Below are 56134 nucleotides of genomic sequence, written 5' to 3'. Positions count from 1 at the left end.
ATCACGATCCAGTCGGTCTCCCGCGCCGAGATCCGGCGGGCGCTGCCCAAGGCGGCCTGTTTCGTGGTGCCGAATGTGTCCTCGCTGGCGGAATACCGGCGCAACCGGCGCAGCGCCCGCACCAACTGGTCGCTGCTGCGCAGCCGCGAGCGGCTGGCGGTGTTCATCCCCAATGACGTCAGCCCGCAGGAGGTGCGCGATTGCCTGCATGAGGAACTGGCCCAGGCGCTTGGCCCGCTGAATGACCTGTACCGGCTGCCGGATTCGATCTTCAATGACGACAACGTCCACGCGGTGCTGACCGGCTTTGACATGCTGATCCTGCGCGCCACCTATGCGCCCGAGCTGCGCACCGGCATGAGCCGGGCCGAAGTGGCGGAGCGGCTGCCGGCGGTTCTGGCGCGGCTTAATCCGGGCGGTGCCGGCACGGCCGCCGTCTGGCTGCCGGAAACGCCGCGGGCCTGGATCACCGCCTATGAGCAGGCGCTGGGGCCAAGCGCCTCGCCGCGGGAGCGGCTGCGGGCCGCCAACCGGGCTGCGGAGATCGCCCGCAGCCTGGGCTGGCAGGACCACCGCCGCGCCCTGAGCCATTACACCCTGGGCCGGATGCTGCATGTGCGCGAGCCAGAGCTGGCGCTGCGGCATTTCCACACCGCGATGAGCTATCTGCAGGGCCTGCCCGGCACCCGGATGCACCAGGCCAAGCTGACGGTGCAGTTGGCCGCCTATGAGATTGCCACCGGCAACGGGGCGGCGGCGCTGGCGCGGCTGGGGCCGGCGGCGGACACTGCGGCCGCGCATGAGAACGCGGCGCTGCTGTCGACGCTGCTGATGCTGCAGGCGGAGGCGCTGGAGCTGGAGGGCCGCAGCATCGAGGCCCGCCGGGTCAGGCTGGACAGCCTGGGATGGGCAAGGTACGGCTTTGGCCCGGATTGGGTGGTCGAGGCGCGGCTGGAGGAAATCGCCGCGCTGCGCCCCTCTGCCCCCTGATCCGGCAGTGACAGAACAGAAACGGATAGAGACATGATCGTAATTGCCGGCTTGGTGCTGGGCGCCCTTATTGGCGCAATGAAGGCCCGCAAACGTGGCGGCAACACCCTGGACATGCTGCAATACGGGGCTGTCTATGCCATCGTTTTTGGTATTCTCGGCCTGCTGGCAACCATCGTGACCCACCGGGTGCTGGCGTAACCCGAGCCGGAGGCCCCCGCGATGTTCCAGCCCTTCTTTGAAAACCTGCGCAAGGCGTCCATTCCGGTCTCCCTGCGCGAGTACCTGACGTTCCTGGAGGGGATGAAGGCAGGGCTGGCCACCTATGACATCGAGGCCTTCTACTTTCTCGCCCGCGCCGCGATGGTGAAGGACGAGCGCAACATCGACAAGTTCGACCGCGCCTTTGCCGCCACTTTCGAAGGGCTGGAGGCGATCCCCGCCGAAGCCGTGATGGAAGCCGTCGACATCCCGGAAGAGTGGCTGCGCAAGATGGCGGAAAAGCATCTGAGCGCGGAAGAGAAGGCCGAGATCGAGGCGCTTGGCGGTTTTGACAAGCTTATGGAGACGCTCAAGGATCGCCTCAAGGAACAGCAGGGCCGCCACCAGGGCGGCAATAAATGGATCGGCACCGCGGGCACCTCGCCCTTTGGCGCCTATGGCTATAACCCCGAGGGGGTGCGCATCGGGCAGGAAAAGAGCCGGCACCAGCGCGCGGTCAAGGTCTGGGACAAGCGCGAGTTCAAGAACCTCGACGGCGATGTCGAGCTGGGCACCCGCAACATCAAGGTGGCCCTGAAACGCCTGCGCCGCTGGGTCCGCCAGGGCGCACATGAGGAGCTGGATCTGGACAATACGATCCGTTCCACCGCCGAGCACGGCTATCTGGACGTGAAGACCCGGCCGGAGCGGCACAATGCGGTGAAGGTGCTGTTGTTCCTGGACGCGGGCGGCTCGATGGATCCGCATATCCAGGTGGTGGAGGAGCTGTTTTCAGCCGCGCGGGCCGAGTTCAAGCATCTGGAATACTACTACTTCCACAACTGCCTCTATGAGGGCGTCTGGCGCGACAACCGCCGCCGCTGGAACGAAAAGATCCCCACCCACGAGGTGCTGCGCACCTACGGGCCGGACTACAAGTGCATCTTCGTGGGCGATGCCTCGATGTCGCCTTATGAGATTGCCTATCCCGGCGGCGCCAATGAGCATTGGAACGAGGAAGCGGGCCAGGTCTGGCTGCAGCGCGCGCGCGACGCCTGGGCGGCGAACCTGTGGATCAACCCGGTGCCGGAGAAATACTGGGACTACACCCATTCGATCGGCATGATCCGCGATATCTTTGAGGACCGGATGGTTCCGATGACCCTGGACGGGCTGGAACGCGGGATGCGCGAGCTGTCGCGGTGAAGGATTTGTGACAGACCGGGAAGCGCTCCCGCGCCTGCAGGTGCCGCGGCTGACGCCGCCGCCCCTTGGCAGCCTTGGGCATGGCATCCTGCCCGCCGGGCAGGATGCGCGCCGGACCAACCGGTCCGGCGCCGGGCCCAACCGGAAGGCCGGCATTTTCAATGCAGGCCGCACGGGCGGGAGCGCCGCCTGCCCCCGCGCGCTGCGGCTAGCCGCCCCACAGGCCCCATGCGCCCAAGGCCGCAACCGGCACGAACAGCCAGCCTTGCGGCAGCAGGCCGTATTTCACCCTGCGCAGCGGCGGCATCAGGAGGCCTGTCGCCGCCATCACCGCTGCCATGCTTGTTCCGGCCAGGGCCATCTCGGCCGAGCCGCGGGCACCTGCAAAGAGAAACACAGCCATAAGGCCCAGGCAGCCGGTCACCAGATGCCAGCATAACAAGGTGGTCTCACGCACCGCATCCGGAAGCTGCCGGTCCCGCGCCAGCGGCGCTGCGCATTCCCGGCCGCCGATGATGGCATGAACACCCGTCCACAGCGCGGCCAGCAGGGATGCCGCAAGTAAAGCCCATTGCATTCTAAGCCTCCTGAACAATGAAGAAATCCGCCCCCCTGGCAGGCGGCCCGGCACATCTTGACCATGCCCTTCTGCGCAGCGCCAGCGCAATTCAGCCGCAGTGCGGGCAAATATCCCGCCGCATTCCCCCGCAGCGGTTGATTGCGCGGGCCGCCGCACCTAGGTCCTGTTGCTGTATGAGCAGCAGCACCCCGATCACCGGCCCCATCCTGATCCTCGACGATCTGCGCGATGGCCAGATGCAGCTTGCGGCGCTGTTTATCGCGCCCAAGGGTCTGCCTGTGCCGCCTGTTTCTGCCGGCGGCATGAACCTTCAGCCCGAGCGGCTGGCGGACTACGCAAACGTCTCGGTGCTGCGCGTGCGCTTCGCGCTGCCTGCGGACCGGCCCTCCTCCTACCAGTGGGACGGCGCGCGGTATGAAGTCGCGGGCGGGTTCGGCGGGGACATGCGGATCGCCTATGCCTCCTGCAACGGCGAGGAGAACGGCGACCTGGACCGCGACGGGGCTGAGCGCAACGCCATGTGGGCGCGGATGGGCGCGGAACATCAAAAGCGCCCCTTCTCGCTGCTGCTGCATGGCGGCGACCAGGTCTATGCCGATGAGGTCACGCAGGGCCACCGGCTCAGCAGCGGCTGGCCGGACAAACTGCCCAGCGACCCCTCGCGGGAGGATCTGGCCAGCCTGCGCCAGCATCTGCGGGAAGGCTTTCTGCGCCGCTACCTGGCGGTTTACAGCGCGCCGGAGCTTGCGTGGCTCGCGGCTCGCGTGCCCTCGCTGATGCAATGGGACGACCATGACATCTGCGATGGATGGGGGAGCTTGCGGCGCTCCAGCACCTATTCGCCAGTGGGCCAGACGCTGTTTGCGATGGCCCGCGAGGCGGCGCTGCTGTTTCAGCACGGCTGCTGCGACGGCGACCTGCCCGCGCGGTTTGCGGACCCCGAAGGCACCCATCTGGGCTGGCGCATCGAGGCCCCGGGGCTGCGGCTGCTGGCGCCCGACCTTCGCTCGGAGCGCAGCCGCCGCCGGGTGATGGCGCGCGGCGGCTGGCAGATGATGAAAGCCGAGGTGAAACGGGAGGCACCGGGGCAGACCTTCCTGCTGTCCAGCGTGCCCCTGCTGGGGCCGCGGCTGTCGCTGCTGGAGCTGCTGATGGTGCTCACCCCGCGGATGCAGGAATATGAGGACGACTTGCGCGACCAATGGCAAAGCCGGGCGCATCGGGCCTCCTGGCGGCGGATGCTGCGGATGGCGCGCGATATCGCCGCGCTGGACGGCCAGAAGATCGCTGCCGTGTCCGGCGAGATCCACCTGGCCGCGCGCGGCGAGATGCCGCTGGGCGATGGCAAGATGCTGCACCAGCTGGTGGCTTCGGGCATTTCCCACCGGGCGCCGCCCAGGGCCTGGGCGCGGGTCTTGGGGATGCTGTCCTGGCTGGGCGATGCGCCCCTGCCCGGCCACCCTGTCCGCATCCGCAAGATCCCCGGCCAGGCCGGGCGCTATGCGGCGGAGCGGAACTATCTGATCCTGGAGCGGCAGGACACGCAGTGGGCCGCAATCTGGGACCTGGAAACCTCAGGCCAGTCCGCGCCGCTGCCGCTTTAGCCGCCGCCAGCCGCGGGCTGGCAACGGTTTTCTGCGCAACCGGAAGCAGCCCGCGTGCGGAAATCCGCCGGTGCCTGCGGCATCCGGCGCATGTCCGCCGAAGCCGCCGTTCCCCGGTTGAACGGGCCGCGCTCCAAACGCTACCCAAGAGGAAAAGAAGCCGCGGACCAAAGCCGCATTCCCCGAGCAGGAGCATCGCGTGAGCGTGCCGCATCAAGACATACCCCCCCGTGGCGGCGCCCCCGCCGCTGCCGTGAAGCCTTTCCAGATTCGCGGGCGGTATTTTACCGCTGTTGCGCTGCGCCCGGAAGACGGGCCGCTGGACCAGGCCTTCTACGCGGCACTGGACGCGCAGCTTCGCTGGAACCCCCATTTCTTTGACGGCGCGCCGCTGATCCTGGATCTGGCGCAGGCGCCCGGCCTGTCCCGCCCGGCCGAGCTGCGGGCACTGACGGACTGCTTGCGCAGCCGCGGGCTGGCGGTGTTCGGGGTCCAGAATGCCACGCCGGAACAGATCTCCGCGGCTGAGGACGCCGGGCTGATCACCATTGCCAGCGGCAAGGATGCGCCGCTCAACATGGAAGGCAGCACCAGGCCCGGTCCCCGCCGCGAACTCCCCAAGAAACTCAGGCCGCCGGAAAACCGGCTGATCACCCAGCCGGTGCGCTCTGGCCAGACGGTGGTGGCCGAAGGCGGCGATCTGGTGGTGGTCGGGCCGGTCAGTTCGGGCGCCGAACTGATCGCGCGCGGCAGCATCCATGTCTATGGCCGGCTGCGCGGCCGGGCGATGGCCGGCGCCGAGGGCGACGAGACTGCCCGGATCTTCTGCCACAGCCTGGACGCCGAGCTGCTGGCGGTCGCCGGGCTGTACCGGACGAGCGAGAATTTGGAGCCGGAGCTGCTGAACCGCCCGGTGCAGGTATTCCTGCAGGACGAGCGGCTGTGTGTGGAAGCCTTGGGATGAAGGCTGTAAAGAGGGCTGGAATGAGAGAGGCAGGACGAATGAGCAAGGACCTGAAACTGGAAGAGCCGCTGGGCCGGGTGATTGTTGTCACCTCGGGCAAGGGCGGTGTCGGCAAGACCACAACTTCGGCGGCAGTGGGCGCCGAGCTGGCCCGGCGCGGCCACAAGACGGTGGTAATCGACTTCGACGTCGGTTTGCGCAACCTGGACATGATCATGGGCTGCGAGCGCCGGGTGGTGTTCGACTTCATCAACGTGATCCAGGGCGACGCCAAGCTGAAGCAGGCGCTGATCCGCGACCGGCGGCTGGAAACCCTGTCGGTGCTGCCCACCTCGCAGACCCGCGACAAGGATGCGCTGACCAAGGAAGGCGTTGAACGGGTTCTGGACGAGCTGCGCCAGGAATTCGACTATATCATCTGCGACAGCCCGGCAGGGATCGAGCGCGGCGCCCAGATGGCGATGCATTTTGCCGATGAGGCGATTGTGGTCACCAACCCCGAGGTCTCCTCTGTCCGCGACAGCGACCGGGTGCTGGGGCTGCTGAACAGCATCACCGAACGCGCCAGCAAGGCCGGCGCAGAGCCGGTGAAGGCGCAGGTGCTGATCACCCGCCACGACAAATCCCGCATCGAGAGCGGCGAGATGATGACGGTAGAGGATGTGCTGGAGGTTCTGGCGGTGCCGCTGCTGGGCATCATCCCCGAAAGCCCGGCGGTGCTGCGCGCCTCCAACCTGGGCGTGCCGGTGGTGCTGGACGACCCCTCGGCGGCGGCGGCGGCCTATGAGGACGCAGTGGGCCGGCTGATCGGCGAGCAGATCGAGATGCGGATTGCCGCGGACCCCCGTCGCGGCCTGTTGCAGCGCCTGTTCCGCCGGGCGGTGTAAGCGGATGTTCGGATTTTCCCTTCGCCCCCGCAAAGCCTCTGCCAGCACGGCCAAGGAGCGGCTGCAGATCCTGCTGGCGCATGAGCGCAGCGGCAGCGGCGGCGCCCGCCCCGACTGCCTGCCGCAACTGCAGCGCGAAATCCTGGAAGTGATCCGCCGCCACATGCAGATCGGCGACGAGGCGATCGACATCCGCATGGAGCGCGGCGACGAGCTGTCGAGCCTGGAGATCAACATAGAGTTCCCAGGCAAGCTGGGTGTGAATTAGGGCCGGGACCCTGGGGGCTGCCAGGCGGCGGCCTCTGCATTCTGACCGCGGGGCTGCCAAACGGCGGCCCCGGGCATTTTACGAAAATCGGGCGCAGAGACCCCGCCCCTATCCTGCGCCGGGTAAGGGCAGGTTAATCCTGTCCGCTTAGTCATGGTCCTTCCGCATTTTACTGCCGAAGGCCTATGACATATATTTTTTCCCCGACCAGTCCCGGCCCGGCCGGCGGTGCCGCACCGCAGGACATTCTGCGGCTGGGGGAGCTGCTGGGCGCGCTCAGCCATGCGCTGGATCTGACCGAAGGCCAGCCCAAGGGCCATTGCGTGCGCTGCTGCTGGATCGGCATGCAGGCCGCGCGGGAGCTGGAACTGCCGCCGCAGGCGCGCTCCGACCTCTATTTCACGCTGCTGCTGAAGGATCTGGGGTGCAGCTCCAACGCGGCCCGCATCTGCCAGCTGTACCTGACCGATGATCTGTCCTTCAAACAGAACTTCAAGACGGTGAGCGGCTCCCGGCAGGGCATCGAGTTCCTGCTGCGCAACACCGCGCTGGGGGCCAGCCCGCTGCAGAAGCTGAAAACGCTGGGCCATGTGATTGCCAGGAACGGCCAGCTGGCGGGCGAGCTGATCGAGACCCGCTGCAACCGCGGCGCCAGTATCGCCCGGCAGATGCGCTTCTCCGAAGATGTGGCGGAGGGCATCGCCAGCCTGGATGAGCATTGGGACGGCGGCGGCCAGCCGCAGGGCCTGAAGGGCGCGGCAATCCCGCTGTTTTCGCGCATCGCGCTGATGGCGCAGGTGGCGGACGTCTTTGCCGCCAGTGCGGGCGCTGAGGCCGCCGCGGCGGAGCTGGAAGCCCGCGCAGGCAGCTGGTTCGACCCCGACCTTGTGCCGGTTTTCACCGCGGTGATCCGCCGCCCCGGCTTCCTGGCGGATCTGCAGGACCCGGGCCTAGAGGCAGAGGTCTTTGCCACCCCGCAGGCGCAGCATATCCATGCCGTGGATGAAGACTACCTGGATGAGATCGCGCGGGCGTTTTCGCTGGTGATCGACGCCAAAAGCCCGTTTACCCACGGCCATTCGCAGCGGGTGGCGCGCTACACCGGGCTGATCTGCGACCAGCTAGGCTTCCCGCCCGGACGGCGCCGCTGGATGGTGCGCGGGGCGCTGCTGCATGATATCGGCAAGCTTGGGATCTCCAACACCATCCTGGACAAGCCCGGCAAGCTGACGGATGAGGAGTTTGCCCTGATGAAACGGCACCCGGTGCTGGGCCACGAGGTGCTGAGCCGGATTGCCGCCTTCCAGGAGCTTGCGGATGTGAGCGCGGCACATCATGAGCGGCTGGACGGCAAGGGCTATCCTTACGGAATGGATGCCAGCCAGCTGACGCAGGAGATGCGGGTGATGGCAGTGGCCGATATCTTTGACGCGCTCACCGCCGAGCGCCCCTACCGCGCGGCAATGCCGCTGGAGAAGACCTATGCCATCATGGACGGCATGGCTGGCCCCGCCATCGACCCGGACTGCTATGCCGCGCTGCAGGATGCGGTGACCGCCAGCGGCTGGCCCTCGGCCTCGGACGCGCCCTTGGCCGCGGCGGAATGGGACCTGCCGGCGGCTGAGCGCAGCGCCTAGCTGGCGAGGTTGCGGTTCTTCTGCGAATAGAGCGCCAGCGCCGTCACCTGCCCCGCCACGATGGCCGAGAACATCAGCAGTGCCGACAGGCCGATGCTGGCGTCCGCCATCAGGGTTTCATTGAACAGCGACTGCGTCGCGCTCATCAGCACCCGGCTGCCGGGGACCAGGATCAGGATGCCCTGCACGATGTAGATCGCGCCGGTGAGGTTCAGTGTCTTGGCCAGCCAGGTGCCGTATAGGGTGATGCACATGGCGGTGACCCAGGTGCCGACGATCCAGCCGCTGCCGAAGCCGAGGTAGAGCGGCCCCCACATGCCCAGCACGGTGACCGGCAGCGCCCGCACGATATCCACCAGCCGGGCATTGAAGATCACCCCGATCGAGAACGACAGCGCGGGCAGCGCCAGATAGGGCATCCACCACAGGACTTCGTTCACGTTCTTCACCTGCGGCGTCGCCCCCCACAGCTCGGCGCCGATGCTGACGCCGATATAAATGCCGATGAACAGTTTCATCAGCACAAAGATCGACTGGGCAAACAGGCTGGAGCCGGAGATCACGTCGTTGAAGGCAAGGCATTCCAGGGAGTTGGCGATCGACAGCCCCGGCACGAACAGCACGATGGCGGCGATGCAGGTGCCCCAGACCGGCACCTCCACCCCCATGCTGCTGACCAGCGCCACCGCCAGCCCCGCGACCAGCGCCGACAGAAACTCCACCAGAATGATCCGGTCGCCGCGGCAGAACAGCTGGCAGAGCCAGACCAGGAAGCCCAGCACCGCTGACAGCGCAATCGTTGTCAGTGCGCTGCCGATCAGGGTCAGGAAGGCCGGCGGGATGGCGATATTGGCCACCATGATCAGCCAGGCAGGGTAACGGCCCGGCTCCTCAATCCCCGGATCCTCCACCGCGTTGATGCGGATGATGGTGCGGGCCAGCAGGCTGAGGTTGATCTGGGCGGGCTCCAAGCGGCGGATGATGAACTGGTTGTCCTCGTCCGGGAACTGGCAGGAGATCGAGGTGGGGGTGGCCTGCACGATCACGTTGATGCCCTGCTTCCTGGCATAGAACTGCAGGTATTTCTCGATCTTGTAGGGCGCACAGCCGCTGCGGTGCAGGGTCTCGCCTGTGTCGGCGATGTTGCGGAGCTGAGACAGGGGTGCCATGTGCCGGATGCCGTTGGTTTGGGGTGCCTTGGGGTTCAGCCCCCTTAATGGATGCGGCGCGCGGCGGCGAGTGCGGATTTTGCATGGCGGCCTGCGCTGGGTGCAAGGCTTCGCGGCCGCTGCCTCTTGCTGGCGGCGCGGTTTCGGCCCATATCTGAAGCATGCTGCGCTTCATGCCAATTCTGCTGGCCGTGCTTTATGGCCTTGTGATGTACCGGATATCCGTCTGGCGCACCAATCGCGAGCTGGACCAGCGCTCGACCGAGCTGGCGGACCCGCGGCTGAAGCGGCTGACCGACCGTCTGGCGGCGGCGCTGAACATCGCCCGCATCCCGGTGCATATCTATGAGGTCGACCCTGTCAACGGGCTGGCGGCGCCGGACGGGCGGATCTTCATCACCCGCGGCTTTTACCGCAAGTACCAGAATGGCGAGGTGAGCGCAGAGGAGCTGGCCTCGGTGATTGCGCATGAGCTGGGCCATGTGGCGCTGGGGCATGCGCGCAAGCGGATGGTCGATTTCTCCGGGCAGAATGCGCTGCGCACGGCGCTGATGCTGATCTTGGGCCGGTACGTTCCCTTCATCGGCCCCTGGATTGCCGGGGCGCTGACCTCGCTGCTGGCCGCGCGGCTGTCGCGCGGCGATGAATACGAAGCGGATGAATATGCCGCGGCGCTGCTGACCAAGGCGGGGATCGGGCTGGCGCCGCAGAAAAGCCTGTTTGCCAAGCTGGAAGAGCTGACGCAGGCACGCGCCGGCATGGCACCGGCCTGGCTGATGAGCCACCCCAAGACCGATGAGCGCATCGCCGCGCTGGAGCGGCTGGAAGCGAAATGGTCCAGGGGCTGAGCCTGCGGCAAGGTCGGGATTGAGGGGCCGGCCCCTCAAACTCCCCGGAGTATTTCAGGAAAGATGAAACACCGGTCAGCCCGCCAGGGCCTTGGCCAGCCGCGGCAGGCGGGCTTTCTTGAGCAACGGGCGGATTTCCCAGCGGCCCCCGGAGAGGCGGTTGGCCTCAGCCAGCACCTCTGTCCCCAGCGCCTCCATGCCGGTGCTGTCGTCAAGCCAGAAGCGGTAGAGGAGCTCGTCCGGGCCAATGCGCTCCAGCCCTTCTTCGGCCAGGGTGTGACGGGGGAAGTCCTTGTTGTTGACCGTCACGATAGCATCGGCATGGCCTGCGATGGCGGCGGCCAGCACGTGAATGTCGGCGCTGTCGGGCAGCCAGAGGCGGGTTTCAATGCCCGGTGCGGGGGCAACTTCGGCCTTGGGCCAGTGCGCGCGGGCCAGCGCGGTCTCTGCCTTGGCCTGCGCCGCGCCTTCGGGGCCGAGCTTCAGCGCCGCACGTTCCCATTCGCCCAGGATCCGGGCGGACCAGAGCGGGGTGAAATGGCCCAGGCGCGCCGCGCCCAGGAGCATTTCCCGCATCACCGTCGGATAGAGGACGCACGTATCGAGGAGCAGCTTCACCCCGGATCAGTCCAGCCGGAAGAACACGGCCTTCAGATAGCCGCTCTCGGCCAGCTGCGGCAGCTGCGGGTGGTCGGGGCCTGCATATCCGGTGTGGATGAGCTGGCCGCGGCGGCCCGCCTTGCCGATGCCACGGGCAGAGGCGTTGCGGAACCTGGCAAGATCGGCGGCGTGCGAGCAGGAGCAGAGGCCGAGGTAACCGCCGGGTTTCACCAAGGGGGCCGCCAGTTTGGCGACGCGCTCATAGGCGCGCAGGCCCGCCTCCAGCGCCTGTTTCGAGGGGGCAAAGGCGGGCGGGTCGCAGATCACAACATCGAAGCTTTCGCCCTCTTCCCCCAGTGCCGTCAGCACATCGAAGGCGTCGCCCTGGCGGGCGGTGAATTTGTCCTGATGCCCGCCAGCCGCGGCACCTTGGGCAGCCAGTTCCAGCGCAGCGGCCGAGCCGTCCACGCAGGTCGCCTGCCCTGCCCCGCCTGCCAGCATGGCAAGGCCGAAGCCGCCGACGTGGGAGAACACATCCAGCACCCGGGCGCCGGGCGCGGTCAGCCGCGCGGCGAAGGCGTGGTTTTCGCGCTGGTCGAAGAACAGGCCGGTTTTCTGGCCGCCGGTGAGATCGGCCATATAGGTGGCGCCGTTCATTTGCACCGGCACCGGCGCGGCGGGGGCCTCGCCTAGAAGAGTCTGGTTCTGATCGTCCAGCCCTTCCAGGGAGCGGGTGCGGCCGGAGGCGTTTTTCAGGATAACCTCGGCGCCGGTCACCTCGGCCAGAGCGGCGGTGAGCATGTCCAGATGCGCTTCGGCCCAGGCGGCGTTGGGCTGCACCACGCAGGCCGCGCCGAAACGGTCGATCACCACGCCGGGCAGACCGTCGGATTCCGCGTGAACCAGCCGGTAGAAGGGCGCATCATACAGGCGCTCGCGCATCTCCAGCGCGCGGGACAGGCGGGCGGCGAACCAGTCCTGGTCGATCACCGCCTCCGGGTCGCGGTCGAGCATCCGGGCGATGATCTTGCTTTCGGGGGTGACCGAGACCAGCCCCAGCGGGCGCTGCGCCTCATCCTCCAGCACCGCCAGGGTGCCGGGCGTCAGCTTGCGGGTGCGGCGGTCGGTCACCAGTTCGTTGGCATAAACCCAGGGAAACCCGTGCCGGATGGCGCGGGCGTTGGACTTGGGCTTCATTTTCACGCGGGGGCGCTGGAGCGCATCAGGGGAGGCTGTCATGAGGCCCTCTTAGCCGCAAGTGCTGCGCAGGGGAAGAGGCAGCCACGCGGCGGCGCGGCTGCCCGGTGCTGTTCTGCCAAGGCCGGAACCTTAAGCCGAAAGCGGCGCGCGGGTGATCGCGCTCACCTCCTCCATGATGTCGAAGATGTGGTCCGACGCCACCGTTATGCCAATGGACGCCAGGCGTTTCAGGTGCATCTCCCGGTAGGTGTCGAGATCCTCCCGGCTGCGGAACAGATAGGTGGAGCCAAAGCGGGAGGTGCCCTCTTCAATGGTCCAGATTTTCCAGAGGATCCCGGGCTCCCCGGCGATGCTCCGGGCGAGCTCCTTGGTCCCTTCCAGGAACTCTTCGGTAACGGGGCCGTCATAGGTCATATGCAGGTCCCAGATTTTCTGTGTGCTCATGTTCGTTCTCCTGTGGAAAGGCGAGAGGATTTCAGCCGTTTTTGCGGAGCTGCGCAGCGCATAGACCCGCAAGCAGCGCAAAGAAGGCCGGGTCGGACCAGCCGAAGCCGGTGAAGAGACCCGCAACGCAGGCGTACAGTGTGACGGCGGCGCCCAGAACATTGGTCCACAGCAGGCCTGTCAGGATGGTGCGGGCGGCATCGCTGCCTGGTTCCGCCGTGCGGAACAGGAAGCTGATGACCCCGATGCCGCCCAGAAAGATCGAATTGTGCTGCGACAGGAACACCGCATAGCGGTCATTCACTTGCAGCCCGTACTGCGGCCAGAGGAGTTGCGGTGCGAGGAATAGCGCGAGGGCGAAGAAGATATAGACCGCACCATGCACGGTGAGGAAGGTCTTGCTGGTCATGTTCCGTCTTTCCGCGGCTGCGGCAGTTTTCTGCGCAGCTGGTTGAGTGCCGTAATGGTCTGGCGCTGCTCTTGCCGGCTGATGCCCGAAAAAACCTGCTCCAGCGCCTGGTTGTGCACCGGCATGAACTCCGCCACCTTGGCGCGTCCGGCTTCCGTCAGGCGCAGCACCCGCGCCCGCCTGTCCTTTTCATCGACCGTCTTTTCGGCGAGGCCAGCCTGGATCAGGTTCTTAACCACAACATCCAGATTGCCCGAGGTCGAAAGCGTGAGCTGCATCAGCTGGTTGACCGACAGCGCTCCTTTGGTGCCGAGCGTTTCCAGAACGTCCCATTGCGGCGCGGTCAGGCCTGCCGACCGGAACACCGGACCCATCGCGCGCATGAACCGCTGGTGGCTGCGCAGCAGCGCCAGCACAAGAGTCTGGTTTTCCCGGTTACGGTTATCCTGTGTCATGGCGCCAATATACCCCTAGTTAGGGGTATATTCAAGGCCTGGCGCGCAAAACGCCGCAGCGCCGCCGCCTGCGGCGCCAATCCGCAGGAAGCGCATCCGCTGATGGTCTTGGGGTCCTTAGCGCGCGCGCGAGCGCCAGCCGCCGCGGCGGCGCGGCTTTTCCGTGCCCTGCAGGCCATCGCGCAGCACCGCCGTCATCGGGTGGTCCGGCTGGTCCTTGCCGTATAGCTCCAGCAGCGCCTGAATATCGGCGCGGCTGTCACGGGCGGCGTCCATACCCAGCGCCCAGTCAAAGAAGATGCTGCGGCATTGCGCGCCGGTGATGCCGTCGATCCGGTAGGATTCATAGATCAGACCGCGCGGGTCGTGTTCACTGCTGCCCTTCATCCGTTCCTTCCCCTTGCACGGCGTCCGCTATGATCGCAGCGCAGCCGCTGTAGCGGGCCTGCAGTTCCTGCTCCAGCGCGTCCAGCCGGGCATAGCCGGTGGTGCGGCAGAGGAACTGCGCCCCGCCCTCGCCGATGGCATCGGCCTCGATGGCCTTGCCGGAGAGCAGCCGCGCCGCGCATTGCACTGACCAGAATAGCCGGTAACTGGCGCCGAGGTATTCCGCATCCGCGTCATTCAGCCATCCGGCAGCGACAGCCCCCGCCAGGCCTGCAGCCACATCGCGCGCGCCGGAACCGGAGGTCAGCGCGCCCGCCTGCGAAATCAGCTCCACATCCATCATCCGCCCGGGCCCGTTCTTGGCGTCCCAGACCCCTGCCGGCGTCTTGGCGGCAGCCAGGCGCGCGCGCATCTGCGCCACCTCCTGCAGCACCTTGCCGCGCTCCCGCGGCTGCTCCAGGAGGCCCGCGCGGAAGTCCTCGATCTCTGCGGCAAGGCTGTCCTCCCCGGCGACCACCCGGGCGCGGGTCAGCGCCAGATGCTCCCACACCCAGGCCTCGTTCTGCTGGTAGAGGGTGAAGCCCGCCAGGCTGACCGCCACCGGACCCTGGGTGCCGGAGGGGCGCAGCCGCATGTCGACCTCATAGAGGCGGCCCTGCGACATCGGCGCCGACAGCGCGGTTACAAAGGCCTGGGTAAGACGGGCGTAATAGGGCCGCGTGGCCAGCGGGCGCTTGCCCTCCGACATCTCCGCCGTGCCAGGGTCGTAGATCACGATGATGTCGAGATCGGATTGCGCATGGATCTGACCGGCCCCAAGAGAGCCCATCGCCAGCACCGCCGCGCCGCGGCCCGGGGCGGGGCCGTGCTTGCGGGCGAAATGAAACACCACCTCCGGGGTGATCCCGGCGATCACAACCTCGGCCAGTTCGGCGTATTGCGCCCCGGCCTGCTGGCCGTCGGTCAGCCCGCGCAAATGGTGCACCCCGATGCGGAAGTGCCATTCCTTGCACCAGCGGCGGGTGGTGTCGAGACGGGATTCGTAATCGTCTTCCAGGGCCAGGCGGCGGGCCAGGTCCGCCTTCAGCCGGTCCGCCCCGGGCCAAGGGTCAAAGAAGGACCCGCCGATCACCGCGTCGAACACGGCGGAATTGCGCGACAGAAAACCGGCCAGCTCGCGGGAGGTGCCGGCGATGTCGACCAGCAGGTCAATGAGCTGCGGATTGGCGCCGAACAGCGAAAACAGCTGCACCCCGGCAGGCAGCCCGGCCAGGAAGCCATCGAGCGCCAGCAGGGTTTCGCCCGGCTTGGCGGTTCTGGCAACGCGGGCCAGCAGCTCCGGCTTGAGCCGTTCGAAGATCTGCGCGCCGCGGGCGGAGCGCAGCGCCGGGTAGGTCGGCCAGCGGGCGATGACGGCGCCGTCAAGCTCTGCCGTCTCCTCGGGCAGCGCGGCAGGCCGCGGCGCGGCGCCCCCAGAGAAGAACCCTTCGGTCAGCGCGTGCACCTGTTCCAGGCGCTCCCTGATGTCCGCCATCAGCGGTTCCGGGTCGCGGTCCATCAGGCAGGCGATGCGTGCGATGCCGTCTTCGGATTTCGGCATCCGGTGGGTCTGGGCGTCATGCACCATCTGGATCCGGTGCTCGACCTCGCGGTGGGCGCGGTAATGGGCGGCCAGCTGCTCTGCCGCGTCCTGCGGCACCCAGCCCTTGTCCGCCAGCGCCGCCAGCCCCTCGACGGTGCCGCGCAGGCGCAGGGATTCATCGCGCCCGCCCGCGATCAGCTGCCGGGTCTGGGTGAAGAACTCGATTTCACGGATGCCGCCGCGGCCCAGTTTCATATCGTGCCCTGGCACACTCAGCGCGCCGCCGGTGCCCTTGCTTTCCCGGATGCGCAAGCGGATGTCATGGGCGTCCTGAATGGCGGCAAAATCCAGGTGCCGCCGCCAGACAAAGGGCCGCAACGTGTTCAGGAACCGCTCCCCTGCGGCGATGTCGCCGGCACAGGGGCGGGCCTTGATATAGGCGGCGCGCTCCCAGGTGCGGCCGAGGCTTTCGTAATAGCGCTCCGCCGCCTCCATCGCCAGGCAGACGGGTGTCACCGCCGGGTCCGGGCGCAGCCGCAGGTCGGTACGGAACACATAGCCGTCGCCGGTGCGGTCGCTGAGCGCTGCGCACATGTTCTTGGTCGCGCGCACCATGCCCTGGCGCGCCTCATAGAAATCATCCGGGTCGAACCGGGTCTCGTCGAACAGGCAGATCAGGTCGATGTCGGAACTGTAGTTCAGTTCATGCGCGCCCATCTTGCCCATCGCCAGAATGGAGAGGCCGCCCGCGGTTGCGATGTCATCCTCCGTCAGCCCCGGCAGTTTCTTGCGGCGGATCAGATTGGCGATTTCCGCCTTGATGGCCACATCTGCGCACAGCGCCCCGAAATCGGTCAGCGCGCCGGTCACCTGCTCCAGGCTCCAGCCGCCGCTGAGGTCGCACAGCGCGGTCAGCAGCGCCAGCCGTCGCTTGGCCTGGCGCAGGCCGGGCTTCAGCTGCGCGCCCTCCAGCGCGCGGCAGTCCGCCAGAACGGCTTCCAGCGCCGCGCCGGGGTCCTGCAGCGCCTCCGGCAGCCAGTCCGCCTCCCGCGCGGTAAGTTCCTTGAGATAGGGGCTTGAGCCGCAGGCCCCGGCCACCAGACCGGCCAGATCGCCGGACAGGGAAGGCACCAGCCCGCGCGCCTCGGCGCCAAGCTCAGGGTCAAAGGGGCGGGGAATGCGGGTGATCTGCAGGGCGGTCGTCATGCTCCCGACACTGTTCCTGCGGCACCGCCGCGTCAATGGCCGAAATGCCGCGCATGGCGGAGACCATGTGAAAAAGATTCACATACGGGCTTGAAACCCCCGCTGCGGCTTCCGATATGCAGTAATGTGAAAGGGATTTACATACACCCGCAACCTGGAGGACCCCGATGACGAGTTTCACCCCAACCGCCCCCCACACACCGGTGCAGGGCTGGTTTTCCCGCAGCGAAGCCTGGCTGGACAGCAAGGGCAAAGGCGCCTGGATTGCCGTCATGGTGCTTGGCTTTGTGTTCTTCTGGCCGGTGGGTCTGGCCCTTCTCTTCTACATGATCTGGAGCAAACGCATGTTCAGCAAATTCTCCTGCAGCCACAAAAGCAAAACCTGGGCGCGCCACGGCTTCTCGGCGATGAAACCTTCGGGCAACAGCGCCTTTGATGCCTACAAGGCCGACACGCTGCGCCGCCTGGAGCAGGAGCAGCATGACTTCGAAGCCTTCCTGGAGCGCCTGCGCGACGCCAAGGACAAGGCCGAGTTCGACCAGTTCATGGATGACCGCGCCCGCACCGCCGATCACGGCGATGACGCGGAGGACGAGGACGAAACCAGCAGCGAACCCAAGCGCCGCTAAGCCCTGCCCCTCCTCCGGCTGCCCCGCCCCCGTCCGGGCGGGGCTTCCGCTTCCTGTCTCTTCCTTTAGCAAAGGATCCCATACATGACCGCCCTGCCCGATCCCGACTACCAGGCAGAATTCTATGCGTCTGTACCCGCCAAGCGGCTGATCGCCTGGGTCATCGACAGCATCCTGATCTTTACGCTCAGCGCCGGCGCAGTGCTGCTGACCGCCTTCACCGGGCTCCTGGTCTGGCCGCTTCTGTATCTGGCGGTGGGCTTTGCCTACCGGACGGTGACCATTGCCAACGGCTCCGCCACCTGGGGGATGCGCTTTGCCGGGATTGAGCTGCGCGACAGTGCGGGCCAGCGGCTCGACAGCGGCATGGCAGCGCTGCACACCGCGGGCTATTCGCTGTCCCTGGGCTTCCCGGTGCTGCAGGTGATCTCGATCATCCTGATGCTGACCTCGCCGCGCGGCCAGGGCCTCACCGACCATTTCCTCGGCACCGTCATGCTGAACCGGCGGGTTTGAATGAAAACCACAAGCGACCGTTAAACCATTTTCCACAACGCTACTTGGCGCACCGGAACCGCGTTGCTATCATCACCCGAAGTAGCTGCCGCTTGTTCCGTTTTTCCCGCGAAACCGCTGAAGAGTTCCGATGCGCCATACCCTTCCCATTGCACCGCAGTTTTACGTGACAGCGCCGCAGCCCTGCCCCTATCTGGACGGCCGGATGGAACGGAAGCTGTTCACCGCACTGCAGGGCGACGGGGTGGAGCAGCTCAACAACAGTCTCAGCCAGCAGGGCTTCCGGCGCTCGCAGAACGTGCTGTACCGGCCCTCCTGCTCGGAATGCTCGGCCTGTCTGTCGGCCCGGATCGACGTGGCGGCCTTCTCCCCCACCCGCAGCCAGAAACGCACCCTGAAACGCAACGCCCATCTGGAGCGGCGGGCGACGTCGCCCTGGGCGACCGAAGACCAGTTTGCCCTGTTCCGCAGCTATCTGGACAGCCGCCACGCGGATGGCGGCATGGCCGACATGGACGTGTTCGAATACGCCGCAATGATCGAGGAAACCCCGGTGCGCAGCCGGGTGGTGGAGTATGCCGAGGCGGGCAGCAACCGGCTGACCGCGGTATCGCTTACGGATGTGCTGGAAGACGGCCTCAGCATGGTCTACTCGTTCTATGCGCCGGACCAGCCGAAGAATTCGCTCGGCACCTTCATGATCCTGGATCATATCCAGATCGCGCGGGAGGCCGGCCTGCCCTACGTCTATCTGGGCTATTGGGTCCCCGGCAGCCAGAAAATGGGATACAAGGCCAAGTTCTCCGGCCTTGAGATCTATCACCAAAGCAGCTGGACGAAAATGACCAACCCGTCTGAGTTCGCGGCCGCCAGCCATCCGCTGTCGACCGATCCGATTGCCGAACAGGTCGCCAATATCCAGCTGCCAGAACAGCCCATCCACCGCAGCCGCTGATGCAGCATCTCCACGCCGTCTCGCTGGTGGTGCCGGATTATGACGCCGCCATCGCCTTTTACTGCGGCCAGCTTGGCTGGCAGCTGGCCGAGGATATTGATCAGGGAGCCAAGCGCTGGGTGCGGATCCTGCCGCCGGGCGCTGCGCAGGGCAGCCTGGTGCTGGCCCGCGCCGAAGGCCCGGAGCAGCAAGCCGCCATCGGCAACCAGTTCGGCGGCCGCGTCGGGCTGTTCCTGGCCACGGACAACTTTGGCCGCGACCACGCCGCGATGCGCGTTCAAGGCGTGACCTTCGAAGAGGACCCCCGGCATGAGCCTTATGGCACCGTAGCGGTCTGGCGCGACCCCTTCGGGAACCGCTGGGACCTGATCCAGTTCGCCTGAGCCGGCCCGCGGGCCGGACCGTCTGCGCAAGGATCCCCTGTTCATCTGGCTGAAAATATCCCGGGGTGAATGCGCGCCGCGCGCGCAGAGGGGCAGCGCCCCTCCCCCGGTAAAAAAAGCAAAGGGGCCCGCTTGGGGCCCCTTTTCCGTTTACATACACTGCCGCCGGATCAGTTCGGGATCAGCGCCGGCACGATGGTCACGATCGACGGGAAGGCCCACAGGATGGCGATCCCCACCACCTGGATCAGCACAAACGGCACGATCCCGCGGTAAATATGGGCCGTCGTCACCTCCTTCGGCGCCACCCCGCGCAGGTAGAACAGCGCAAAGCCGAAAGGCGGTGTCAGGAACGAGGTCTGCAGGTTCACCGCCACCATGATGGTCACCCATTTCGGATCGAACGACCCGCCATAGATCACCGGCCCCACAATCGGGATCACGATGTAGATGATCTCCAGGAAGTCCAGAACGAAGCCCAGGAAGAACAGCACCAGCATCACGATCAGGAAGACCGTCATCTCGTTGTCGAAGCTCTTCAGGAACTGCTGGATGTAGTGCTCGCCGCCGAAGGAGATCACCACCAGATTGAGCAGCTGCGAGCCGATCAGGATGGTGAAGACCATCGAGGTCACCTTGGCGGTTTCCCGCACCACCGGGGTCAGCACGCCGGAGCGGAACAGAACCCAGCAGCCATAGAGCAGCCCGAACAGCGCATAGAGATAGGCGGCGTAGGCCACGAGGAAGGCAATCCAGCTTTCGACGCTGACGCCGCCCTGGTTCACCCGCAGGTCGAAGTTCATGCCGACCAGGATGCACAGCATCACCGCAAAGGTGGACCAGATGATGATGCTGCCGGAGCGGCCTTCATCCTTCAGCTTGCGGTAGGCCGCCAGCATGATGGCGCCGCCTGCCCCCAGCGCCGCGGCCGGCGTCGGGTTGGTGATGCCGCCCAGGATCGAGCCCAGCACCGCGACGATCAGCACCAGCGGCGGGAACACCACCCGGATCAGATCGTTGCCCGCGCAGCGCGCGGCGGCCTCGCGGCAGCCCCACAGCGCCAGCAGCAGCGGCAGCGCAATCCACAGAACGGTCACGCCCGCCGAGGTGGTCGGCGCAATCGCCACCAGATCCACCAGCGCAATCAGCAGAACCCCGATTGCGCCCAGGATCAGCGGCTTGGCATCACGCGAAGGCGCCACGCCGCGGCCGAACGCCAGCACCAGGCCCAGCACGATCATGATCACGCTGATGCCGGTGCCAATCGGCGCCGCAGCGGCGATCTTGGCTTCGCGGGCAGCGGCGATTTGCTCTTCGCTGAGCTTCGCAGACAGAGCCACGCCGCCAGCCGCGTCGATGGCTTCCTGCTCCGCCACGGCGGCATCCCAGGCGTCCTGCCCGTGCAGCTCGATCATGGCCTCCTTGCACTGCGGCCCGACAGTGGTGCGCAGCGAGGCGGTTTCACCAGCATCCGAGAAGGTCGAGACGGTGATGTTCTGGCTGCCGATCACGTTAAAGCTCGACAGCAGGATTGCGCCGCCGATCAGCGCGGCCGGAACCGCCAGGAACCAGGTCAGGCCTTCGTTGCGGGTGATCACCTCGCCGGTGCCGCCTTCGATGGCGACCGCGGGCGCCTTGTGCGGGTTCAGCAGCGCATAGCCAAAGGCATAGGTGGCATAGAGGATCGCCAGCAAGATGCCCGGCAGCAGCGCCGCCTGGAACAAGGTGCCGACCGACACCACCGCCGGCTCGCCCAGATACGTCAGCGCGTCAGAGCAGCCCGCCTCCATCGCGCGGGTTTCCTGCGCGGTGGAATAGAGGTCGCCCGCCAGGGTGCCCAAAAGAACGATCACGATGGACGGCGGAATGATCTGGCCCAGGGTGCCGGAGGCGGCGATCACGCCGGTTGCCAGCTCCGGCGAGTAGTTGTTGCGCAGCATGGTGGGCAGCGCCAGCAGGCCCATGGTCACCACGGTCGCGCCGACGATGCCGGTGGAGGCCGCAAGGAACGCGCCCACAACCACGATCGACACCGCCAGGCCGCCGGGCAGCGGGCCGAAGACGCGCGCCATGGTGGTCAGCAGGTCGTTGGCGATCTTCGAGCGTTCCAGGGTGATGCCCATCAGAACGAACATCAGCACCGCCAGCAGGGTTTCAATCGACGCGCCCGCCAGAACCCGCTCGTTCATCCGGTTGACGATGAAGGAGACGTTGCGGTCCAGCGCCACTTCCCAGCCCTGGACGAACACCGGTTCCGCCATCCTTGGCAAATCCGGGTACCGGAAGACCGAGACCTTGTCCGGCCGGACGCCCGAGTTCACCAGGTCGCGGTAGGCCTGCGACGAGGTGTCGATGGCCTGGTGGATCAGGATGCCCGCGCTGTCCAGCGCGGCGATGATCCCGAAGGAGATGATCCCGGCGCCGCCGATGGCAAAGGCCACCGGAAAGCCGGAGAGGATGCCCCCGAAGAGGCAGAAAAATACGATGAGCAGGCCGATCTCGACGCCATCAAGTCCAAATAGCATGTTTCCGACGTCCCTTAATGCGTGCCTTCGTAGGCTTCTTCACCCTCTCCAAGGCTGTCCTTGTCGAGGTATTTGTTTTCGCTGCCCTGGCCTTCGACGAACTCCAGGAAGGAGCGGTAGAAGAAGGCGATGGCGTGCAGGAACACGAGGCCCGCGAAGGCGATCAGCAGGATCTTGAACAGGAAATAGGCGTTGAACCCGTTGGGGCTGAAGCCGATGGTTTCCACGTTCCAGCGCAGGGCGCGGGATTTCATCACCAGCCGCTCCAGCGTGTCCGAAGCCGAGGGGTTCGGCACGATCAGGTGCCGCCACAGGAAGAACCAGCCGTACATCCACGTCAGCACCGCGGCGGGCATCATGAAGATCAGCGAGCCGACCATGTCCACCACCTTTTTGGCGCGGAAGCTGATGCCGGAATAGATCAGGTCCACCCGCACATGGCCGCCCTGCACAAAGGTGTAAGTCACGCAAAGGCAGACCACCAAGGCATTGTAAAACTTCAATTCCTCGGCAAACCAGCTGATGTCCTGGCTGAACGGGATGCCAAAGCCGAAGCTGATGTCGGGCCGCGCGAACACGCGCTGCAGGAAGACGATGATGATCTGCTGCACCACCATCAGAAGCCCCGCCCAGGCAAAGAAGCGGCCAATGGTGTTGGCCATCCCCTCCAGCCCGCGGACCATGGCCCACATGAAGCTGCGGAAATAGAGGCCGATGGCGGTCAGCACCAGGAAGGTGGTGAACACGACAAAGAAGAATTCGACCGAGCCGCCATAGTAGACGAAGCGCATGATCGAAGCCTTGTCGGACCAGTCGAGCCAAAGCTGCGGATGGGTGACGGCGTAGCCGAGATTATAAAAGGCGCCGGCGATGTTCTGGATCAGCCAGACAAGTCCGCCCCAGATTGCGCCAAAGAAGGTGATGCCACTCTCTTCCTGCATGTTTCCCCCGGGAAGATTGCTGCGAAGTTGCGGCTGAGGGCTGGGCACACGGCGCTGCTGGCCGGCCGTCCCGCGCTACGGGCAACTGCATATGGACCCCCCGCCTGCGGCGGGGGATCCGGTTAATGACGGTCAGGCGGATCAGGCCAGGACGCGGTCGCGCTGAACGCGGTAGGCGCCTTCGGATTTGGTGATCCAGCCGGAGGAGGCTTTCATCGAGGACTCGACGCTGCCGCGGATTTTCGCGAACAGCTCGTCGCCCATGAACTCGTCCAGGGTTTCCTTGGTGGCCTTGCCGAAGGCGTCCCAGACGCTGTCCGGGAATTCCAGGGTCTTGACGCCGCCGGACTGCAGGCGCTGCAGCGCTGCACCGTTGTTGTTCATGAACTGCGCCAGGCTCCACTGGTGGCCGGCGGCCGATGCCATCTCGATGATCTTCTGATGGGCCGGCGACAGGCTTTCGAACACTTCGCGGTTGGTGGCAACCGACAGCGCCGCGCCCGGCTCGTGGAAGCCCGCGGTGTAGTAGGTCTTGGTGATTTCCTGGAAACCAGCCTTCTCGTCCGCCCAGGGGCCGCTCCACTCGGTGCCGTCGATGGCGCCGGAGGACAGCGCCTGATACACTTCGGAACCCGGAATGTTCTGCACCGAGGCGCCCAGCTTGCCCAGCGCCTTGCCGCCCAGGCCCGGCATCCGGAACTTCAGGCCGTTGAAGTCTTCGGGGCCAGAGATTTCCTTGTTGAACCAGCCGCCGGACTGCGGGCCGGTGTTGCCGCCGATGAAGGACTTCAGGCCAAAGATCTGGCCCAGCTCATCATGCAGCGCCATGCCTTCGCCGTGGTAGTACCAGTTGGTCAGTTCCTGCGGGGTCATGCCAAAGGGCACCGCGGTGAAATACGCATAGCCCGGGTGCTGGCTGACGAAATAATAGTCGGCAGCGTGGTACATGTCGGCCTGGCCTGCGGTCACGGCGTCGAACACTTCGAACGCGCCAACCAGCTCGCCTGCGGCTTTGACGTCAACGGTCAGGTCGCCACCGGACATGGCCGTGATGGAGTCGGCAACATATTGTGCAGAATCATGCACACCGGCCAGACCGCGGCCCCAGGTGGTAACCATGGTCAGGGTGCGCTTGCCCTGGGCATATGCCGGCGCGGCCAGGGTGCTGGCTGCTGCGGCGGAGCCGCCCAGTGCGGACGTCTTCAAAAAAGAACGGCGATCCATAAAGTATTCCTCCCATTATCATTCGGATTGCCCGGAAGGTCCCCCCGGGCGGATCGGTTCGAGTGCGGCCAGCCTAGCGGCGGCGAATTTTATGTGAATACCTAGTACTGCGTAGAACGGCACGTTTTTCGCGGCTGCACCGGGTCAGTTGGCGCATTTTTGGCGCGAATCGCTGAATGTTGGCACACGCCTGGGGCGCAAATGTGTCGCGTGCCTTTGATTCCTCTGGGCGGCCGGGCAATGATTCGGTACAAGTTTTTGACCAATTCCGGGACCCCATTGATGCGTCTGTTCCAAACCCTTTTGCGCCCGACCTACGCGCAGAAACTGTCGCTTTTGATGACCTTGCCGCTGATCGTGGCAGGCACGGCGATTGCGGTTCTGGTGGGCTATCAGTCGCGCGCCCTGGCAGAGCGCGAGATCCAGGCGCTGGAGATGCAGCTGCTGGCCGCCAAGAAGGCGGAGCTGCGCAACTACGTGACCCAGGCCCGCAACGGCTTTGCCCATATCTATGGCCTGGCAGCACCCGATGATGCAGAGGCCAAGGAACAGGTGGCGCAGATCCTCAGCGCGATGATCTACGGCAAGGACGGGTTCTTCTTTGTCTACGACTACGACGGCACCAATCTGGTCAGCCCGCGGCAGACCGAGTTCATCAACCGCAACTGGGCGGGACTGACCGACAGCGCCGACGTGCCGGTGGTGGATGAGTTCATCCGCCTGGCGCGCGACGGGGCTGGCTGGCACAGCTTCACCTGGGAAAAGCCCTCCACCGGCGAGGAGGCGCAGATGATCGCCTATGTGCTGGGGCTGCAGGACTGGCAATGGGCGATCGGCACCGGCGTGTTCATCGACGATGTGCTGGCCACCGTCGCCGCCTCAAGGGCGGAGGTGGAGGCGCGGGTGCGGCGCACCTTCTTTTACATCGGGGCGATCACGCTGATTTCGCTGGGGCTGGTCTTTGCCTCCGGCATGTTCCTGAACATCCGCGAGCGGCGGCTGGCGGATGCCAAGCTGAAGGAGCTGACCCAGCGCGTGTTCGACGCCCAGGAGGAGGAGCGCGGCCGGGTGGCGCGGGAGCTGCATGACGGGATCAGCCAGCTGCTGGTCGGGGTGCGCTACGCGCTGGACAACACCCGCCGCCGCCTGACCCGCGGCGATGGCGAGGGCGCGGCGGCGCCCCTGGAGAAAGGCACCGAAAGCCTGCTGACCGCGATCACCGAAGTGCGCCGGATCAGCCGCGACCTGCGCCCGGGCGTGCTGGACGACCTCGGGCTGGGCCCGGCGCTGAAGGCGCTGACCGATGATTTCGCGGCCCGCACAGGGATCGAGACGGCGTTCTCCACCGTGGTGTTCCGCAACCGGCTGGATCAGGATTCCAAGATTGCGCTCTACCGCATCGCCCAGGAGGCGCTGACCAACATCGAACGCCATGCGGAGGCCACCAAGGTCAGCATCGATCTGCGCGGCCATACCAAGGGCGCCACCATGCGGATCACCGACAATGGCCGCGGCCTGCCGCCCAGGGATGCCCGCACCGGCCCCGGGATCGGGTTGCGCAACATGCAGGAGCGGATTGAGCAGCTTGACGGCACCTTGCGCATTCTGTCATCACGGGGCACCCAAAGCGGCACGGTGATCGAGGCAAGCCTGCCTCTCAGCCATTTGCTGCCGCCGGGCGAGGAGGGAACGCCTGCACAGCTGCCGTGACCGGGGAGGATGCGGCAAGGTGCGAGGCTCCCGGGCAATGGAATGCTGCATTGGGGGAATGATGGCTGATCCGGTAAAGGTTCTGATCGTGGATGACCACCCGATGGTGGCCGAAGGCATCCAGTCGATCCTTGAGAGCTATGACGACATTCAGGTGGTCGGCTCGCTGACCGATGGCCGCGATGCGGTGAACCAGATGGGCAGGCTGGCGCCTGACGTGGTGCTGATGGACCTGAACATGCCCAAGCTCGGCGGCCTCAGCGCCACCGAGATCATTCTGGAACAGCACCCCGGCACCCGCATCCTGATCCTGTCAATGCATGACAGCGCCGAATATATCTCCACCGCGCTGAGCCACGGCGCGATGGGCTATGTGCTGAAGGATGTCCCGACCGATGAGATCAAGCAGGCCATCGACGCGGTAATGGAGGGGCAGACCTATCTCTGCACCGGTGCGGCCGGCTCCCTGAAGCCCAAGGATAACGGCGCCCGCGAGGCGCTGACCGGGCGCGAGCAGACCATCCTGCTGGAGCTGGCGCAGGGCAAGTCCAACAAGGAAGTCGCCCAAGCGCTGGATATCTCTGTCAGAACCGTCGAAACCCACCGCAAGAATATCAAGCGCAAGCTGGGCATATCCTCCACTGCCGGCCTCACCCGCTATGCGCTGGAGCATGGGGTGCTGCAGGGCACCGGCGCCGCGTTCTGATCCTCCCTGCTCCTAGTTCAGACTGGCCAGCAGCGCCTGGGACGGATCGCCCGTTGCCGGCAGGCCGCGGCTGGACTGGTAGCCGCTGATCGCAGCGCGGCTTTTCGGACCCAGCACGCCGTCAGCACCGCCGGTATCGAAGCCTTTGGCCGTCAGGCGTTTCTGTAGCTGGATGCGGTCACCCTTGGTCAGACCGTATGTGTCCGGCGGGAAGCCCGCACGCAGCGGGCCGCCTCCGGCGATGCGGTCGGCCAGGTGGCCCACCCCGATCGCGTAGGCATCGGAGTTGTTGTAGCGCTTGATGGCGTTGAAATTGCTGGTGACGGCAAACTTCGGCCCGCCCGCCTGCGGCTGGAGGATGCGGCCTGCGGGGGTGCCGGGCGCCCCGGCCTCGCCGCCCCATTTCAGCCCGCGGGTCCAGCCGTTTCTTTGCAGATACGCGGCGGTGGACGCCAGCGCGTCGCTCGGGTCCTCCGACCAGATATCGCGCCGCCCGTCGCCGGTGAAATCCACCGCAAAGGCCTGGTAGGAGGTCGGAATGAACTGGGTGTGCCCCATGGCGCCGGCCCAGCTGCCGGTCATCCGGGCGGGGGTGATGTCACCGCTCTGCAGGATCTTCAGCGCCGCCAGCAGCTGCTTTTCAAAGAACGCCCCGCGCCGTCCGTCATAGGCCAGCGTCGAGGTGGCGGAAATCACCGGCACGTCACCGCGGCGCTCGCCAAAGAAGCTTTCCAGCCCCCAGATGGCGCAGATGATTTCCGCATCGACGCCATAGGCCCGCTCCAGCGCCTGCAGGGTGGCGCCGTGGCGGGCAAAGGCGGCGCGGCCCTTGGCCAGCCGCTCGTCCGAGACGGCGATGGACAGGTAATCCTCCAGTGAGCGCTTGAACTCGGTCTGGTTGCGGTCGCGCTTGATGACCCCCGGCAGATACCCCGCCCCGCGGAACGCCTCGCGCAGAGTGGCCGGGGAAATTCCGCTGGCCTCGGCCCGGGACCGGAAGGCCGCCACCCACCGGTCATATCCGGCATTGGGCACCGGCCGCAGATCCGCCGGCAGGCCGGTGCTGCGGGAGCTGCCCCCAGCCGGCACCGTGCTGCTGCAGGCCGCAAGCCCAAACGCTGCAAGACCAAACCCGAAATGACGCCGTGTGATATTCATGTTATCTGCCCGTTCCGCTGATTGCCGCCTGCCTTATGCGGCAGGGCTTTTGCCGGACAGGCTGCCAGAAACAGCGCGGGCCGCCAAGGTCCGGAATAGCGCCAGAGCGAAGACCTGCCGCCCTAGCGCCCCGCCTGCTGGTCCGGTGGCCGTTCGGCCGTGAAGCGCGCCCGCGGGAAGCCTGCGCGGCCAAAGATCTCCCAGATCCGCTGCTCCACGTCCGGCGCGCCGATTTCCAGGCAATTCTTGCGGAAATACCAGGTCAGGAACTGCGCATAGCCGCCCTGACGCGCCAGCGCCCGTTGCAGCGCCCCGGCGAACTGCCCCGGCCCGGTGACGGTTTCCGCCATGTGGTGAAAGTCGGACGTGCCATAGAGAATGGCGGGCGTGCGGTGCAGAAACCCTTCCATCGCCGCCGTCGAGTTGACCGAAACCGTCACGCAGCTGGCGGCGAGAATATCGTGGATGTTGGCGCCACTGATCACCACCCGGCTGTCCCCGGCCGCGATCTCTGCCAGCTCCGCCATGGTTGCGATGCTCGCCAGCAAGGGATGCGGCTTGACCAGCACGGTCTTGCTTCCCGCCCCCTGCAGCACATCCTGCAGCATCGCGATATCGGTAAATTCTGTTGCCCCGGTCCGGACCGGGTAAGATCCCTGGAAAAATACCGAAATGCACCCCTGCGGAATATCCTCCCGCTCCCTTGGCGCGCTGTAGCGGGTCCGGCGGGCGTCCTTCCACGTCCGTTGCAGCCGCCCGTAGAACTGCTTGGCGTACTGGTAAGGGATCATATCCTCCCGGAAGTCCCGGGCCGCGATGGAGCTGAACCCGCGGGTTCCCTCCGGGTCCAGATGCCAGAAGCCATCCAGATACGCCAAGGCCGCATTCAGCACATTCGGCATCTGCACGCTGCGGTCATCCAGAATGTGCAGATTGCCGTCCTCGAAGCGATCCCCGGGAACCTGCCGCGTGCGGCTGGTGATGCCGGCGTCCAAGGCGCGGATGTCACAGCCGATCCCCTCTGCCGCCAGCATTTTCTGAATCACGCCGAAAAGCTGCAGGAAGCCGCGTGAAAGGTCGCTCTCAATATGCTTTTTGCGCAGATGGATAATGACTTTGGGCACCGGCGGCTTCCTGCGGAATACTGCACACGAGTATCCCGATCCCGCGCGGCAGGTCCAGCCCCCTGACGCAGGCCCGGTCAATCCCGCAGCGCGTCGGCACGCAGCCCCTCACGCTCGTAATGGCGCGGCAGGACCCTGCCATAAAGCTGCCGGGTGCGCTCCACCCCGCCGCACATGCCCTCCTGCTCGACAAAGGAGAAGATCCCGACATAGCGCCTGCGCGCCCCCTCGACCGGGGCCACCCGGTGCAGCGAATAGCGGCCCCGGAAGATCTGCAGGTCGCCGGGCCGCAGCACCAGCCTGCGCACCAGCGGCGAGCCGCCCGCCAGCACCCGCGCAACGCCATCGAAATTCTCATCCGCCGGGGTGCGCAGCATTGGCACGTATTCGAACGCGCCGCCGCTCTCGCCGTTCTGGATCGCCAGCGTCACGGTGTAATTGTTGGTATCGAAATGCCAGGGGAAGCCCTGCCCCGCCTCGACCATGTTGATGATCACATCGGCCAGCGGATCGTCATAGCGGAAGAACCGGTCCTCCGGCTCTCCCAGCGCTTCGCGGACAAAAGGCATGAAGCCGGGGTGTTCGTAGATCGCGCGCAGCGGGCTGTCCGGGCCAAAGTTGTCCGCAGGGACAAAGGCGTTGGAGCGGCCGAAAAACTGCCGCACCGGATGGGTTTCCGGCAGGGTGCTGTCGTCCTGGGAGAAATAGGGATTGGTGCGGCTGAAGGACCTGTACCCCTGGCCTGCCACCGCGTCGGCCTCCGCCACCAGCCTGGCAACGCCGTCCTGATGCACGAACCCGGGCAGCACCGCACAGCCGTCCGCTGCAAGATCGCGCTGCAGATCCGCAATCAGCCGGGCGCAGGCGCTGGAGCCGGGCCGGTCGATGGGATAGCGTCCGAGATCCACCAGATCGGAGAGTTGAACCATGTCCGCTTCCTTCCCTTCTATCCTTTGCTGAGGCTGAGCTTGCCTGCTGCGGGAGCACCGATCTGGCACAAACGGGACACGGGCGTGCCGGATTTGAACGATTTCCCGCCTCAGCGGGCCGCCGCTTTCGCGGAAATTTCGCCGCACCCCGGGGCGCAAGCAAGAAAATGTCTCCGGGAGCGTCCTTTTTGACACGTTTGCCGGTTGACGCCCCTGTCCGGCGCCCATAATGTCCGCTGCAACGCAATGAGGAGCCTGTGGACGTGACCACCCTAGTCGTAATCGTAGGAACCATGCGCATGGGCCGGTGACGGTTGACCATAATCGAACCCATGCGCCTCCGACTTGAAATCGGGGGCTTTTTTTATGCGTAATGACGATGCCGCCAATTGGAGCAAAAAGCAGATGACACGTGAGATGACCGGCGCGAAAATGGTTGTTCAGGCCCTGAAGGATCAGGGGGTGGACGTAGTCTTCGGATACCCTGGCGGCGCCGTGCTGCCGATCTATGACGAGATCTTTCTGCAAAATGACATCCGCCACGTTCTGGTCCGTCACGAACAGGGCGCGGTCCACGCGGCAGAGGGCTATGCCCGCTCCACCGGCAAACCCGGCGTTGTTCTGGTGACCTCCGGCCCCGGTGCCACCAATGCGGTCACCGGCCTGACCGACGCGCTTTTGGACTCGATCCCGATCGTGGTGCTGACCGGCCAGGTGCCGACCTTCATGATCGGCTCCGACGCCTTCCAGGAGGCCGACACCGTGGGCATCACCCGCCCTTGCACCAAGCACAACTGGCTGGTCAAGGACACCGATGCGCTGGCAAGGACCCTGCATGAGGCCTTCCACGTCGCCAAGTCCGGCCGCCCCGGCCCGGTTCTGGTCGACATTCCCAAGGACGTTCAATTCGCCAATGGCAGGTATCAGGGCCCGAAACCTTCGGCGTCGCACTACCAGCCGCAAGTGAAGGGCGACATGGCGGAGATCACCGAGCTGGTCGAGGCCATCGAAAAGGCCAAGCGCCCGGTGTTCTATACCGGCGGCGGTGTCATCAACTCCGGCACCGCCGCCAGCCAGCTGCTGCGCGAGCTGGTTGACGGCACTGGCATTCCGATCACCTCGACCCTGATGGGCCTGGGCGCCTACCCTGCGTCCGGCAAGAACTGGCTGGGCATGCTGGGCATGCACGGGCTGTATGAGGCCAACATGGCGATGCACGGCTGCGACCTGATGATCAACATCGGCGCCCGGTTCGATGACCGGATCACCGGCCGCATCGACGCCTTCAGCCCCAAGTCGAAGAAGGCGCATATCGACATCGACCCCTCCTCGATCAACAAGGTGATCCGGGTCGATATCCCGATTGTCGGCGACGTCGCTCATGTGCTGGAGGACATCCTGAAGGTCTGGAAATCGCGCGGCCGCAAGGTGAACCGCGAGGCGCTGGCCAAATGGCAAAAGCAGATCGACGAATGGCGCGCGGTGAACTGCCTGTCGTTCAAGAACTCGGAAAAGACCATCAAGCCGCAATACGCTCTGCAGCGCCTTGAGGCGCTGACCAAGGGCCGCGACCGCTATGTCACCACCGAGGTCGGCCAGCACCAGATGTGGGCGGCCCAGTACCTGGGCTTTGAGGACCCGAACCGCTGGATGACTTCCGGCGGCCTCGGCACCATGGGCTATGGCTTCCCGGCCTCGATCGGCGCGCAGATGGCGCATCCCGACGCGCTGGTGATCAACGTCGCGGGCGAGGCATCGTGGCTGATGAACATGCAGGAGATGGGCACCGCGGTGCAGTTCCGCCTGCCAGTGAAACAGTTCATCCTGAACAACGAGCGCCTGGGCATGGTGCGCCAGTGGCAGGAACTGCTGCACGGCGAGCGCTACAGCCACAGCTGGTCCGAGGCGCTGCCCGATTTCGTGAAGCTCGCCGAGGCCTTCGGCTGCAAGGGCATCTGCGTCAGCGATCCCGCCGAACTGGATGATGCGATCATGGAAATGATCGACTACGACGGGCCGGTGATCTTCGACTGCCTGGTCGAGAAGCACGAGAACTGCTTCCCGATGATCCCCTCGGGCAAGGCGCATAACGAGATGCTGCTGGGCGAAGCCGAGACCCAAGGCGTCATCCAGGCCGGCGGCGCAGTGCTGGTGTAACCGCGGCAGCGCCGCAAATTTCTTCAAAGAAATTTGCCAGGAAATTCGAATTTCCTGGCAGCGACATACGAGAGGAAGACCACGAATGTCTGCCCTGCATATCAAAAAAGGCTCCACCCGCCATTCCGCCTACAACCTGCGCCCGACGTTTTCGGACGTGCAGGAACGCCACACCATTGCGGTGCTGGTGGAAAACGAACCCGGGGTTCTTGCCCGTGTCATCGGCCTGTTTTCGGGCCGCGGCTACAACATTGAAAGCCTGACCGTGGCCGAAGTGGACCACACCGGCCATCTGTCGCGGATTACCATCGTCACCACCGGCACCCCGCAGGTGATTGAGCAGATCAAGGCGCAGCTGGGCCGCATCGTTTCAGTCCGCGATGTGCACGACCTGACGGTCGAAGGCGTCGCGGTGGAACGGGAACTGGCGATCCTGAAAGTGGCGGGCGACGGCGACAAGCGGGTCGAAGCGCTGCGGCTGGCGGATATTTTCCGCGCCAATGTTGTCGACAGCACGCTGAACAGTTTCGTTTTTGAAATCACCGGCGCGCCGGACAAGATCGATGCCTTTGCCGAACTCATGCGGCCGCTTGGCCTGGCCGAGATTGCCCGCACCGGAGTCGCCGCGCTGCTGCGCGGAAACTAATTTTGCTGCCGGCCTGGAAACAGGCCGGCGCTCAGGTCCGGGTGGCCTGAAGCGGTGCGGAAACGCCCCGCTTTTTTGCGGATTGCACCGGAAAAGGAACCACGGTGCCGCGGGTCTGGCCCTCTGCGCCGGAATCCCGCCCGCAGACCTCTGCTGACAGCCGGTCTGCCAAATCCGGGCTGCCCTGTTCGATCAGGACCGAAAGGTTTCCGGCAATCCTGACATTTCCGCTGATGGTAAGGTCGAATTCAACCCAATCGCCTGGATTGAATTCCGGAAACTCCGCCCCAGCTTCTTTTGTATAAAAAGCGAGATCCCCCTGATCTTCACACCAGATTACGGCTTTAGTCAGGGTTTCATCCCGCCACAAAACGACTCCAATCATACCAGCCCTCGCATTGCCGCTCACCAATTTTGAAACAATTGGGGTGACGCCAACATGGTAAAATGCGCACTGGGCTATTGCATTTTGTGTCGGCTTGACTAGCCTTCTGACGTGGAATAGCACCAGCCATGACGCAGAACGGCAGCGGCCGCTCGCTTCTCACCGCAAAAGTCTTGCACAATCAGTTTGCAAGCGCCGCAATTGCATCGCGAAAATTTGAACCATCAGGGCCAAAGATGACCAGTCAGAACCGCTCACCAGCTGATTTGAGGAACATGTTCGGCGCCAATCTGCGTCAATTGTCGCGGCAATACCCGTCGGTTTCCGAGCTGTCTCGCCAGCTTGGCATCAACCGCACCCAATTCAACCGCTACCTGTCCGGCGAAAGCTTTCCGCGCCCGGATGTGCTGGACCGTATCTGCCGCTTTTTCGATGTTGATGCGCGTATTCTCCTGGACCCGGTGGAAAAACTGTCCAAAGCCGGTCAGGTGATAAACGGTGCATTTCTGGCGGATTTCCTGGGCCGGGGCGTGCAGCAGCTGAGCCAGGAGTTTTTCCCGTCCGGGTTTTACCGCTTTACCCGCCGCAGCTTCATCAATGACGATAAATTCGTGATCGGCCTGACCTATGTCTTCCGGGACGCGGGCGTGACCTACATCAAGGGCTTTGAAGCCAAGGAGGCGATGTACAGCCAGGGGCTGCCGGCCACCCCGGCGGCGCGCGAATTCCGCGGCTACGTCAGCGGCCACGAGGACGGCGTCGCCTTTGTCATCGCGCGGCGCAGGGCAATGACGTATTCCTTCAACTATCTGGCCCGCGAAGCCTCTCTGGAGAACAATTTCTGGTCCGGCTACGTGGCCCGCACCGTGCGCGAAGGCCAGACCGGCGAGCGGGTGACCCGGATGGTTTATGAACACCTGGGCCGCGATACCGGACAGGTGCTGGCCGCAGCGCGCAGTGCAGGCTTTGCCGACGCAGCGGACCTGCTGCCCTTCCACCGCCGCCTGCTGCACGTCGGCCAGCCCTTCCGCTGACGCTATTGCGCGGCGGCCTGGCGGTAGATGTGCCAGGTGGCGTGGCCCAGCAGCGGCAGCACCAGGAACAATCCCAGGAACCAGGGCAGCAGCGCGGCGAAAGTGGCGGCGGCAATCAGCCCGGCCCAGACCATCATCACCAGGAAGTTCTGCTGCACATACTGGAAGCTGGTGATCATCGCGGTGACGAAATCCACTTCGCGGTCCAGCAGCAGCGGCAGAGAAATCACCGTAATCATATAGAGCAGCAGCGCAAACAGCGCGCCAACCACGGTGCCCACCGCCAGCATCGTCAGCCCGTTGGCGGTCAGGAACACCTCGGCAGAGCTGGAAACATTGGTCATCGTCGCATGCCCCATAAACAGGGCAAAGATCATGTGGCCGAGGAAAAACCAGAACAGAAACACCACAATGATGATGGCGCAGATTGAAGGCAGCTGGCGGCGGCTTTGCTGCAGCACCACCCCAAGGATGCCGCCAAAGGCAATCGGCTGCCCCTGTTCCAGCCGGTGCGACACCTCGTACAGGCCCACTGCGGCAAACGGGCCAATCAGCGGAAAGCCGATGGCGGCCAGAACCAGCCAGTAGGTGGTGCCGGTTTGCACGGTGACCCAGGCCATGGCCCAGCCAGCCAGAACATAAAACCCCGCAAAGAACAGCCCGTACAGCGGCTTGGCCCGGAAGTCGGCCCAGCCGCGGCGCAGTGCCTCGAACAGCATGGGCATGGCAGCAGGCCGCAGCTGCGGCACCCCAAAGGGCTTTTCTGTGGTCATCGCGGTATGTCCTCTCAAATGCCTGTTTACGCCAGCCTAGCCGCGAACCCGGCATCAAAAAATACTTTTCAGATACATATTTCAAATACTTGCGCGGGGCCCGCCGCACAGCAGCCAGCGGCCCCTGCAGAACACAAAAGACGGGCTGTCACGCCCGTCCTTATAGGCTTATGTCTGGCGGCGTGCGATTAAACGAAGACAAAATCGTCCGCGCTCAGAGCAAGCCCCGCCTCACCGTCCAGGCGGACCGTTCCGCCGTCATGGGTGATCAGGCGGCTGCCCGCACTGTCAGTGATGCTGAGGCTGGCAAAGCCGCCGCTGTGGCCGCTGATCTGCAGGATGTCGCTGCCTTCTTCGAAGTCCCGGACCAGGTCATCGCCGCATTTAAAGACAAAGGTGTCAGCCCCCTTGCCGCCGGTCAGCGTGTCATTGCCGCTGCCGCCCTTGAGGGTGTCGTTGCCGCCGCCGCCGGCCAGCCGGTCGTTGCCGCCGCCGCCGTTCAGCCTGTCCGACCCGGCCAGCCCGGCCAGGCGGTCATTGCCGCCCTTCCCCGCAAGCAGATTCGCGCCGCCGTCCCCCTTCAGCCGGTCGCCCTTGGCGGTGCCGGTCAGGTTCTCGACCGAGGTGGCCTGCACAAACCCGGTGCCCTCCGCGCCCAGCCTGCCGCCTGGCGCGCCGGGGTTCTGCCACGCTCCGTCCAGGTTAAGCGAAAACACCACCCCGCTTGAGATCTTCGAGAAATCAACCGTGTCTCTGCCATCTCCGCCGCTGATCTGCACCCCAGCACCGGGACCGGTTTCCGAGAGCCTGACGATATCCCGCCCGCTGCCCAGCCGGACCACAGCGGCACCGCCGGCGCCGACCTCTGCGGTGTCATTGCCATTGCCGGTGGAGATCAGCTCGACAAACGCATTCCCGGTGCGGACAGTGTCGTTGCCGCCGCCGGTGCGAACAACGCCAGCACCGCTGTTGCCGATGACCACAATATCTTCACCGCCGGAGGTGCTGACAAATTCCGCAAACCCCTTGCGGACCACAACCTTGTCATCGCCGGCGCTGGTGCGCACGGTGCCCGCGCCGCCGCTGCCAATGGTGATCACATCCCCCTTGGCCCTGTCCGCGTCGCTGCCGCCAAGGCCGGTCTCGATGTTGAACACAAACGCGCTGCCGGTGGTGACAAAGTTTTCTTCGGCAAACAGATGGATGGAAAAGGTGCTGCCCTGCTGGTTTTCTCCCAGCGTGACCTCATGCTTCTTTCCGTCCCACCCGTTTATTTGCCGCGCCCGGGTGCTGTCCAGAACCACGCTGGAGTTGTAGCCCAGCTCCAGATAGTCGATCCGGCGGCCGGTTCCGCCGTCCAGATCGGTGATCCTGGTCAGGTTGTTTTCCGCTGCGCCGCCGAACCGGACGATCTTGGCCGTCCAGTCCTGCCCGGTGAGGCCGACATCTGCCACCAGCCTGTTGTCCGAATTGCTTTCAAAGACGTTGTAGGTGTTCAAAAAGCGGTCGAACCACTTAACGCTGCTTAGGCCATCAAGCAGGGGAATGGCTGTTTCACCATCAAACAGGAGATTCAGATTGACCCGTGCCATGACACTCCCCCCAAGCCACGAAAACCAGCCTTGGCAGGTCTTAGCAAAGGGCGTTCGGGCCCCATCGGCAAGGTGGCGATTTCGATAGCTTGCCCGCAGCGGCGCCAAAGAAATAAGCTCCGGCTGATACGGCCGGAGCTTGCAATTCACTCAGCAGATGCAGTGTGCCGCTGCCGCCAGGGCAGGACCGGCGGCGCGGATCAATCCTCGCCCTGAGCCTCGGAGCGGCTCTTGCCGGAAACATTCATGGCCAGGGTCGCAGCCATGAAGCCGTCCAGATCACCATCCAGAACGCCCTTGGTATCCGAGGTCTCATGCCCGGTGCGCAGGTCTTTCACCATCTGGTAGGGCTGCAGCACGTAAGAGCGGATCTGGTTGCCCCATCCGGCATCGCCCTTGGCCTCGTGGGCGGCGTTGATCTCGGCGTGGCGGCGGTCCAGCTCCTGCTGATACAGGCGCGATTTCAGCGCCTTCATGGCGATGTCGCGGTTCTGGTGCTGCGATTTCTCGGACGAGGTCACCACGATGCCGGTCGGAATGTGGGTGATCCGCACCGCCGAGTCGGTGGTGTTCACGTGCTGGCCGCCCGCGCCGGAGGAGCGGTAGGTGTCGACGCGGATGTCGGCCGGGTTCACCTCGATCTCGATGTTGTCGTCCACCACCGGATAGACCCAGACAGAGCTGAAGGAGGTGTGCCGCTTGGCCGCCGAGTCATAGGGCGAGATCCGCACCAGCCGGTGCACGCCGCTCTCGGACTTCAGCCAGCCATAGGCGTTGTGGCCGGAAATCTTGTAGGCGGCGGATTTGATGCCCGCCTCGTCGCCCGCGCTTTCGGACTGCAGCTCGACCTTGTAGCCCTTCTTCTCCGCCCAGCGGACATACATCCGCGCCAGCATCGAGGCCCAGTCGCAGCTTTCGGTGCCGCCGGCGCCCGCGTTGATTTCCAGAAAGGTGTCGTTGGCATCGGCCTCGCCATAGAGAAGCGCTTCCAGTTCCTTCTCGGCAGCCTTGTCCTTCAGCGTCTTCAGCGACTCCTCGGCGTCCTTGACGACCTCGGCGTCCTCTTCCATCTCGCCCAGCTCGATGAGCTCGATATTGTCAGACAGATCCTGCTTGATGCCCTTGTAAGTATTGATGGAATCCACCAGCGCCTGGCGCTCGCGCATCAGTTTCTGCGCCGCCTCCGGGTCGTCCCACAGGTTCGGATCCTCGACCCGCGCATTGAATTCCTCCAGGCGGAATTCGGCGGTTTCCCAATTCAATCGCTGGGCCAGCAGCTCCAGCGACTTCTCGATCTCCGCCACGATGTTCTGGGTTTCCGCGCGCATGGGGTATCCTTGCAATATCCGGGCAATCTCAGGTCAGGCCTGCGTGATAAACCACCCTTGCGCCGCTCGCAAGCCGCCACGCCGCGCGCCGCTGCCGAAGGTGCTGCAGAAAAACATCCTAAAATGCGGCGCAGATTCCGGGTTGCAAAAACGCGGCTTTAACGCCGTGCGGTTAAGTCTTGTTCCCGTATTGATTGCCGGCGGGCGGCCGCCACTGTACCTGGGGACCTGGATCATGCCTAGCGGATATCTTGTCCAGCTTGGAGACGGATCGCTCGACCATGGCGACACGATTACCGCCACCTACGCCGCCTTCACCACGGATCAGAACCTGGGCGCCGGCAACTGGAGCTGGACCGGCTCGCATGGCGGCACGCCCTACACCGATGAGATTGAACCGGGCGTCTATTACCTCGCCACAGACGGAAACGTCTATTTTGTGCCGGACTACGGCCCGCCCGACAGCTTCAGTTCGGCCAGCGCAGACACCCCGCCCGCCTACACCGACATGGATGGTCCGGTCGAGGGCACCAGCGGCGCCGACACGATCGGCAGCAGCTACACCGACAGCGATGGCGACCAGATCGACAACGGCAGCGGCGGCGGCGTGTCGGGCAACCAGGACACGGTGGAGGCCGGCGCAGGCGACGACACCGTGGATGCCGGCGCGGACAACGACCTGGTGCTGGGCGGCGCTGGCGGCGACAGCATTGAGGGCGGCAGCGGCGACGACACGATCTATGGCGACAGCAGCACCGAAGCGGGGCTGGGCAACTCGCAGCAGCACATCGACGATTCAAACGTCACCGATACCAGCAGCGGCTTCACCGTCACCGCCCGGGATCTGGCCGGGAACGCAAGTGCTGCCAACATTGACTATTACGACGGCGCCTTTGGTGTGGCCGGGGCGATTTCGGATTCAGACAGCGGCGTCGACGCCCAGATCGGCTATGACAAGGCTTCAGGCATTTCCGAGGAACTGATCGTAGACTTCGACCAGAACACCACCGAGGCCAGCTTCTCCTACAAGCATCTGTATACCGACGGGTTCGGCGAAGAAGGCCATTGGGCGATCTACAAGGACGGCGTTCTGATTGCCGAGGGCGACTTTACCGAAAATACTCCGGGCACCGGCGCCGGCACCGTCAGCATCAGCGGCTACGGCGAGTTCGACCGGCTGGTGCTCTCCGCCAACCTGCAGACCGACGGCACCGACGGCTCGGATTACACGGTTACGAATATCACCTTCACGGTGCCGCCGGAAACGCCTGCGGACGGCAATGACAGCATTTCCGGCGGCGATGGCGACGACGTGATTTACGGCCAGGGCGGCCACGACACCCTGCAGGGCGGCAGCGGCGCCGACACGCTGGAGGGCGGCGCGGGGAATGACGTTCTCATCGTTGGCGAAGGCGACTCCGCCACCGGCGGCGACGGCGACGACACCTTCACCATCGTCGACACCGGCGACAGCGGCAGCAACAATATCACCATCGCGGGCGGCGACGGCGGGCAGACAACCGGCGACACGCTGGATTTCAACGGCCAGCTCGACAAGGGCACGCTGACCATCACCGATAACACCGGCGGCAGCCTTACCGGCACCGCGACGCTGCTGGATGGCAGCGTGGTCAGCTTCTCGGGCATCGAACAGATCATATGCTTCGCGGCCGGCACCAGAATTGCCACCGCGGCGGGCCTGCGCGCCATCGAAACCCTGCAGCCGGGCGATCAGGTGATCACACGGGACAACGGGATGCAGCCGGTGCGCTGGATCAGCCAGTCGGAAGTGCCCGCCACGGGCAATCTGGCACCGGTGCGCATTCCCGCGGGCCTGTTCGGGGCGGAACGCGACCTGCTGGTCTCGCCGCAGCACCGGATGCTGTACACCGGGCCGGCCGCCGCCCTGCTGTGCGGCGCGCAAGAGGTGCTGGTGTCCGCCCTGCATCTGGTCAACGGCAGCAGCATCCGCCAGCAGCCCGGCGGCAGGGTGACCTATGTGCATCTGCTGTTTGACCGGCATGAAATCATCTATGCCGAAGGCGCACCGTCCGAAAGCTTCCACCCCGGCAGCCAGGCGGTGTCGGCGCTCGACGCGCCGGTGCGGGAGGAGCTTTTCCGGATCATGCCGGATTTGCGCTGGTGCCCCGGGACCTATGGCGCCACGGCGCGCCAGTGCCTGACGCGCCATGAGGCTGTGCTGCTGGGGGCCTAGTACAGCCCGCCTGAGCTGACGGTGCCGAAGGTGGCCTTGGGCCCCAGCACCGCAGTACCGCCGCTGGACGTCGTGACCTTGCGGCCGGACTGCTGCACCTCCTCGACCAGCGGCAGGTTCGACCCCATCGCAAAGCCGCCGTCATAGGTCAGGCCGAAGATCGGCTCGGCGCCGTCGCGGAAATACTCCGCCACCACATAGGGGCCGGAGGCATCGTCCGGCAGCCGCGCGCCGGTGTAGCGGTCGATCTTGATGAAATGGCCGCCTTCCGGCACCTCAAACGGGCCGCCGCCGAATTTCTCCACCGCCTTGGTCATGAACTGCTGGAACACCGGGCCGCACATGGTGCCGCCATAGGCGCCGCGGCCCATCGGGCGGGGCTGGTCAAAGCCCATGTAGCAGCCCGCCACGATGTTCGAGGTGAAGCCGACGAACCAGACATCGCGCGAATCGTTGGTGGTGCCGGTCTTGCCCGCGGTGGGCACCGGCAGGTTGATAACGCTGGAGGCGGTGCCGCGGTCGACCACGCCCTTCATCATCGAGGTGAGCTGGTAGGCGGTGACAGGGTCCATCACCCGCTCGCGGTCGGTGACAATGCGCGGCGCCTGCCCCGCAGCCAGTGACGGGTCGGAACAATCCACGCAATCACGGTCATCATGGCGGTAGATGGTGCGCCCGAAACGGTCCTGCACGCGGTCCACCAGCGTCGGCTGCACGCGCTCGCCGCCATTGGCAAACATCGCATAGGCCGCAACCATCTTGTAGAGCGTGGTCTCCTCCGCCCCCAGCGAGTTGGCCAGGAAGGCGCCCATGTTGTCGTAGACGCCAAAGCGTTCGGCATAGCCGGCAACCACCGGCATCCCCACCTCTTGCGCCAGGCGGATGGTCATCAGGTTCCGGCTCATCTCAATGCCGGTCCGCAGCGGCGTGGGCCCGTAGAACTTGTTCGAGGAGTTCTTGGGCCGCCACAGGCCCTGCGGCGTGTCGATCTCGATCGGGGCGTCCACCACGATGGTCGCCGGGCTGTAACCGCTGTCCAGCGCCGCCGCATAGACAAACGGCTTGAAGCTGGAACCCGGCTGGCGCAGCGCCTGGGTGGCGCGGTTGAACACCGAATGCTGGTAGGAGAAACCGCCCTGCATCGCCAGAACCCGGCCGGAGTTCACATCCATCGCGACAAAGCCGCCCTGCACTTCCGGCACCTGCCGCAGCGACCAGTGGCTGAATTCGCCGTCCTTCTTATCGGCCCGCACCAGCACCACGTCGCCGCGGGTGAAGTTTTCGGCAAAGCTGCCCTTCATCCACTTGATGTCGGCGCGCGGCACCGACCCGGTGCCCTTGCTGTGCTCAACCCCCACGGTCAGCGACTCGCTGCCAACCTCCAGCACCACCGCCGGATACCATCTGCCGCCCAGCACGATATCGCGCGGGACATCGGCATCTGCCAGCGCAGCGCGCCAGGTGGTCTCATCCGCCAGCTGGGATTCCTCTAGCTGCACACCGGTGCCGCGCCATTTCCCGCGGGAGCGGTCGTACTTCTCCAGCCCGCCGCGCAGCGCCAGCGCCGCTTCGGCCTGCATCTCGTGGTCGAGAGTTGCGCGCACGGTGAAACCGCCGGTGAAGAATTCGCCCTCACCGAAATTCTGCGTCAGCTGGCGGCGGATTTCGTCGGTGAAATAATCCCGCGGCGGCAGCGCGGTGCGGAACGCCTCGAAATCGCCGTTCTGCACCGAGCGCAGCGGCTGCGCGACCTCCACCTCATAGACATCGGCGGAGATGTACCCGTTCTCGCGCATTTCCCGCAGCACGTAGTCGCGCCGCGCCAGCAGCCGGTCCTTCTGGCGCACCGGGTGGTAATCCGACGGCGCCTTGGGCATCGCGGCCAGGGTGGCCGCCTCATGCGGGGCCAGGTCGCTCAGCGTTTTGTTGAAATAGGTCTGCGCGGCGGCGGTTACGCCATAGGAGTTCTGGCCCAGGAAGATTTCGTTCAGGTACAGCTCCAGGATCCGTTCCTTGTCGAGCGTTTCCTCCAGCCGCGTGGCGAGGATGATTTCCTTAATCTTGCGCTCGGCCCGGCGGTCGCCGGACAGCAGGAAGTTCTTCATCACCTGCTGGGTGATGGTCGAGGCGCCGCGCACGTTCTCCCCGCGCGACTGCACTGCCTCGATCGCGGCAGCGGCGATACCGCGGGCATCATAGCCGGAATGGCTGTAGAAGTTCTTGTCCTCGGCCGAGATGAAGGCCTGTTTCACAAGGTCCGGGATCTCATGCGACGGCGTGAACAGGCGGCGTTCCTTGGCGAACTCGTCAATCAGATAGCCTTCGCCCGAATAAATCCGGCTGATGGTCGGCGGCTGGTACTGGGCCAGCGACTCATGGCTCGGCAGGTCGCGCCCGTAGATCCAGAACACCGCCCCGATTGTCAGCGCCACCATCGCCACGCCAAGGGTGATGGTGCTGAAAATGGAGCCGAAGAAGGAGAGTATGAACCTGAGCACGGGGTTTGGCCTTTCTCGCGAGGTGCCGCCTATATATGCGCGGCGGTGTCCGGGGTCAAAGCATGCGGCGGCGAAAGTGTGCTGTCTTGAAATCTGCCGTCCCAAGAATTGGTTTTGCGCCGTCTGTGATGTATCCTGACCCGGTAATACTAGCAGCGGCTGCCCCTTTTCCCAATGCTTGCCGCGGTTCGGCGCAAGCGGCGGGCAGGCCGAACGCACGCGCACCCGACCGCCGTTTTGGCCTGCCTCCCCACCCCCGCCCGCCGGCCGCGGTGCGTGCCCTTTTCAGGTTCACCCGGCAGCCCATAAGGTGGAGGAGACAGCTATGGCCAAACTCAGTGCTCCGGTCGGCGGCGGCAAGACCGCGGTGAACGACCCCAAGGACGTTGTGCTGGTCCAGAAGATGCTCAACGAACACGCGGCGACCGTCGGTTACAAGCGGGTGCCGACCAACGGCAAGGTGGGGCAGCCGACGATCCTCGCCATCGGCCAGTTCCAGCAGCAGGTGGTGAAGACAAAGGTGACCAGCCTGGTCGAACCCGGCTCTAAGACGTTCAAGATGCTGGACAGCTCCCCGGTCAAGGTCGCCGAACAGTTTGCCAAGGCCCAAGGCGGCAGGCCGCTGCCGGCCAAGGGCAAGGTCTATGAGGTGAAATGGCGGGGCAAGACCCACTGGTTCACCGAGGACGACATGGGCGACGCCGTGGACGCCATCCAGAGCCGCCTGCACACCGAGACCCTGGCGTTCATGAGCACGCTGCGGAATTACCAGGACCAGTACCGCGAGATGCAAAAGGGGTTCTGGACCTTCTTCGTGAAGATGGTGACCCCGAATGCCGACATCGACCGCCCGGCGAAATCGCTGAAGAAGGCCGACGCCGCCATCGGCAAGCTGGTCGACATGACCTATGGCAAGAACAAGAAAAGCCTGCTGGCGTCGTTCAAGCAGATGAAGCAGACCAAGATCCTGCTCGACGCGGTGGCGCTTGATCTGAACATGCTGTCCAAGGAACTGGGCCAAAGCGCCAAGATCTGCGAGGAAATCTCTGTCGACCTGCGCGATGGCGCCGCCGACATCGTGCAGCTGATCCTGGTCACCAACGGGGTGAACCCCGCCACCGCAGGCGCCGTTGTCGCGGCCAGCAAGAACACGGTTCAGGAGATTGCAAACGGCGTCATCCTCAAGGGCCAATGGGTCAAGGCCGGCGGCGTGGCCGGGTCCTTCAAGCGCATCACCTTTGCGGCTGTGGCGGGCGGCTTTTCAGGCTGGCTGGGCGCCAAGGCCGGGCAGATGATCATGAAAGGCGTCGGCGAGCGGCTGGCCAGCCGCATGGTCAATTCCAGCTGGCTCAGCAAATACCTGTGGAGCACGGCGGCGCGCTGGGGCGGCAAGGAAATCGAGATCATCCTGGGCCGCTTCACCGCCATTCCGCGCAAGATCGGCGCCGAAATCGCGCTGCAGACCGTCCTGCGGATGGCGCATAAATTCTTCACCGGGCGGGCCATCGCCAAGGCGTTGACCAGCTACATGACTGAATTGGAGAAAATCGTCAGCTCCTGCATGGAGAAAAGCAAGGCCGAGGGGCAGCTGATGGACTGCATCGCCGCCGGCCTGGAAAAGCAGGGGCTGATGGCCAAGGCCGCCGGTGACCTCCTGGCGCCGCACAAGCAGGCGCTTGAGCGCGAGATCGAAAAGGCGCTGGCCAAGGCCGAAGCCAAGACTGGCTAACGAAGAGACCCCATCAGCCCGGACCTGGATGAAAAGGTCCGAATGCGTCTGCGTGCTACTTCCGCACCAGCGCGCGGCGGGCGTCATCCTGGGCGCGCCAGGTGATCAGCCCGTTCAGGATGCCGCGGGCCGCCTTGGCGCGCCAGTCCGCATCCACCAGGTTCTTCAGGTCGCGCTTGCTGGACAGGAAACCGATCTCCACCAGAACCGAGGGAATATCGGCTGACTTCAGCACCGAAAACCCGGCAGAGCGCAGCGGCCGGTTGTTGATCGGCTTGCCTTGCGCGCGAAGCCCGTCAATCAGCGCCGCCGCCAGCGCGTCGCTGCGCGGCTGGGTCTCCTGCCGGGCCAGGTCCAGCATCACGCCGGTCACCCGGTCGTCCGCCTGGCTGAGGTCAGTTCCGGACAACAGGTCGCCGCGCAAATGCCGCTCCGCCAGTTTGGCCGAGGCGGCGTCGGAAGCCTCCCGGGACAGCGTGTAGACGGTGGAGCCATGCGCGCGCCCCTCCGAGATCGTGTCCGCATGCAGCGATATGAACACATCGGCGCCGGCCTGATGCGCCATTGCGATGCGGCGCTCCAGCGAGACGAAATAGTCATCGTCGCGGGTCAACATCACGGTGAACTGGCCGGAGCGCAGCAGCGCCTCGCCCAGTTCGCGGGCGAATTGCAGCATCAGGTGCTTCTCGATGACAACCTCTGTCTCCGCTCCCGGATCAATGCCGCCATGGCCCGGATCCAGCATCACCAGAAGCGGCGCATTTTCATCCCGCGCGGCCCTGGCCTGCATCTCCTGCGGCGCGGGCAAATCCCAGCGCGGATCCTGCGGGGCGCCGGCGCTGGCGGCGAACTCCTCTGCCGTGGCAGGCTCCAGTAACACCGCCAGACGCGCAGCGGCAGTCACCTGATCAATGCGCATCGCCGCCGAGGAGACCTTCATCGGCTGCGCCAGCTGCAGCACCAGCCGGGACCAGCCGGGCACATAGGTGCCGAACTGCGCGGCGGTGATCTGACCGCCCTGCACCAGTTTGTTCGCCGTCAGCCCGGTCCAGTCGACCTCCTGGAAATCCAGCACCAGCCGCGGCGGGCCGTCCAGGGTAAACAGCCGGTACGGCACCCCCTGGCTGAGGCCCAGCGTCATCTCCGCCCCCTGCCCGGCATCGCGCACCCGGCTGGCCTCTGCGTCGATGCGGGCCAGGCCGCTGAAGCCCTGCGCCCAACCCGCTGCGGCCAGCAGCCAAATCAGTGCGGAAAATGAAAACAGTCTGCCCATGCGCGCCTCTTGCCCGGCCTTCTGGCCTTTTGCCGGGCAGACTAGGCAATTCCGGCGGAATAGGAAATCCGCCTTCTGCAGTTATCCCCGGCTCAGTCCCTGGACGCCATGTAAAGCGCCAGACGCGCCAGCCCCTCCTCGATATCCGCGGTGGAGCGCGCATAGGAGAACCGCAGCGTGGTGGCACCGCGGACGGGGTCGAAATCCAGCCCCGGCGTCACCGCAACGCCAGCCTTTTCAAGGATTTCTGCGGCAAAGCTGCGGCTGTCACTGGTCAGGTCCGACACATCCGCATAGACATAGAACGCCCCGTCCGGCGGCGCGATTTTGGTGAAACCGGCCTTGGGCAGCCCCTCCAGCATCAGCTGGCGGTTCCTTGCGTAGACCGCCAGGTTCTCCCGCAGCTCGTCCTCGCAATCGAGCGCGGCCAGCGCCGCCACCTGGCTGGCGTGCGGCGCGCAGATGAACATGTTCTGGGCAATCCGCTCCACCACCCGCACATGGTCCTCCGGCACCACCATCCAGCCCACCCGCCAGCCGGTCATCGAGAAGAACTTGGAGAAGGAGTTGATCACGTAGCACTCATCCGTCAGCTCCAGCGCGGTCACCGCCTTCGCCTCATACTCCAGCCCGTGATAGATCTCATCGGAGATGAAGCTGGCGCCTTCCGCCTGGGCGGCATCGATCAGCGCGCCCATCGCCGCGTGGTCCAGCATGGTGCCGGTCGGGTTGGCGGGCGAGGCCACCATCAGCCCGGCCAGCTTCTGCCCCTTGAGGTCCGCTGCCACCGGCTGCAACCGGTTTTCAGGGGCGGTCTGGATGTCCACCGGGGTCAGCCCCAGCGCCTTCAGGATCTGCCGGTATGACGGATAGCCCGGCGCGCCGATGCCCACCCGGTCGCCGCTGTCGAACAGCGCCGTGAAGCTGAGAAGAAACGCGCCCGAGGAGCCCGGCGTCACGATCACCCGCTCCGGGTTCAGATCGACGTTGTACCAGTCACCGTAGAGCCGCGCGATTCGCTTGCGCAGCTCCGGCAGGCCAAGCGCAACGGTATAACCCAAGGCGTTGTTTTCCAGCGCGTTCCCCAGCGCCCCCACCGCCCCGGCGGGTGCCCCGGTCGAGGGCTGCCCGACCTCCATGTGGATGATGTGGCGGCCGGCCTCCTCAGCCTTGCGGGCGGCCTCCATCACATCCATCACAATAAACGGATCAACACTGGAGCGGCTTGAGTTTCGCATTCTGATCTCCCATGGTGCGCGCATGAGTTTTGACCGTTTCTTCCGGCTGGCGTCAATCCCGGCTCTTGTGGTTTGCGCGCTGCTTCAGTTTGCAGCGGCCGCGCAGGCGGCGTCGATTTCGCTGCTGCGGGACCCGGATATCGAACACGGGCTGAACCGGCTGGCCGCCCCTGTTCTGCGCGCTGCCGGGCTGAACGCCGCGCGGATGCGGATCCTGCTGGTCAACGATTCCTCCTTCAACGCGTTCGTTTTGGATTCACGAACGATTTTCGTGCATTACGGGCTGATCCTAAAGGTCACCAGCCCGGAAATGTTGCAGGCGGTGATCGCCCATGAGGCCGCCCATATCACCAATGGCCACCTGGCGCGGCGGATGCAGAACCTGCGCTCTGCCAACAGCGCTGCGGGGCTGGGCCTGGCGCTGTCGGTGCTGGCCGCCGCGGCCGGCAGCGGGGAAGCCGCCGCCGGCATCGCCATCGGCAGCCAGAATTCCGCGCTGCGCAGTTTCCTGGCCCATACGCGGGCCGAAGAAAGCTCTGCCGACCGCTCCGCCGCCGATTACCTCAACCGCGCAGGCATCAGCCCGCAAGGTTTGGTCGACCTGCACCGCGCCTTTGCCGGCCAAGAGGTGCTGAGCGCCGGCAGCCAGGACCCTTATACCCGCTCCCACCCGCTCAGCCGCGACCGCATCCGCGCCGCTCAGGCCTATCTGGCGGCGCATGGCGACAGCGGCCAGGCCAGTCCGGAGGCGCGATACTGGTTTGCCCGCGTCCGCGGCAAGCTGTCGGCCTTCACCCGGGCTCCGAAATGGACCCTGCGCCGGGTGCGCGAGGAGCAGTACAAGGATGTCCGCCTGATGCGCGAGGCCGCGGCCTATCACCGGCAGAACAGCCTGAAGAAAGCGCTTTCAGCGGTGAACGGCGCCCTGGCCGTGCGCCCCTCCGACCCCTTCTATCACGACCTGAAGGGCCAGATCCTGATCGAAAACCGCCAGTGGAACGCTGCGCTCGCCGCCTATGGCAAGGCCGTCAGCCTGGCCCCCAGCGACGCGCTGATCCTGACCGGATACGGGCGCGCGCAGCTGGCCGCGGGCCAGCCCAAGGCCGCGCTCAAATCCATGGAGCGCGCCCGCGCCATTGACTTCCGCAACCCGGTGCTGCTGCGCGACATGTCGCTGGCCTATGCCCAGACCGGACAGACCGGGATGGCCGCCCTGGTCACCGCCGAACGCTATGCCTTGCAAGGGCGTCTGGATGACGCCGGCATTCACGCCAAACGGGCCGTGGCCCAGCTGCCAGCAGGATCCCCCGCCGCCCGGCGGGCGCAGGATGTGCTGTCGGCCTATGAACAAGCTCAGAAGAGAAAGAGAAGAAAATGACCCCTTTCACCCGCACCGCCACTGCGGCAGCCGCTGCCCTTGCCCTGCTGGGCGCCCCGGCGCAGGCCTTTGACATCAACGCCATGTCGGATGCCGAGCGCGAGGCCTTTGGCGAGCAAGTGCGCGAATACATCCTGGCGAACCCCGAGCTGATCCTGGAGGCGGTCGACCTCCTGGAGGAGCGCCAGCAGCAGGCGGAGGCCGCCCGCGATGATGTCCTGGTTGCCGATAACCTGGAAGAGCTGCAGAACGACGGCTATTCCTGGGTGGGCGGCAACCCCGATGGCGATATCACCTTGGTCGAGTTCATGGACTACCGCTGCGGCTACTGCCGCCGCGCCGCGCCGGAAGTGGAGAAGCTTTTGGAAAGCGACGGCAATATCCGCCTGGTGATCAAGGAATTCCCGATCCTCGGCGAAGCCTCGGTGCTGTCCTCGCGCTTTGCGGTCGCAACCAAGCAGGTGGCCGGGGACGACGCCTACAAGCAGGTGCATGACGCGCTGATCGCCTTCGGCGGCGAGCCGAATGAAGTGGCCCTGCGCCGCCTGGCCGAAGGGCTGTCGCTGGATGCAGACCCGATCTTTGCCAGAATGGACAGCGAGGAAGTGACTGCCGAACTGCGCCAAACCCGCGAGCTGGCGCAGAAAATGGCGATCTCAGGCACCCCGACATTCGTGCTGGGCACCGAACTGCTGCGCGGCTACCTGCCTGCAGACCAGATGGAGATCATGGTGGCGGAGATCCGCGAGAAGCAGAGCTGAGTTTCCTGCCGGACCGGCGGAACCGGGGCTCTGCCCCGGACCCCGGAGTGCTTTTGGAAAGATGAAGCGGCTGGAGCTTTACTCCGCCGCCTCCTGGGCCGCCTCGATTTGGGCGGCTTTTTTCTCGACCTCTTCGACGATGTGGTCGACCATTTGCGCGTTGGACATCTTGTGGCTGGCCTTGCCCGCCAGATAGACCATGCCGGAACCCGCGCCGCCGCCGGTGAAGCCGACATCCGTCATCAGCGCCTCCCCCGGGCCGTTCACCACGCAGCCGATGATGCTGAGGCTCATCGGGGTGTGGATATGCGCCAGCCGTTCTTCCAGCGCTTCCACCGTCTTGATCACGTCGAACCCCTGCCGCGCACAGCTGGGGCAGGAGATGATGTTGACGCCGCGGTGGCGCAGGCCGAGGGACTTGAGGATCTCAAAGCCCACCTTCACCTCCTCCACCGGATCGGCGGAGAGGCTGACGCGCAGGGTGTCGCCGATGCCCATCCACAGCAGCTGGCCCAGGCCGATTGCCGATTTGATGGTGCCGGAGACAAAGCCGCCCGCCTCGGTAATGCCGAGGTGGATCGGCGCGTCGGTGGCGTCCGCCAGCTGCTGGTAGGCGGCGGCGGACATGAACACGTCGGAAGCCTTCACCGAGATTTTGAAGTTGTGAAAGTCGTGATCCTGCAGGATCCGGATGTGGTCGAGGCCTGACTCCACCATCGCCTCCGGGCAGGGTTCGCCGTATTTTTCCAGAAGGTGCTTTTCCAGCGACCCGGCATTCACCCCGATCCGGATCGCGCAATTGTGGTCGCGGGCGGCCTTGATCACCTCGGCCACGCGTTTCTCGTCGCCGATGTTGCCCGGGTTGATGCGCAGGCAGGCGGCGCCGGCCTCGGCGGCCTCGATGCCGCGCTTGTAGTGGAAGTGGATGTCGGCGACGATCGGCACCGGGCTTTCGCGCACGATCTCCTTCAGCGCCCTTGAGGACGCCTCATCCGGCACCGAGACCCGCACCAGATCGGCGCCCGCCTCTGCCGCGGCCTGCACCTGCGCCACGGTCGCCGCCACATCGGTGGTCAGCGTGTTGGTCATCGTCTGTACCGCAATCGGGGCATCGCCGCCGACGGGCACGTTGCCGACATGGATCTGGCGGCTTTTGCGGCGCTCGATATGGCGCCAAGGGCGGATGTGGTTCATCGACATGAGGTTCGTGTCCCGGCTGGCTCCTGTTAGCGCCTAGATACGCGCAGCAGCGCCGCCCTGCAATGGCAGGCGCCCGGTTCAAAGAGGAAACGGAGGGGGATTATTCGGCGGGCGGCGCAGGCTGCAGCTGTGCCACCAGGGTGGCCAGCGCCTCGTTGCGGCCATCCTGCAGGTCGGCCAGCTCGAACCGGCCGGTGATCGCCTCCATCGACAGATCGATGTTCTTGGACACCTGGCCGCGCTTTCCAACCGGGCCGAAATGCTCGCCGTTCACCGCAAAATAGATGGCGCTGCTTTCACCGGTGCGCAGACGCGGTGCATCCTCGGTCATCGGCACTTCGAACCGCTGGCCCGCATCCATGATGGTTTCCAGAATCACGCTGCCGTCGGCTGCGGTGACCTGCACCCAGGACGGTCGCACCGCCACCATTTCCACGCCCGGTTCAACCTCGGCCACCACCTGCGGCACCGGCTGTGACAGCGCGTCTTCCCCGTAGCTCATGCTGGCGTCGGCCAGGGCGACGCTGGGCAGCTCCGGCGCGGCGAAGTTGCCGATGGTGGAGGGGTCCAGGGTCGAAATCGGCGCATCGCGGGCGATCAGCACCGGCACGTCCAGCGCCTGCGGGCGGTAAAGCCGGTCCAGCGCCTCTGCCGCCGGGTCCTGGCTGCCTTCGGCGGTTTCCAGCACCGCGCTGCTGAGCGGGTCGAGATCCGCCAGCACCGCCGGGGTCTGATCCACCGGCGCAAATTGCACCTGCTGCACCTCTTTAAGGACGGCCCAGCCGCCATAGGTGATGCCGCCGATCAGCGCCGTCAGCACCATCAGCGACCCGACCGCGCGCGGTTCGATCTGGCTGAGGAAACTGCTGGGCGCGGGAATGAACGGTGTATTGGGCGAGGCAAACGCATCGCCGCCCAGCCCGGTGGACTTGGCGGCCGGCGCCGCGCCGGTCTTGCTGCGGCTGGACGCCTCGGCAGACATGCCGTGGGCAACGGAAAACCCGCTTTCCTGGCAGAAATCCTGGAACGCCTGCTCCGCATCCATGTTGAGATAGCGCGCGTAGGAGCGCACGTAGCCTGCGATGAAGCCGGGCGTGTCAAAGGCGGAAGGGTCGGAGTTTTCGATGGCAGCGATGTAAGAGGCCTTGATCCGCAACTCGCGCTGGACGTCGAGCAGCGATTTGCCCATTGTCGCCCGCTCGCCGCGCATCACGTCGCCAAGCTTCAGTTCGAAATCATCAAAACCCTTGGGCTCTGCTGTTTCGCCATGCTCTTCCTGCTTGCGCTGGGTGAAGCGCCCGATCATGCCTGCCGTCCCATAAATGCCTGCCGCCTCGTTTCAGAGTGGTGAAGGAATCACAGTCGCGACTCAGATCCACTCATTGGTTGACAGCAGCGTAACACACTCAGCGTTAATTTACACTGATCAGTATGTTACCCGGCAAGTTCGGCACGATTCAGCGCACAATGCGACCATAATGAGTCCATCGCCTTGACCAGCGCGTCAATCTCCTTGGGGCCGTGCACGGGCGACGGCGTGAAGCGCAGGCGCTCGGTGCCGCGCGGCACGGTGGGGAAATTGATCGGCTGCACGTAGATGCCGTAGTCTTCCAGCAAGTGGTCGGAGAGTACCTTGGTATGGACCGGGTTGCCGACAATCACCGGCACGATGTGGCTGCCATGGTCGATGATCGGCAGACCCAACCCCTTAAGCCGCAGTTTCAGCACCTTGGCCTGGTCCTGATGCTTGTCGCGCAGGTCCTGCGCCCCCTTCAGGTAGGCAACCGAGGCCGCCGCCCCTGCCGCCACCGCAGGCGCCAGAGAGGTGGTGAAGATGAAGCCCGGCGCATAGGAGCGGATGGCGTCGCACATCTTGGCCGAAGCGGCGATATAGCCGCCCATCACACCGTATGCCTTGGCGAGGGTGCCGTTGATGATGTCGATCCGGTGGGCCAGCTGGTCACGCTCGGTCACGCCGCCGCCGCGGGGGCCGTACATGCCGACCGCGTGCACCTCGTCGATATAGGTGAGCGCGCCGAATTCCTCGGCGAGGTCGCAGATTTCCGCAATCGGGCCAAAGTCGCCGTCCATCGAATAGACCGATTCAAAGGCAATCAGCTTGGGCGCGCTGGGGTCGTCGGCCTCCAGCAGCTCGCGCAGATGGGCCACGTCATTGTGACGGAAGATGCGCTTGGCGCCGCCGTTGCGGCGCACGCCTTCGATCATCGAGGCATGGTTCAGCGCGTCGGAATAAATGATCAGCCCCGGGAACAGCTTGGGCAGGGTGCTCAGCGTCGCGTCATTGGCAATATAGGCCGAGGTGAACAGCAGCGCCGCTTCCTTGCCGTGAAGATCGGCCAGTTCGGCCTCCAGCTGCTTGTGATAGACCGTGGTGCCGGAAATGTTGCGGGTGCCGCCGGAGCCTGCGCCGGTTGCGTTGATGGCGTCATGCATCGCGTCCAGCACCACCGGATTCTGGCCCATGCCGAGGTAGTCGTTGCCGCACCAGACAGTGATGTCCTGCTTGCTGCCATCAGGCCGGTTCCACACCGCATGCGGGAAATGGCCCTTCTTGCGCTCGATGTCGATGAAGGTCCGGTAGCGTCCCTCTTGGTGCAGGCTGCCAATTGCAGCATCCAGTTTCGCGGTATAGTCCACCGGCATCTCCATAGCTAATTGTGCTCCCTCGAAGCACGCGGGCTGTGTAAAGGGCTTGGCCGTCCGGCAATTAAACCACATTCACGTTCAGGAATGGTTACCGCAGGCCTCCCCTTCGATCAACTGCATACCCGCAGGCAAGGGTGCGCAACATTGATGCAGGTCAAATAGAACTTAATCAAAGGACGGGCAAGGACAGCTGCGGCCAACCTGCGTCCGTTTACGTCGTGTCCCGTGCGCATTCCGGCTGCGGCGGCCCGGACGAGACAGAAGAAATCCTGCGCTGCCCCCTCTGGCCCCTTGCCGAGGGCACTGCTAGGGTCCGCGGCAAATTGGCCCAAATTCCGGGCCTTCCCCCGGCAAACAGGAGAGCATGAGATGGCACTGAATGACGTTCTGGACCGGATCGACGCAGAGCTGGACGCCGCCACCGGGCGGCTGATGGAGCTGTTGCGCATCCAGTCGATTTCCACCGATCCGGCCTATAAGGCGGAGTGCGACCAGGCCGCCGATTGGCTGGTTGCGGATTTGAACGCCATCGGGATCAAGGCGGAGAAACGCGCAACCCCGGGCCATCCGATGGTGGTGGGCCACGTGGGCGAGGAGAATACAGATGTCCCGCATGTGCTGTTTTACGGCCATTACGATGTGCAGCCGGTCGACCCGCTGGACCTGTGGAAAACCCCGCCGTTTGAGCCGCAGCTGGAGGACACCCCGAACGGCACCGTGATCCGCGGCCGCGGCGCGTCGGACGACAAGGGCCAGCTGATGACCTTTGTCGAGGCCTGCCGCGCCTGGAAGGACGTGAACGGCTCCCTGCCCTGCCGCATCACCTTTTTCTTCGAAGGCGAAGAGGAGAGCGGCTCCCCCTCGCTGATCCCCTTCATGGAGTCCAACGCCGAAGAGCTGAAAGCCGATATCGCGCTGATCTGCGACACGTCCATGGTGTCGCGCGGAGTGCCGTCGATCTCCTCGCAGCTGCGCGGCATGCTGAAGGATGAATTCACCATTATTGGCCCGCGCATCGACCTGCACTCCGGCCATTATGGCGGCCCCGGCCTGAACCCGCTGCGGGTGCTGTCGGAAGTCGTCGCCTCCTTCTATGACAATGAAACCGGGCGCGTCGCGGTCGATGGTTTCTATGAAGGCGTGCACGAGGTGCCGGAAGACCAGCTGCGCCAGTGGCAGACCTGCGGCTTTGACGAGGCCGAGTACCTGAATTCCGTCGGCTACACCCGCCCGCACGGCGAAACCGCTTATTCCACCCTGGAACAGCAATGGGCCCGCCCGACGCTGGAGGTGAACGGTCTCTGGGGCGGCTATAACGGCGCCGGCTCCAAGACCGTGATCCCGTCGGAAGCGCACTGCAAAATCACCTGCCGCCTGGTCGGCGACATGGATCCGGACGCGCTGCGCAGCAAAATCCGCAAACACGTCGAGGACCGCCTGCCGGTGGATGCCGCGGTGCGCTGGGACAACGACCTGGAAGGCTCGCCCGCCTCGGTGATGAACATCTCCCGGCCCGAATTCGAGGCTGCCCGCGGCGCGCTGTCGGACGAGTGGCAGCGCGAGGCGGTGTTCTGCGGCATGGGCGGCTCGATCCCGATCGCCGGCTACTTCAAGTCGATCCTCGACATGGACGCGATGCTGATCGGCTTTGCCAATGATGACGACGCCATCCATTCCCCGAACGAGAAATACGACCTGAAAAGCTTCCACAAGGGCATCCGCTCCTGGGCCCGCGTCCTGGACGCCCTGACCACGAAGTGACGAACAGCGGGCGGACGCTTCTCCGCGCTCCGCCCGTGCCGCAGTTTTCGGGCTGAAGCCGCGCAAGCGAACCCTCCCGCCCGTCATCGGGCCTCTGGCAAGGCCCTCTTCCCGTTGGGTATGGCGCCGCTGGCGCGGCGCGCGCCGTGTGCCAGCACGGCGCCGGGCCCAAGGCTTGTGGGGCTGCATCTTTGATGCGGCGCCAAGGCGCGGGAGCCCCCTCCCCGGTGCGAAAACACAGCGGCAGGCTTGATCCTAAGCCGCCGGCAGGGTCCAATCCCGGAAACCCGCCGCCGCGAAGGGAGAAGACCATGCCAGCATCGCCTCAATCCGGCACCCTGCAGGTGAACGGCCAGCAGATCGCCTATACCCTGCGCGGCGACGGCCCGCCGCTGCTGCTGCTGCACGGCTTCCCGCAGACCAAGGAAATGTGGGAGGAGGCCGCCCCCGACCTCGCCCGCCGCTTCACCGTGGTGACGGCGGATCTGCGCGGCTACGGCGCCAGCTCCAAACCCGAAGGCGTGGACGCGATGAGCTTCCGCAACATGGCCGCCGACCAGCTGGCGCTGATGCGCGCCCTGGGCTTCCCCCGCTTTCACCTGGCGGGCCACGACCGTGGCGGGCGCACTGCGTACCGGCTGGCGCTCGACGCGCCAGAGGCGGTGGCCAGCGTAACGGTGATGGACATCATCCCGACCCACCTGCTGCTGGACCAGCTGACGCAGAAGGTGGCCCGCGCCTATTACCACTGGTTTTTCCTGGCCCAGCCCGCGCCGCTGCCGGAGCGGATGATCGGCGCCGATCCGCAGGCCTATTTCGAAAGCTGCCTGCTGGGCTGGGGCGGCGCCTCCCTGTCTGACTTCCCGGCGCCGGCGCTGGCGGCCTACCGCCGCGCCTGGGCGGATCCGGCCTGCGTGCATGCCATGCGCAACGATTACCGCGCCGCCATCGACGTCGATTTCCACCACGATGCCCGCGACCTGGACCGCAAGGTGCACTGCCCGGCGCTGGTGCTTTACGGGGCAGACGGCGCCATGGGCAAAGCCTATGACGTCGCCGCGACCTGGGCGCCGCACCTGCAGGACATGACCGCGCGAGGCATCCCCGGCGGGCATTTCTTCATCGACAGCAGCCCCCGCGAAACCGCCGCCGCACTGCTGGAGTTCCTCAGCCCTCTGCCGCCCCTGTAACCGCCCCGCTGCGCAGCACCTCTCCGCCGCAATTTGCGTTCGTTTTACGCACGCGGATTAAGACTTGCTTATCGCTCTTGGCCTAGCCTGCCCGGTAGCACGCAAGACCTTACAGACGGAGACAGCAGATGGTTCAAAGCAGGTTCAAACGGCCTTCCGGATTCGAGGGCAACCAGACAGACCCGGAGGAAAGCTACCGCGCCGGCTATCAGCACGGAACCCGCGTCCTGCTGCGCTACCTGGAGGCCAATCCCAAACCCGATCTGGACCACATCAAGAAGTGGGTGAACGCCGAGCTGACCGGCTGGCGCCACGACACCAGCGCGGAACCGGTGCCGCCTGCGCTCTGAAGGCCGCCGCTGCAAACCGGCCGCTTGCCTGACCTGCCTCCCGCGGTCAGGCTGGCGTCATGACACAAATGATTCCGACTGACGGCCCGCAACTGAACGAAATCCTCACCCTGGAGACCAGCGTTTGGGAGGCCATGGTTCTCGGCGACCGGCATTTAGACGCGCAAGTCCTCGCTGACAGCTTTCTGGGCGTCTACCCCAGCGGCTTTGCAGGCAAAGCCGATCACTGCGAGCAGCTCCGAGACGGGCCAGTGGTGGCCGAATACAGGCTGAGCAGCGCCCGCCTGCGCTGCATCGGCAATGCTGCTGCACTGCTCTCCTACCGCGCGTCCTACCGGTCATCAGGCTCGGCGGAATGGAAGGTAATGCTGATATCGTCACTCTGGGAGAAAGAAGGCGGGAAGTGGCTCAACACATTCAGCCAGGACACCCCGGAAACAGGGGGCAGGATGCACGAATGACGTCCAGCATTGCCTGGGAGCGGCATCATTAGAAAAGGGGAAAGTGGCGCGGTTGACGGGG

At 65.2% G+C, this 56134-nt stretch carries 51 protein-coding genes (1 of these 51 running past the window's edge); 26 read left to right on the top strand and 25 right to left on the bottom strand.

Annotated features, from left to right (window positions below; genetic code table 11):
• The 3 genes in view from B2P87_RS19680 to B2P87_RS19670 are tightly spaced (at most 33 nt apart) and all read left to right on the top strand, a layout consistent with a single transcriptional unit that may run on beyond the window.
• Nucleotides 1–990 carry the 3' portion of a DUF2927 domain-containing protein gene (locus B2P87_RS19680; protein WP_141890103.1) on the top strand. The gene continues 432 nt to the left of window position 1, outside the view, so 990 of the gene's 1422 nt are visible here — the last part of the coding sequence; its start codon lies beyond the left edge, outside the window; its stop codon occupies nucleotides 988–990.
• A 33-nt stretch (nucleotides 991–1023) separates the two neighbouring features.
• Entirely contained in the window at nucleotides 1024–1191 is a 168-nt protein-coding gene (locus B2P87_RS19675; RefSeq protein WP_058288041.1) for a hypothetical protein, read from the top strand.
• Between the two features lie 21 nt (nucleotides 1192–1212).
• The gene (locus B2P87_RS19670; RefSeq protein WP_141890102.1) at nucleotides 1213–2397 is read left to right on the top strand and encodes a vWA domain-containing protein; all 1185 of its coding nucleotides are present in this window, start codon (nucleotides 1213–1215) and stop codon (nucleotides 2395–2397) included.
• 208 nt (nucleotides 2398–2605) lie between these two features.
• Here B2P87_RS19670 and B2P87_RS19665 read toward each other — a convergent pair whose 3' ends face one another.
• On the bottom strand, nucleotides 2606–2974 hold the full coding sequence (locus B2P87_RS19665; protein WP_141890101.1) for a hypothetical protein: 369 nt from the start codon (nucleotides 2972–2974) through the stop codon (nucleotides 2606–2608).
• 176 nt (nucleotides 2975–3150) lie between these two features.
• Between B2P87_RS19665 and B2P87_RS19660 the strand changes: the two genes are divergently transcribed.
• The 5 genes from B2P87_RS19660 (at nucleotide 3151) to B2P87_RS19640 (ending at nucleotide 8337) form a co-directional block, all read left to right on the top strand.
• On the top strand, nucleotides 3151–4581 hold the full coding sequence (locus B2P87_RS19660; RefSeq protein WP_141890100.1) for an alkaline phosphatase D family protein: 1431 nt from the start codon (nucleotides 3151–3153) through the stop codon (nucleotides 4579–4581).
• A 199-nt stretch (nucleotides 4582–4780) separates the two neighbouring features.
• On the top strand, nucleotides 4781–5545 hold the full coding sequence (gene minC, locus B2P87_RS19655) for a septum site-determining protein MinC (RefSeq protein ID WP_058288037.1): 765 nt from the start codon (nucleotides 4781–4783) through the stop codon (nucleotides 5543–5545).
• A gap of 68 nt (nucleotides 5546–5613) precedes the next feature.
• A complete protein-coding gene (minD, locus tag B2P87_RS19650) occupies nucleotides 5614–6432 on the top strand; it encodes a septum site-determining protein MinD (protein WP_027243701.1) in 819 nt (272 codons plus the stop codon).
• Nucleotides 6433–6436: 4 nt separating this feature from the next.
• On the top strand, nucleotides 6437–6700 hold the full coding sequence (gene minE, locus B2P87_RS19645; RefSeq protein ID WP_058288035.1) for a cell division topological specificity factor MinE: 264 nt from the start codon (nucleotides 6437–6439) through the stop codon (nucleotides 6698–6700).
• A gap of 185 nt (nucleotides 6701–6885) precedes the next feature.
• The gene (locus B2P87_RS19640; RefSeq protein ID WP_141890099.1) at nucleotides 6886–8337 is read left to right on the top strand and encodes an HD-GYP domain-containing protein; all 1452 of its coding nucleotides are present in this window, start codon (nucleotides 6886–6888) and stop codon (nucleotides 8335–8337) included.
• Here B2P87_RS19640 and B2P87_RS19635 read toward each other — a convergent pair.
• Nucleotides 8334–9506 (bottom strand): threonine/serine exporter family protein, encoded by a 1173-nt coding sequence (locus B2P87_RS19635; RefSeq protein ID WP_141890098.1) that lies wholly within the window; start codon nucleotides 9504–9506, stop codon nucleotides 8334–8336. The genes B2P87_RS19640 and B2P87_RS19635 overlap by 4 nt on opposite strands.
• 161 nt (nucleotides 9507–9667) lie before the next feature.
• Here B2P87_RS19635 and B2P87_RS19630 point away from each other — a divergent pair, with 161 nt between their 5' ends.
• Complete coding sequence (locus tag B2P87_RS19630; protein WP_141890097.1) at nucleotides 9668–10354, top strand: M48 family metallopeptidase; 687 nt, start codon at nucleotides 9668–9670, stop codon at nucleotides 10352–10354.
• Nucleotides 10355–10429: 75 nt separating this feature from the next.
• Here B2P87_RS19630 and B2P87_RS19625 read toward each other — a convergent pair whose 3' ends face one another.
• From B2P87_RS19625 to B2P87_RS19595, 7 genes are all read right to left on the bottom strand, one after another.
• Nucleotides 10430–10972, bottom strand: a complete 543-nt coding sequence (locus tag B2P87_RS19625) for an RSP_2648 family PIN domain-containing protein (RefSeq protein ID WP_141890096.1) — start codon at nucleotides 10970–10972, stop codon at nucleotides 10430–10432.
• Nucleotides 10973–10978: 6 nt separating this feature from the next.
• Nucleotides 10979–12193, bottom strand: coding sequence for an RSP_2647 family RNA methyltransferase (locus B2P87_RS19620; protein ID WP_141890095.1), 1215 nt, complete (start codon nucleotides 12191–12193; stop codon nucleotides 10979–10981).
• Between the two features lie 90 nt (nucleotides 12194–12283).
• Nucleotides 12284–12598: a monooxygenase gene (locus B2P87_RS19615; protein ID WP_058288029.1), complete on the bottom strand. Its 315-nt coding sequence runs from the start codon at nucleotides 12596–12598 to the stop codon at nucleotides 12284–12286.
• A gap of 31 nt (nucleotides 12599–12629) precedes the next feature.
• Nucleotides 12630–13007: a hypothetical protein gene (locus B2P87_RS19610; protein ID WP_141890094.1), complete on the bottom strand. Its 378-nt coding sequence runs from the start codon at nucleotides 13005–13007 to the stop codon at nucleotides 12630–12632.
• On the bottom strand, nucleotides 13004–13462 hold the full coding sequence (locus B2P87_RS19605; protein WP_141890093.1) for a MarR family winged helix-turn-helix transcriptional regulator: 459 nt from the start codon (nucleotides 13460–13462) through the stop codon (nucleotides 13004–13006). Before B2P87_RS19605 ends, B2P87_RS19610 begins: the two co-directional genes overlap by 4 nt.
• Nucleotides 13463–13579: 117 nt before the next feature.
• Nucleotides 13580–13849 carry a hypothetical protein gene (locus B2P87_RS19600; protein WP_141890092.1) on the bottom strand — a complete coding sequence of 90 codons (270 nt, stop codon included), beginning with the start codon at nucleotides 13847–13849 and terminating at the stop codon, nucleotides 13580–13582.
• Nucleotides 13833–16637: a glutamine-synthetase adenylyltransferase gene (locus B2P87_RS19595; RefSeq protein WP_141890091.1), complete on the bottom strand. Its 2805-nt coding sequence runs from the start codon at nucleotides 16635–16637 to the stop codon at nucleotides 13833–13835. The genes B2P87_RS19600 and B2P87_RS19595 overlap by 17 nt, the downstream gene beginning before the upstream one ends.
• 167 nt (nucleotides 16638–16804) lie before the next feature.
• Here B2P87_RS19595 and B2P87_RS19590 point away from each other — a divergent pair, with 167 nt between their 5' ends.
• The 4 genes from B2P87_RS19590 (at nucleotide 16805) to B2P87_RS19575 (ending at nucleotide 19120) form a co-directional block, all read left to right on the top strand.
• Nucleotides 16805–17266 carry a DUF2852 domain-containing protein gene (locus tag B2P87_RS19590; RefSeq protein ID WP_141890090.1) on the top strand — a complete coding sequence of 154 codons (462 nt, stop codon included), beginning with the start codon at nucleotides 16805–16807 and terminating at the stop codon, nucleotides 17264–17266.
• Between the two features lie 84 nt (nucleotides 17267–17350).
• Nucleotides 17351–17782 (top strand): RDD family protein, encoded by a 432-nt coding sequence (locus tag B2P87_RS19585; RefSeq protein ID WP_008553980.1) that lies wholly within the window; start codon nucleotides 17351–17353, stop codon nucleotides 17780–17782.
• A gap of 130 nt (nucleotides 17783–17912) precedes the next feature.
• Nucleotides 17913–18737, top strand: coding sequence for an arginyltransferase (locus B2P87_RS19580; RefSeq protein ID WP_058288023.1), 825 nt, complete (start codon nucleotides 17913–17915; stop codon nucleotides 18735–18737).
• Nucleotides 18737–19120 (top strand): VOC family protein, encoded by a 384-nt coding sequence (locus B2P87_RS19575; protein WP_141890089.1) that lies wholly within the window; start codon nucleotides 18737–18739, stop codon nucleotides 19118–19120. The genes B2P87_RS19580 and B2P87_RS19575 overlap by 1 nt, the downstream gene beginning before the upstream one ends.
• Before the next feature lie 170 nt (nucleotides 19121–19290).
• On the opposite strand, the gene B2P87_RS19570 is transcribed toward B2P87_RS19575, so the two are convergent.
• From B2P87_RS19570 to B2P87_RS19560, 3 genes are all read right to left on the bottom strand, one after another.
• Nucleotides 19291–21645, bottom strand: a complete 2355-nt coding sequence (locus B2P87_RS19570) for a TRAP transporter large permease (RefSeq protein WP_058288021.1) — start codon at nucleotides 21643–21645, stop codon at nucleotides 19291–19293.
• 14 nt (nucleotides 21646–21659) lie between these two features.
• On the bottom strand, nucleotides 21660–22586 hold the full coding sequence (locus B2P87_RS19565; RefSeq protein ID WP_141890088.1) for a TRAP transporter small permease subunit: 927 nt from the start codon (nucleotides 22584–22586) through the stop codon (nucleotides 21660–21662).
• A gap of 141 nt (nucleotides 22587–22727) precedes the next feature.
• Entirely contained in the window at nucleotides 22728–23810 is a 1083-nt protein-coding gene (locus tag B2P87_RS19560; protein ID WP_141890087.1) for a TRAP transporter substrate-binding protein, read from the bottom strand.
• A 282-nt stretch (nucleotides 23811–24092) separates the two neighbouring features.
• Between B2P87_RS19560 and B2P87_RS19555 the strand changes: the two genes are divergently transcribed.
• Nucleotides 24093–25520 carry a cache domain-containing protein gene (locus B2P87_RS19555; RefSeq protein ID WP_141890086.1) on the top strand — a complete coding sequence of 476 codons (1428 nt, stop codon included), beginning with the start codon at nucleotides 24093–24095 and terminating at the stop codon, nucleotides 25518–25520.
• 61 nt (nucleotides 25521–25581) lie between these two features.
• Complete coding sequence (locus B2P87_RS19550) at nucleotides 25582–26226, top strand: response regulator transcription factor (RefSeq protein ID WP_008553820.1); 645 nt, start codon at nucleotides 25582–25584, stop codon at nucleotides 26224–26226.
• A 12-nt stretch (nucleotides 26227–26238) separates the two neighbouring features.
• Here the strand turns inward: B2P87_RS19550 and B2P87_RS19545 are convergent, their stop codons facing one another.
• From B2P87_RS19545 to B2P87_RS19535, 3 genes are all read right to left on the bottom strand, one after another.
• Nucleotides 26239–27384, bottom strand: a complete 1146-nt coding sequence (locus B2P87_RS19545) for a lytic murein transglycosylase (protein ID WP_141890085.1) — start codon at nucleotides 27382–27384, stop codon at nucleotides 26239–26241.
• A gap of 122 nt (nucleotides 27385–27506) precedes the next feature.
• On the bottom strand, nucleotides 27507–28508 hold the full coding sequence (locus tag B2P87_RS19540) for a hypothetical protein (protein WP_141890084.1): 1002 nt from the start codon (nucleotides 28506–28508) through the stop codon (nucleotides 27507–27509).
• A gap of 77 nt (nucleotides 28509–28585) precedes the next feature.
• On the bottom strand, nucleotides 28586–29437 hold the full coding sequence (locus B2P87_RS19535) for a HalD/BesD family halogenase (protein ID WP_141890083.1): 852 nt from the start codon (nucleotides 29435–29437) through the stop codon (nucleotides 28586–28588).
• A gap of 405 nt (nucleotides 29438–29842) precedes the next feature.
• On the opposite strand from B2P87_RS19535, the gene B2P87_RS19530 reads away from it, so the two are divergent.
• Nucleotides 29843–31594 carry an acetolactate synthase 3 large subunit gene (locus tag B2P87_RS19530; protein ID WP_141892056.1) on the top strand — a complete coding sequence of 584 codons (1752 nt, stop codon included), beginning with the start codon at nucleotides 29843–29845 and terminating at the stop codon, nucleotides 31592–31594.
• Nucleotides 31595–31679: 85 nt separating this feature from the next.
• Entirely contained in the window at nucleotides 31680–32240 is a 561-nt protein-coding gene (ilvN, locus tag B2P87_RS19525; RefSeq protein ID WP_058288014.1) for an acetolactate synthase small subunit, read from the top strand.
• 31 nt (nucleotides 32241–32271) lie between these two features.
• Here ilvN and B2P87_RS19520 read toward each other — a convergent pair whose 3' ends face one another.
• Nucleotides 32272–32625, bottom strand: coding sequence for a hypothetical protein (locus tag B2P87_RS19520; RefSeq protein WP_244940792.1), 354 nt, complete (start codon nucleotides 32623–32625; stop codon nucleotides 32272–32274).
• A 236-nt stretch (nucleotides 32626–32861) separates the two neighbouring features.
• On the opposite strand from B2P87_RS19520, the gene B2P87_RS19515 reads away from it, so the two are divergent.
• Complete coding sequence (locus tag B2P87_RS19515) at nucleotides 32862–33659, top strand: helix-turn-helix domain-containing protein (RefSeq protein WP_208764529.1); 798 nt, start codon at nucleotides 32862–32864, stop codon at nucleotides 33657–33659.
• Nucleotides 33660–33661: 2 nt separating this feature from the next.
• On the opposite strand, the gene B2P87_RS19510 is transcribed toward B2P87_RS19515, so the two are convergent.
• The 3 genes from B2P87_RS19510 to prfB form a co-directional block, all read right to left on the bottom strand.
• Nucleotides 33662–34432: a DUF2189 domain-containing protein gene (locus B2P87_RS19510; RefSeq protein WP_027243685.1), complete on the bottom strand. Its 771-nt coding sequence runs from the start codon at nucleotides 34430–34432 to the stop codon at nucleotides 33662–33664.
• A gap of 188 nt (nucleotides 34433–34620) precedes the next feature.
• A complete protein-coding gene (locus tag B2P87_RS19505) occupies nucleotides 34621–36024 on the bottom strand; it encodes a calcium-binding protein (RefSeq protein ID WP_141890082.1) in 1404 nt (467 codons plus the stop codon).
• Between the two features lie 200 nt (nucleotides 36025–36224).
• Nucleotides 36225–37352, bottom strand: a complete 1128-nt coding sequence (prfB, locus tag B2P87_RS19500; protein ID WP_141890081.1) for a peptide chain release factor 2 — start codon at nucleotides 37350–37352, stop codon at nucleotides 36225–36227.
• Nucleotides 37353–37587: 235 nt separating this feature from the next.
• On the opposite strand from prfB, the gene B2P87_RS19495 reads away from it, so the two are divergent.
• Nucleotides 37588–39567 (top strand): Hint domain-containing protein, encoded by a 1980-nt coding sequence (locus B2P87_RS19495; protein WP_141890080.1) that lies wholly within the window; start codon nucleotides 37588–37590, stop codon nucleotides 39565–39567.
• Here the strand turns inward: B2P87_RS19495 and B2P87_RS19490 are convergent.
• Nucleotides 39564–42065, bottom strand: a complete 2502-nt coding sequence (locus tag B2P87_RS19490) for a penicillin-binding protein 1A (RefSeq protein ID WP_141890079.1) — start codon at nucleotides 42063–42065, stop codon at nucleotides 39564–39566. The genes B2P87_RS19495 and B2P87_RS19490 overlap by 4 nt on opposite strands.
• A 325-nt stretch (nucleotides 42066–42390) precedes the next feature.
• Between B2P87_RS19490 and B2P87_RS19485 the strand changes: the two genes are divergently transcribed.
• Nucleotides 42391–43794: a hypothetical protein gene (locus tag B2P87_RS19485; RefSeq protein WP_141890078.1), complete on the top strand. Its 1404-nt coding sequence runs from the start codon at nucleotides 42391–42393 to the stop codon at nucleotides 43792–43794.
• 55 nt (nucleotides 43795–43849) lie between these two features.
• On the opposite strand, the gene B2P87_RS19480 is transcribed toward B2P87_RS19485, so the two are convergent.
• Nucleotides 43850–45067: an N-acetylmuramoyl-L-alanine amidase gene (locus tag B2P87_RS19480; RefSeq protein WP_141890077.1), complete on the bottom strand. Its 1218-nt coding sequence runs from the start codon at nucleotides 45065–45067 to the stop codon at nucleotides 43850–43852.
• Between the two features lie 92 nt (nucleotides 45068–45159).
• Nucleotides 45160–46305: a pyridoxal phosphate-dependent aminotransferase gene (locus tag B2P87_RS19475; RefSeq protein ID WP_141890076.1), complete on the bottom strand. Its 1146-nt coding sequence runs from the start codon at nucleotides 46303–46305 to the stop codon at nucleotides 45160–45162.
• Nucleotides 46306–46327: 22 nt separating this feature from the next.
• Between B2P87_RS19475 and B2P87_RS19470 the strand changes: the two genes are divergently transcribed.
• Nucleotides 46328–47683, top strand: coding sequence for a M48 family metalloprotease (locus tag B2P87_RS19470; protein WP_208764528.1), 1356 nt, complete (start codon nucleotides 46328–46330; stop codon nucleotides 47681–47683).
• Nucleotides 47680–48444 (top strand): DsbA family protein, encoded by a 765-nt coding sequence (locus tag B2P87_RS19465; RefSeq protein WP_058288005.1) that lies wholly within the window; start codon nucleotides 47680–47682, stop codon nucleotides 48442–48444. The genes B2P87_RS19470 and B2P87_RS19465 overlap by 4 nt, the downstream gene beginning before the upstream one ends.
• 78 nt (nucleotides 48445–48522) lie before the next feature.
• On the opposite strand, the gene ispG is transcribed toward B2P87_RS19465, so the two are convergent.
• The 3 genes from ispG to hemA form a co-directional block, all read right to left on the bottom strand.
• Entirely contained in the window at nucleotides 48523–49644 is a 1122-nt protein-coding gene (gene ispG, locus B2P87_RS19460; protein WP_141890075.1) for a flavodoxin-dependent (E)-4-hydroxy-3-methylbut-2-enyl-diphosphate synthase, read from the bottom strand.
• 100 nt (nucleotides 49645–49744) lie between these two features.
• Nucleotides 49745–50950 (bottom strand): helix-turn-helix domain-containing protein, encoded by a 1206-nt coding sequence (locus B2P87_RS19455; protein WP_058288003.1) that lies wholly within the window; start codon nucleotides 50948–50950, stop codon nucleotides 49745–49747.
• 128 nt (nucleotides 50951–51078) lie between these two features.
• Complete coding sequence (gene hemA, locus B2P87_RS19450) at nucleotides 51079–52314, bottom strand: 5-aminolevulinate synthase (protein ID WP_058288002.1); 1236 nt, start codon at nucleotides 52312–52314, stop codon at nucleotides 51079–51081.
• 366 nt (nucleotides 52315–52680) lie between these two features.
• Here hemA and B2P87_RS19445 point away from each other — a divergent pair, with 366 nt between their 5' ends.
• The 4 genes from B2P87_RS19445 to B2P87_RS19430 all read left to right on the top strand — a co-directional run bounded on the left by B2P87_RS19445 (nucleotide 52681) and on the right by B2P87_RS19430 (nucleotide 56073).
• On the top strand, nucleotides 52681–54072 hold the full coding sequence (locus B2P87_RS19445; RefSeq protein ID WP_141890074.1) for a M20/M25/M40 family metallo-hydrolase: 1392 nt from the start codon (nucleotides 52681–52683) through the stop codon (nucleotides 54070–54072).
• Nucleotides 54073–54383: 311 nt separating this feature from the next.
• Nucleotides 54384–55262 carry an alpha/beta fold hydrolase gene (locus tag B2P87_RS19440; RefSeq protein ID WP_141890073.1) on the top strand — a complete coding sequence of 293 codons (879 nt, stop codon included), beginning with the start codon at nucleotides 54384–54386 and terminating at the stop codon, nucleotides 55260–55262.
• Between the two features lie 128 nt (nucleotides 55263–55390).
• The gene (locus tag B2P87_RS19435) at nucleotides 55391–55612 is read left to right on the top strand and encodes a hypothetical protein (protein ID WP_058287999.1); all 222 of its coding nucleotides are present in this window, start codon (nucleotides 55391–55393) and stop codon (nucleotides 55610–55612) included.
• A gap of 59 nt (nucleotides 55613–55671) precedes the next feature.
• Entirely contained in the window at nucleotides 55672–56073 is a 402-nt protein-coding gene (locus B2P87_RS19430) for a nuclear transport factor 2 family protein (RefSeq protein ID WP_244940791.1), read from the top strand.
• The last annotated feature ends 61 nt before the right edge of the window (nucleotides 56074–56134 follow it).

Source organism: Leisingera sp. UBA4491 (assembly GCF_002388965.1).
In the GTDB taxonomy this organism is placed as follows: domain Bacteria; phylum Pseudomonadota; class Alphaproteobacteria; order Rhodobacterales; family Rhodobacteraceae; genus Leisingera; species Leisingera aquaemixtae.
Note: the sequence above shows the minus strand (reverse complement) of the source record. Positions and strands in the feature narration are given on the sequence as shown.

What these genes read in the sequence shown, in the direction of transcription:
- B2P87_RS19600 (WP_141890092.1), bottom strand. Translation starts at nt 13,849, where the DNA reads ATGAAGGGCAGCAGTGAACACGACCCGCGCGGTCTGATCTATGAATCC.
- B2P87_RS19455 (WP_058288003.1), bottom strand. Translation starts at nt 50,950, where the DNA reads ATGATCGGGCGCTTCACCCAGCGCAAGCAGGAAGAGCATGGCGAAACA.
- B2P87_RS19480 (WP_141890077.1), bottom strand. Translation starts at nt 45,067, where the DNA reads ATGGGCAGACTGTTTTCATTTTCCGCACTGATTTGGCTGCTGGCCGCA.
- B2P87_RS19570 (WP_058288021.1), bottom strand. Translation starts at nt 21,645, where the DNA reads ATGCTATTTGGACTTGATGGCGTCGAGATCGGCCTGCTCATCGTATTT.
- B2P87_RS19515 (WP_208764529.1), top strand. Translation starts at nt 32,862, where the DNA reads ATGACCAGTCAGAACCGCTCACCAGCTGATTTGAGGAACATGTTCGGC.
- B2P87_RS19640 (WP_141890099.1), top strand. Translation starts at nt 6,886, where the DNA reads ATGACATATATTTTTTCCCCGACCAGTCCCGGCCCGGCCGGCGGTGCC.
- B2P87_RS19635 (WP_141890098.1), bottom strand. Translation starts at nt 9,506, where the DNA reads ATGGCACCCCTGTCTCAGCTCCGCAACATCGCCGACACAGGCGAGACC.
- B2P87_RS19485 (WP_141890078.1), top strand. Translation starts at nt 42,391, where the DNA reads ATGGCCAAACTCAGTGCTCCGGTCGGCGGCGGCAAGACCGCGGTGAAC.
- B2P87_RS19470 (WP_208764528.1), top strand. Translation starts at nt 46,328, where the DNA reads ATGAGTTTTGACCGTTTCTTCCGGCTGGCGTCAATCCCGGCTCTTGTG.
- B2P87_RS19610 (WP_141890094.1), bottom strand. Translation starts at nt 13,007, where the DNA reads ATGACCAGCAAGACCTTCCTCACCGTGCATGGTGCGGTCTATATCTTC.
- B2P87_RS19475 (WP_141890076.1), bottom strand. Translation starts at nt 46,305, where the DNA reads ATGCGAAACTCAAGCCGCTCCAGTGTTGATCCGTTTATTGTGATGGAT.
- B2P87_RS19545 (WP_141890085.1), bottom strand. Translation starts at nt 27,384, where the DNA reads ATGAATATCACACGGCGTCATTTCGGGTTTGGTCTTGCAGCGTTTGGG.
- B2P87_RS19620 (WP_141890095.1), bottom strand. Translation starts at nt 12,193, where the DNA reads ATGACAGCCTCCCCTGATGCGCTCCAGCGCCCCCGCGTGAAAATGAAG.
- B2P87_RS19590 (WP_141890090.1), top strand. Translation starts at nt 16,805, where the DNA reads ATGACGAGTTTCACCCCAACCGCCCCCCACACACCGGTGCAGGGCTGG.
- ispG (WP_141890075.1), bottom strand. Translation starts at nt 49,644, where the DNA reads ATGTCGATGAACCACATCCGCCCTTGGCGCCATATCGAGCGCCGCAAA.
- B2P87_RS19630 (WP_141890097.1), top strand. Translation starts at nt 9,668, where the DNA reads ATGCTGCGCTTCATGCCAATTCTGCTGGCCGTGCTTTATGGCCTTGTG.
- B2P87_RS19660 (WP_141890100.1), top strand. Translation starts at nt 3,151, where the DNA reads ATGAGCAGCAGCACCCCGATCACCGGCCCCATCCTGATCCTCGACGAT.
- B2P87_RS19445 (WP_141890074.1), top strand. Translation starts at nt 52,681, where the DNA reads ATGGCACTGAATGACGTTCTGGACCGGATCGACGCAGAGCTGGACGCC.
- ilvN (WP_058288014.1), top strand. Translation starts at nt 31,680, where the DNA reads ATGTCTGCCCTGCATATCAAAAAAGGCTCCACCCGCCATTCCGCCTAC.
- B2P87_RS19580 (WP_058288023.1), top strand. Translation starts at nt 17,913, where the DNA reads ATGCGCCATACCCTTCCCATTGCACCGCAGTTTTACGTGACAGCGCCG.
- B2P87_RS19560 (WP_141890087.1), bottom strand. Translation starts at nt 23,810, where the DNA reads ATGGATCGCCGTTCTTTTTTGAAGACGTCCGCACTGGGCGGCTCCGCC.
- B2P87_RS19465 (WP_058288005.1), top strand. Translation starts at nt 47,680, where the DNA reads ATGACCCCTTTCACCCGCACCGCCACTGCGGCAGCCGCTGCCCTTGCC.
- B2P87_RS19505 (WP_141890082.1), bottom strand. Translation starts at nt 36,024, where the DNA reads ATGGCACGGGTCAATCTGAATCTCCTGTTTGATGGTGAAACAGCCATT.
- minE (WP_058288035.1), top strand. Translation starts at nt 6,437, where the DNA reads ATGTTCGGATTTTCCCTTCGCCCCCGCAAAGCCTCTGCCAGCACGGCC.
- hemA (WP_058288002.1), bottom strand. Translation starts at nt 52,314, where the DNA reads ATGGAGATGCCGGTGGACTATACCGCGAAACTGGATGCTGCAATTGGC.
- B2P87_RS19495 (WP_141890080.1), top strand. Translation starts at nt 37,588, where the DNA reads ATGCCTAGCGGATATCTTGTCCAGCTTGGAGACGGATCGCTCGACCAT.
- B2P87_RS19575 (WP_141890089.1), top strand. Translation starts at nt 18,737, where the DNA reads ATGCAGCATCTCCACGCCGTCTCGCTGGTGGTGCCGGATTATGACGCC.
- B2P87_RS19530 (WP_141892056.1), top strand. Translation starts at nt 29,843, where the DNA reads ATGACACGTGAGATGACCGGCGCGAAAATGGTTGTTCAGGCCCTGAAG.
- B2P87_RS19615 (WP_058288029.1), bottom strand. Translation starts at nt 12,598, where the DNA reads ATGAGCACACAGAAAATCTGGGACCTGCATATGACCTATGACGGCCCC.
- B2P87_RS19605 (WP_141890093.1), bottom strand. Translation starts at nt 13,462, where the DNA reads ATGACACAGGATAACCGTAACCGGGAAAACCAGACTCTTGTGCTGGCG.
- prfB (WP_141890081.1), bottom strand. Translation starts at nt 37,352, where the DNA reads ATGCGCGCGGAAACCCAGAACATCGTGGCGGAGATCGAGAAGTCGCTG.
- B2P87_RS19565 (WP_141890088.1), bottom strand. Translation starts at nt 22,586, where the DNA reads ATGCAGGAAGAGAGTGGCATCACCTTCTTTGGCGCAATCTGGGGCGGA.
- B2P87_RS19520 (WP_244940792.1), bottom strand. Translation starts at nt 32,625, where the DNA reads ATGATTGGAGTCGTTTTGTGGCGGGATGAAACCCTGACTAAAGCCGTA.
- B2P87_RS19440 (WP_141890073.1), top strand. Translation starts at nt 54,384, where the DNA reads ATGCCAGCATCGCCTCAATCCGGCACCCTGCAGGTGAACGGCCAGCAG.
- B2P87_RS19665 (WP_141890101.1), bottom strand. Translation starts at nt 2,974, where the DNA reads ATGCAATGGGCTTTACTTGCGGCATCCCTGCTGGCCGCGCTGTGGACG.
- B2P87_RS19675 (WP_058288041.1), top strand. Translation starts at nt 1,024, where the DNA reads ATGATCGTAATTGCCGGCTTGGTGCTGGGCGCCCTTATTGGCGCAATG.
- B2P87_RS19670 (WP_141890102.1), top strand. Translation starts at nt 1,213, where the DNA reads ATGTTCCAGCCCTTCTTTGAAAACCTGCGCAAGGCGTCCATTCCGGTC.
- B2P87_RS19510 (WP_027243685.1), bottom strand. Translation starts at nt 34,432, where the DNA reads ATGACCACAGAAAAGCCCTTTGGGGTGCCGCAGCTGCGGCCTGCTGCC.
- B2P87_RS19555 (WP_141890086.1), top strand. Translation starts at nt 24,093, where the DNA reads ATGCGTCTGTTCCAAACCCTTTTGCGCCCGACCTACGCGCAGAAACTG.
- B2P87_RS19550 (WP_008553820.1), top strand. Translation starts at nt 25,582, where the DNA reads ATGGCTGATCCGGTAAAGGTTCTGATCGTGGATGACCACCCGATGGTG.
- B2P87_RS19430 (WP_244940791.1), top strand. Translation starts at nt 55,672, where the DNA reads ATGACACAAATGATTCCGACTGACGGCCCGCAACTGAACGAAATCCTC.
- B2P87_RS19435 (WP_058287999.1), top strand. Translation starts at nt 55,391, where the DNA reads ATGGTTCAAAGCAGGTTCAAACGGCCTTCCGGATTCGAGGGCAACCAG.
- B2P87_RS19585 (WP_008553980.1), top strand. Translation starts at nt 17,351, where the DNA reads ATGACCGCCCTGCCCGATCCCGACTACCAGGCAGAATTCTATGCGTCT.
- B2P87_RS19595 (WP_141890091.1), bottom strand. Translation starts at nt 16,637, where the DNA reads ATGACGACCGCCCTGCAGATCACCCGCATTCCCCGCCCCTTTGACCCT.
- B2P87_RS19535 (WP_141890083.1), bottom strand. Translation starts at nt 29,437, where the DNA reads ATGGTTCAACTCTCCGATCTGGTGGATCTCGGACGCTATCCCATCGAC.